Source organism: Arthrobacter cheniae (assembly GCF_003602275.1).
Lineage (GTDB): Bacteria > Actinomycetota > Actinomycetes > Actinomycetales > Micrococcaceae > Arthrobacter_D > Arthrobacter_D cheniae.
The window spans coordinates 1-53691 of the sequence record NZ_QZVT01000015.1 but is presented as its reverse complement, the minus strand read 5'-3'; the positions used below and the strand labels follow the sequence as shown (position 1 = coordinate 53691).

At 61.7% G+C, this 53691-nt stretch carries 56 protein-coding genes and 1 pseudogene; 29 read left to right on the top strand and 28 right to left on the bottom strand.

Going from position 1 to position 53691, the window contains the following annotated elements; genetic code table 11:
- Window positions 1-184: hypothetical protein (locus tag D6T63_RS19065; protein ID WP_147394432.1), on the bottom strand; the 184-nt coding region annotated here is incomplete at its 3' end.
- Window positions 185-524: 340 nt separating this feature from the next.
- On the opposite strand from D6T63_RS19065, the gene D6T63_RS17750 reads away from it, so the two are divergent.
- The 6 genes from D6T63_RS17750 (at window position 525) to D6T63_RS17725 (ending at window position 5999) form a co-directional block, all read left to right on the top strand.
- Entirely contained in the window at window positions 525-734 is a 210-nt protein-coding gene (locus D6T63_RS17750; protein WP_120150565.1) for a heavy-metal-associated domain-containing protein, read from the top strand.
- Entirely contained in the window at window positions 734-1384 is a 651-nt protein-coding gene (locus D6T63_RS17745) for a YdhK family protein (protein WP_120150563.1), read from the top strand. The genes D6T63_RS17750 and D6T63_RS17745 overlap by 1 nt, the downstream gene beginning before the upstream one ends.
- An 84-nt stretch (window positions 1385-1468) precedes the next feature.
- On the top strand, window positions 1469-3745 hold the full coding sequence (locus D6T63_RS17740; RefSeq protein WP_328588690.1) for a heavy metal translocating P-type ATPase: 2277 nt from the start codon (window positions 1469-1471) through the stop codon (window positions 3743-3745).
- A gap of 111 nt (window positions 3746-3856) precedes the next feature.
- On the top strand, window positions 3857-4066 hold the full coding sequence (locus tag D6T63_RS19925) for a hypothetical protein (protein ID WP_235830842.1): 210 nt from the start codon (window positions 3857-3859) through the stop codon (window positions 4064-4066).
- A complete protein-coding gene (locus tag D6T63_RS20145) occupies window positions 3991-4554 on the top strand; it encodes a helix-turn-helix domain-containing protein (protein WP_328588691.1) in 564 nt (187 codons plus the stop codon). Before D6T63_RS19925 ends, D6T63_RS20145 begins: the two co-directional genes overlap by 76 nt.
- A 968-nt stretch (window positions 4555-5522) precedes the next feature.
- The gene (locus D6T63_RS17725; RefSeq protein ID WP_120150557.1) at window positions 5523-5999 is read left to right on the top strand and encodes a GNAT family N-acetyltransferase; all 477 of its coding nucleotides are present in this window, start codon (window positions 5523-5525) and stop codon (window positions 5997-5999) included.
- Between the two features lie 1057 nt (window positions 6000-7056).
- Here the strand turns inward: D6T63_RS17725 and D6T63_RS17715 are convergent.
- On the bottom strand, window positions 7057-7611 hold the full coding sequence (locus D6T63_RS17715; protein ID WP_120150553.1) for an ArsR/SmtB family transcription factor: 555 nt from the start codon (window positions 7609-7611) through the stop codon (window positions 7057-7059).
- Window positions 7612-7686: 75 nt separating this feature from the next.
- On the opposite strand from D6T63_RS17715, the gene D6T63_RS17710 reads away from it, so the two are divergent.
- On the top strand, window positions 7687-8937 hold the full coding sequence (locus D6T63_RS17710; protein ID WP_120150551.1) for an MFS transporter: 1251 nt from the start codon (window positions 7687-7689) through the stop codon (window positions 8935-8937).
- Between the two features lie 509 nt (window positions 8938-9446).
- Here the strand turns inward: D6T63_RS17710 and D6T63_RS17705 are convergent.
- The gene (locus tag D6T63_RS17705; protein ID WP_120150549.1) at window positions 9447-9893 is read right to left on the bottom strand and encodes an NUDIX domain-containing protein; all 447 of its coding nucleotides are present in this window, start codon (window positions 9891-9893) and stop codon (window positions 9447-9449) included.
- 111 nt (window positions 9894-10004) lie between these two features.
- Between D6T63_RS17705 and D6T63_RS17700 the strand changes: the two genes are divergently transcribed.
- Window positions 10005-10460: a GNAT family N-acetyltransferase gene (locus D6T63_RS17700; RefSeq protein WP_120150547.1), complete on the top strand. Its 456-nt coding sequence runs from the start codon at window positions 10005-10007 to the stop codon at window positions 10458-10460.
- Between the two features lie 51 nt (window positions 10461-10511).
- Here the strand turns inward: D6T63_RS17700 and D6T63_RS17695 are convergent, their stop codons facing one another.
- Both D6T63_RS17695 and D6T63_RS17690 read right to left on the bottom strand, forming a co-directional pair.
- On the bottom strand, window positions 10512-10967 hold the full coding sequence (locus D6T63_RS17695) for a GrpB family protein (protein WP_235830841.1): 456 nt from the start codon (window positions 10965-10967) through the stop codon (window positions 10512-10514).
- 141 nt (window positions 10968-11108) lie between these two features.
- A complete protein-coding gene (locus tag D6T63_RS17690; RefSeq protein ID WP_120150543.1) occupies window positions 11109-11678 on the bottom strand; it encodes a P-loop NTPase family protein in 570 nt (189 codons plus the stop codon).
- Window positions 11679-11796: 118 nt separating this feature from the next.
- On the opposite strand from D6T63_RS17690, the gene D6T63_RS17685 reads away from it, so the two are divergent.
- The 4 genes from D6T63_RS17685 (at window position 11797) to D6T63_RS17670 (ending at window position 14507) form a co-directional block, all read left to right on the top strand.
- Window positions 11797-12642: a class I SAM-dependent methyltransferase gene (locus tag D6T63_RS17685; RefSeq protein ID WP_120150541.1), complete on the top strand. Its 846-nt coding sequence runs from the start codon at window positions 11797-11799 to the stop codon at window positions 12640-12642.
- A complete protein-coding gene (locus D6T63_RS17680) occupies window positions 12639-13064 on the top strand; it encodes a YunG family protein (protein WP_120150539.1) in 426 nt (141 codons plus the stop codon). The genes D6T63_RS17685 and D6T63_RS17680 overlap by 4 nt, the downstream gene beginning before the upstream one ends.
- Before the next feature lie 10 nt (window positions 13065-13074).
- On the top strand, window positions 13075-13785 hold the full coding sequence (locus D6T63_RS17675) for a tyrosine-protein phosphatase (RefSeq protein WP_120150537.1): 711 nt from the start codon (window positions 13075-13077) through the stop codon (window positions 13783-13785).
- A gap of 266 nt (window positions 13786-14051) precedes the next feature.
- A complete protein-coding gene (locus tag D6T63_RS17670) occupies window positions 14052-14507 on the top strand; it encodes a MarR family winged helix-turn-helix transcriptional regulator (protein ID WP_235830840.1) in 456 nt (151 codons plus the stop codon).
- 103 nt (window positions 14508-14610) lie between these two features.
- Here D6T63_RS17670 and D6T63_RS17665 read toward each other — a convergent pair whose 3' ends face one another.
- The gene (locus D6T63_RS17665) at window positions 14611-14946 is read right to left on the bottom strand and encodes a nuclear transport factor 2 family protein (protein ID WP_120150535.1); all 336 of its coding nucleotides are present in this window, start codon (window positions 14944-14946) and stop codon (window positions 14611-14613) included.
- A gap of 257 nt (window positions 14947-15203) precedes the next feature.
- Here D6T63_RS17665 and D6T63_RS17660 point away from each other — a divergent pair, with 257 nt between their 5' ends.
- Entirely contained in the window at window positions 15204-15878 is a 675-nt protein-coding gene (locus tag D6T63_RS17660; protein ID WP_147394431.1) for a hypothetical protein, read from the top strand.
- A 59-nt stretch (window positions 15879-15937) separates the two neighbouring features.
- Here the strand turns inward: D6T63_RS17660 and D6T63_RS19060 are convergent, their stop codons facing one another.
- On the bottom strand, window positions 15938-16252 hold the full coding sequence (locus D6T63_RS19060; RefSeq protein WP_147394430.1) for a hypothetical protein: 315 nt from the start codon (window positions 16250-16252) through the stop codon (window positions 15938-15940).
- Between the two features lie 228 nt (window positions 16253-16480).
- Here D6T63_RS19060 and D6T63_RS19055 point away from each other — a divergent pair, with 228 nt between their 5' ends.
- Window positions 16481-16810 (top strand): hypothetical protein, encoded by a 330-nt coding sequence (locus D6T63_RS19055; RefSeq protein WP_147394429.1) that lies wholly within the window; start codon window positions 16481-16483, stop codon window positions 16808-16810.
- An 882-nt stretch (window positions 16811-17692) separates the two neighbouring features.
- Here the strand turns inward: D6T63_RS19055 and D6T63_RS17645 are convergent.
- Both D6T63_RS17645 and D6T63_RS20285 read right to left on the bottom strand, forming a co-directional pair.
- Complete coding sequence (locus D6T63_RS17645; RefSeq protein ID WP_120150526.1) at window positions 17693-18955, bottom strand: MFS transporter; 1263 nt, start codon at window positions 18953-18955, stop codon at window positions 17693-17695.
- A 530-nt stretch (window positions 18956-19485) separates the two neighbouring features.
- Complete coding sequence (locus D6T63_RS20285) at window positions 19486-20007, bottom strand: GNAT family N-acetyltransferase (RefSeq protein WP_120150524.1); 522 nt, start codon at window positions 20005-20007, stop codon at window positions 19486-19488.
- A 331-nt stretch (window positions 20008-20338) separates the two neighbouring features.
- Here D6T63_RS20285 and D6T63_RS17635 point away from each other — a divergent pair, with 331 nt between their 5' ends.
- Together D6T63_RS17635 and D6T63_RS17630 are read left to right on the top strand one after the other, a co-directional pair.
- Complete coding sequence (locus D6T63_RS17635) at window positions 20339-20767, top strand: DUF4365 domain-containing protein (protein ID WP_120150522.1); 429 nt, start codon at window positions 20339-20341, stop codon at window positions 20765-20767.
- A gap of 289 nt (window positions 20768-21056) precedes the next feature.
- Entirely contained in the window at window positions 21057-21617 is a 561-nt protein-coding gene (locus D6T63_RS17630) for a hypothetical protein (RefSeq protein ID WP_120150520.1), read from the top strand.
- Between the two features lie 249 nt (window positions 21618-21866).
- On the opposite strand, the gene D6T63_RS17625 is transcribed toward D6T63_RS17630, so the two are convergent.
- The 6 genes and pseudogenes from D6T63_RS17625 to D6T63_RS17595 form a co-directional block, all read right to left on the bottom strand.
- Window positions 21867-23222 (bottom strand): hypothetical protein, encoded by a 1356-nt coding sequence (locus D6T63_RS17625; RefSeq protein ID WP_235830839.1) that lies wholly within the window; start codon window positions 23220-23222, stop codon window positions 21867-21869.
- A gap of 865 nt (window positions 23223-24087) precedes the next feature.
- A pseudogene (locus tag D6T63_RS20320) lies at window positions 24088-24264 on the bottom strand (recombinase family protein); the annotation flags it as partial.
- Between the two features lie 467 nt (window positions 24265-24731).
- Window positions 24732-25088 carry a YciI family protein gene (locus D6T63_RS17610; RefSeq protein WP_120150516.1) on the bottom strand — a complete coding sequence of 119 codons (357 nt, stop codon included), beginning with the start codon at window positions 25086-25088 and terminating at the stop codon, window positions 24732-24734.
- 64 nt (window positions 25089-25152) lie between these two features.
- A complete protein-coding gene (locus tag D6T63_RS17605) occupies window positions 25153-25632 on the bottom strand; it encodes a mycothiol transferase (RefSeq protein WP_120150514.1) in 480 nt (159 codons plus the stop codon).
- Window positions 25629-26030 carry a VOC family protein gene (locus tag D6T63_RS17600; RefSeq protein ID WP_120150512.1) on the bottom strand — a complete coding sequence of 134 codons (402 nt, stop codon included), beginning with the start codon at window positions 26028-26030 and terminating at the stop codon, window positions 25629-25631. Before D6T63_RS17600 ends, D6T63_RS17605 begins: the two co-directional genes overlap by 4 nt.
- A gap of 1118 nt (window positions 26031-27148) precedes the next feature.
- On the bottom strand, window positions 27149-28570 hold the full coding sequence (locus D6T63_RS17595) for an alkaline phosphatase PhoX (protein WP_120150510.1): 1422 nt from the start codon (window positions 28568-28570) through the stop codon (window positions 27149-27151).
- A 327-nt stretch (window positions 28571-28897) separates the two neighbouring features.
- Here D6T63_RS17595 and D6T63_RS17590 point away from each other — a divergent pair, with 327 nt between their 5' ends.
- From D6T63_RS17590 to D6T63_RS17575, 4 genes are all read left to right on the top strand, one after another.
- Window positions 28898-29770, top strand: a complete 873-nt coding sequence (locus tag D6T63_RS17590) for a LacI family DNA-binding transcriptional regulator (RefSeq protein ID WP_120150508.1) — start codon at window positions 28898-28900, stop codon at window positions 29768-29770.
- Window positions 29771-29901: 131 nt separating this feature from the next.
- Window positions 29902-30231 carry a hypothetical protein gene (locus D6T63_RS19050; protein ID WP_147394428.1) on the top strand — a complete coding sequence of 110 codons (330 nt, stop codon included), beginning with the start codon at window positions 29902-29904 and terminating at the stop codon, window positions 30229-30231.
- Window positions 30218-30799, top strand: a complete 582-nt coding sequence (locus D6T63_RS17580; protein WP_182977100.1) for a carboxymuconolactone decarboxylase family protein — start codon at window positions 30218-30220, stop codon at window positions 30797-30799. Before D6T63_RS19050 ends, D6T63_RS17580 begins: the two co-directional genes overlap by 14 nt.
- Window positions 30800-31524: 725 nt before the next feature.
- Entirely contained in the window at window positions 31525-31830 is a 306-nt protein-coding gene (locus D6T63_RS17575; RefSeq protein ID WP_120150504.1) for a hypothetical protein, read from the top strand.
- 31 nt (window positions 31831-31861) lie between these two features.
- Here the strand turns inward: D6T63_RS17575 and D6T63_RS17570 are convergent, their stop codons facing one another.
- Window positions 31862-32146, bottom strand: a complete 285-nt coding sequence (locus D6T63_RS17570; RefSeq protein WP_120150502.1) for a hypothetical protein — start codon at window positions 32144-32146, stop codon at window positions 31862-31864.
- A gap of 261 nt (window positions 32147-32407) precedes the next feature.
- Window positions 32408-34003, bottom strand: a complete 1596-nt coding sequence (locus D6T63_RS17565; protein WP_268878035.1) for an alkaline phosphatase D family protein — start codon at window positions 34001-34003, stop codon at window positions 32408-32410.
- Between the two features lie 243 nt (window positions 34004-34246).
- Between D6T63_RS17565 and D6T63_RS17560 the strand changes: the two genes are divergently transcribed.
- Window positions 34247-34654 (top strand): uracil-DNA glycosylase family protein, encoded by a 408-nt coding sequence (locus D6T63_RS17560; RefSeq protein WP_120150498.1) that lies wholly within the window; start codon window positions 34247-34249, stop codon window positions 34652-34654.
- 105 nt (window positions 34655-34759) lie between these two features.
- Here D6T63_RS17560 and D6T63_RS17555 read toward each other — a convergent pair whose 3' ends face one another.
- Entirely contained in the window at window positions 34760-36493 is a 1734-nt protein-coding gene (locus D6T63_RS17555) for a hypothetical protein (protein ID WP_147394426.1), read from the bottom strand.
- A gap of 258 nt (window positions 36494-36751) precedes the next feature.
- Between D6T63_RS17555 and D6T63_RS17550 the strand changes: the two genes are divergently transcribed.
- Both D6T63_RS17550 and D6T63_RS19920 read left to right on the top strand, forming a co-directional pair.
- Complete coding sequence (locus D6T63_RS17550; RefSeq protein ID WP_147394425.1) at window positions 36752-37105, top strand: hypothetical protein; 354 nt, start codon at window positions 36752-36754, stop codon at window positions 37103-37105.
- Window positions 37106-37726: 621 nt separating this feature from the next.
- Window positions 37727-38224: an ankyrin repeat domain-containing protein gene (locus tag D6T63_RS19920; RefSeq protein ID WP_235830838.1), complete on the top strand. Its 498-nt coding sequence runs from the start codon at window positions 37727-37729 to the stop codon at window positions 38222-38224.
- A gap of 460 nt (window positions 38225-38684) precedes the next feature.
- On the opposite strand, the gene D6T63_RS17540 is transcribed toward D6T63_RS19920, so the two are convergent.
- Window positions 38685-39893 carry a cysteine desulfurase-like protein gene (locus D6T63_RS17540; protein WP_120150492.1) on the bottom strand — a complete coding sequence of 403 codons (1209 nt, stop codon included), beginning with the start codon at window positions 39891-39893 and terminating at the stop codon, window positions 38685-38687.
- 628 nt (window positions 39894-40521) lie between these two features.
- Here D6T63_RS17540 and D6T63_RS17535 point away from each other — a divergent pair.
- Complete coding sequence (locus tag D6T63_RS17535) at window positions 40522-40989, top strand: GNAT family N-acetyltransferase (RefSeq protein WP_120150490.1); 468 nt, start codon at window positions 40522-40524, stop codon at window positions 40987-40989.
- A 193-nt stretch (window positions 40990-41182) separates the two neighbouring features.
- Entirely contained in the window at window positions 41183-42364 is a 1182-nt protein-coding gene (locus tag D6T63_RS20280) for an FAD-dependent oxidoreductase (RefSeq protein WP_120150488.1), read from the top strand.
- A gap of 292 nt (window positions 42365-42656) precedes the next feature.
- On the opposite strand, the gene D6T63_RS17525 is transcribed toward D6T63_RS20280, so the two are convergent.
- The 3 genes from D6T63_RS17525 to D6T63_RS19915 all read right to left on the bottom strand — a co-directional run bounded on the left by D6T63_RS17525 (window position 42657) and on the right by D6T63_RS19915 (window position 46198).
- Window positions 42657-43331, bottom strand: coding sequence for a hypothetical protein (locus tag D6T63_RS17525; protein WP_147394424.1), 675 nt, complete (start codon window positions 43329-43331; stop codon window positions 42657-42659).
- A 585-nt stretch (window positions 43332-43916) separates the two neighbouring features.
- Window positions 43917-44381 (bottom strand): DUF6194 family protein, encoded by a 465-nt coding sequence (locus D6T63_RS17515; protein WP_120150484.1) that lies wholly within the window; start codon window positions 44379-44381, stop codon window positions 43917-43919.
- A gap of 98 nt (window positions 44382-44479) precedes the next feature.
- Entirely contained in the window at window positions 44480-46198 is a 1719-nt protein-coding gene (locus D6T63_RS19915) for a PEP/pyruvate-binding domain-containing protein (protein WP_120150482.1), read from the bottom strand.
- A 57-nt stretch (window positions 46199-46255) separates the two neighbouring features.
- On the opposite strand from D6T63_RS19915, the gene D6T63_RS19400 reads away from it, so the two are divergent.
- The 4 genes from D6T63_RS19400 to D6T63_RS17490 all read left to right on the top strand — a co-directional run bounded on the left by D6T63_RS19400 (window position 46256) and on the right by D6T63_RS17490 (window position 48350).
- Entirely contained in the window at window positions 46256-46672 is a 417-nt protein-coding gene (locus D6T63_RS19400) for a hypothetical protein (protein ID WP_182977098.1), read from the top strand.
- Window positions 46673-46971: 299 nt separating this feature from the next.
- Window positions 46972-47346 (top strand): TetR/AcrR family transcriptional regulator, encoded by a 375-nt coding sequence (locus D6T63_RS17500; RefSeq protein WP_182977097.1) that lies wholly within the window; start codon window positions 46972-46974, stop codon window positions 47344-47346.
- Window positions 47343-47714: a hypothetical protein gene (locus tag D6T63_RS17495; protein ID WP_120150476.1), complete on the top strand. Its 372-nt coding sequence runs from the start codon at window positions 47343-47345 to the stop codon at window positions 47712-47714. The genes D6T63_RS17500 and D6T63_RS17495 overlap by 4 nt, the downstream gene beginning before the upstream one ends.
- A 273-nt stretch (window positions 47715-47987) precedes the next feature.
- Complete coding sequence (locus D6T63_RS17490) at window positions 47988-48350, top strand: DUF2200 domain-containing protein (protein ID WP_120150474.1); 363 nt, start codon at window positions 47988-47990, stop codon at window positions 48348-48350.
- A gap of 6 nt (window positions 48351-48356) precedes the next feature.
- On the opposite strand, the gene D6T63_RS20060 is transcribed toward D6T63_RS17490, so the two are convergent.
- From D6T63_RS20060 to D6T63_RS17475, 6 genes are all read right to left on the bottom strand, one after another.
- A complete protein-coding gene (locus D6T63_RS20060; protein ID WP_268878034.1) occupies window positions 48357-48482 on the bottom strand; it encodes a hypothetical protein in 126 nt (41 codons plus the stop codon).
- 217 nt (window positions 48483-48699) lie between these two features.
- Window positions 48700-49194, bottom strand: a complete 495-nt coding sequence (locus tag D6T63_RS17485; protein WP_147394423.1) for a hypothetical protein — start codon at window positions 49192-49194, stop codon at window positions 48700-48702.
- A gap of 80 nt (window positions 49195-49274) precedes the next feature.
- Window positions 49275-49613 carry a hypothetical protein gene (locus D6T63_RS19045; protein WP_147394422.1) on the bottom strand — a complete coding sequence of 113 codons (339 nt, stop codon included), beginning with the start codon at window positions 49611-49613 and terminating at the stop codon, window positions 49275-49277.
- A 183-nt stretch (window positions 49614-49796) separates the two neighbouring features.
- The gene (locus D6T63_RS19395) at window positions 49797-49961 is read right to left on the bottom strand and encodes a hypothetical protein (protein WP_182977096.1); all 165 of its coding nucleotides are present in this window, start codon (window positions 49959-49961) and stop codon (window positions 49797-49799) included.
- 171 nt (window positions 49962-50132) lie between these two features.
- Entirely contained in the window at window positions 50133-51662 is a 1530-nt protein-coding gene (locus tag D6T63_RS17480; RefSeq protein WP_120150470.1) for a DUF2254 family protein, read from the bottom strand.
- Between the two features lie 516 nt (window positions 51663-52178).
- Window positions 52179-53051 carry a pentapeptide repeat-containing protein gene (locus D6T63_RS17475; protein WP_120150468.1) on the bottom strand — a complete coding sequence of 291 codons (873 nt, stop codon included), beginning with the start codon at window positions 53049-53051 and terminating at the stop codon, window positions 52179-52181.
- Window positions 53052-53691 lie beyond the last annotated feature (640 nt).

The following is a 53691-nucleotide window of genomic DNA, read 5'->3' as shown; positions in this document are numbered from 1 at the left end:
AACCGCAGGTCAGGCCGCTCACCGAGTAGTCGGCCGACACTGCAGTCTCACGTGATGGCTGGTTCGGGGTGGCCTGCTGGGGTGCGCAGCACCCACATGACCCGCCGGCGGATGCGGTGTCACCTGTGGCAACGGTCGTGCTGATGTCCGTGAGGGTCATCGTCGTGTTGGGTGTTGCGTTCATGATCGGTCTCCTGAGTGCGATGTGAGGTGCAGGCGGTGTCGCCTATACGGGAGAGGCTCCTGCTGGAGGTCAGGTCCTATTGGGAGCCTTGATGGGTGCAGGTGCGCGGTCAGACCATCACTGTGTATATCCCTCGTGAGGGAGACAACTTTTCAGGTACCCCAGAACCTATACCCCCCGGGGGTATAAGTCAAGAGAGTGTTGGACTGCCTTTCAGCACTTTCTTGGCAGGACGCCTCAGCGGCAGCAGCGTGCCCCTCACTTTGCGGAAATACCCGGGAGGGGTATAGCGTTATTTTCACTAGATACCCCCCAGGGGTATGACGGAGAAGAGGATGTGTTGGCTGTGAACGAGTACAAGGTGACGGGAATGACCTGCGGGCACTGCGAGATGTCGGTCCGTGAGGAGGTTGCCGCGGTCCCGGGCGTCGAGGACATCCAGGTCAGCGCGCAGACGGGCAAGCTCGTCATCACCGGAGCGGATGGGATCGATGACGAGAAGGTGCTGGCTGCGGTGACGGAAGCCGGTTACTCGGCGGTGCGGGCCTGATGAAGGCTCCGGCACGGCTTGCGCTCTACGGTGCCGGGTTGGTGGTGGCGTTCAGCGCGGCCTACGGGCTCGCCGGCGTCGTCGTCCCGGACAGCGTCGTAGCGGCGTGGCAGGACACGAGCGGGATGAAAGATCACAGCGAAGGGCAGGACGACATGGGCACTCACGACCGGGGCATGAACGAGGCCGGGCAGGAAGCGGGCGGCATGGCAGGACACGAGCACGCTCCGGACGGCGGCCGGGCCCCCGAGGGAATCAGGCCCGCTACCAACCCGACGTACCCGGTGGGCACGAAAGTCATCCTCACCGCCGACCACATGCCGGGCATGAAGGGGGCGGACGCGGTTATCTCCGGTGCTTTCGACACCACGACCTACTCGGTGAGCTACACGCCCACCACCGGTGGGCACCCGGTTGTCGATCATCGGTGGGTCGTCCATGAGGAGCTCGACAACGCCGGCAACGCGCCTTTGGCCGACGGTATGGAGGTGGTGCTCAACGCCGAACACATGACCGGTATGAGCGGGGCGAAGGCCATGATCGACAGCTCGACCGCCGAGACCGTGTACGTGGTCGACGTCGACGCGAACGGCATGACGATGAGCAATCACAAATGGGTCGTCGAGAGCGAAATCAAGCCAGCCTCCTGACATTTGGGTGCCCTCCGCCCGTCAAGCAGGCGGAAACGAAGCAACAGAGCGGGAATCAGGGTAGGAATCAGAGTGGAGAACGCAGTGAGCACAACAGCACCACCGGCAGGCGGGACGCAGATCGAGCTGGAGGTCGGCGGGATGACCTGCGCTTCCTGCGCGAACCGGATCGAGCGGAAGCTGAACAAGCTCGACGGCGTCCAGGCGAGTGTCAACTACGCCACCGAGAAGGCGAGGGTCACAGTGCCCGACGGGTACGACCCGGCGCTGCTGATCAGTGAGGTCGAGAAGACTGGGTATACCGCCGTGCTCCCGGCGCCCAGAAACAGTGGCAGGCGTGAGGCGTCGTCCACTGATGACGAGGACGCTCCCAATCAGGAGCTGCTGTCGCTCAAGCACCGGCTGATCGGGTCGATCGTGCTCACCGTCCCGGTGATCGCGATGGCGATGATCCCGGCGCTGCAGTTCACCTACTGGCAATGGCTGTCGCTCGCCCTCGCCGGTCCGGTGATCGTGTGGGCGGCTTGGCCGTTCCATAAGTCCGCCTGGACGAATCTCAAGCACGGTACTGCGACGATGGACACGCTCATCTCGATGGGCACCTCTGTCGCCCTGCTGTGGTCGCTGTACGCGTTGTTCTTCGGTACTGCAGGTGTCCCGGGCATGACCCACCCGTTCGAGCTGACGGTCGGCCCGTCTGATGGTGCGGCGAATATCTACCTTGAGGTCGGGGCCGGGGTGACGATGTTCATTCTTGCCGGCCGGTACTTCGAGAAGCGGTCCAAGCGTCAAGCCGGGGCAGCGCTTCGGGCGTTGCTGGAGCTGGGCGCGAAGGAAGTCTCGGTGCTGCGAGGCGGCGCCGAGGTCAAGGTCCCCACCTCCGACCTGCAGATCGGCGACGAGTTCGTTGTCCGCCCCGGTGAGAAGATCGCCACCGACGGCGTTGTCACTGCCGGTACCTCCGCCGTGGACGCCTCGATGCTCACCGGTGAGTCAGTGCCGGTGGAGGTGGCCGAGGGGGACGCGGTTGCCGGCGCCACCGTCAACGCCGGTGGCCGCCTCGTGGTGCGCGCCACCCGGGTCGGGTCCGACACGCAGCTGGCGCAGATGGCCAAGCTCGTCGAAGACGCGCAGACCGGCAAGGCTGAGGTGCAGCGCCTGGCCGACCGGATCTCCGGGGTGTTCGTGCCGATCGTGATTGCCGTCGCGGTCATCACGCTGGGGGCCTGGCTCGGGGCGGGGTTCCCGGTCGCGGCCGCATTCACCGCCGCCGTCGCCGTGCTCGTCATCGCCTGCCCGTGCGCCCTGGGGCTGGCGACCCCGACCGCACTGCTGGTGGGCACCGGACGCGGAGCGCAGATGGGCGTGCTCATCAAGGGCCCCGAGGTGCTGGAGTCCACCCGGAAGGTCGACACGGTCGTGCTGGACAAGACCGGCACGGTCACCAGCGGCAAGATGACCTTGGTCGAGGTCATCACCGAACCCGGTGTTGATCGGGCCGAGTTGCTGCGCCTGGCCGGCGCGTTGGAGGATGCCTCCGAGCACCCGATCGCGCAGGCCATCGCCAAGGCAGCCACCCAGGAGGCCGGCACCCTCGCATCAGCGGAGGACTTCGCCAACCTCGAGGGCAAGGGCGTGCAGGGCGTCGTCGACGGGCACGCGGTGCTCGTAGGCCGTGAGTCTTTGCTGGCCGAGTGGTCCCAACGCCTCTCCGGCGAGGTGGCCTCGGCCAAGGCCCGCGCCGAGGGTGAGGGCAAGACAGTCGTTGCAGTCGGCTGGGACGGCGCCGCGCGCGGCATCCTCGTTGTCGCTGACACGGTCAAGCCCACCAGCAAGGAGGCGATCGCCGAGCTGAAGGCACTCGGGCTCACCCCGGTGCTCCTGACCGGTGACAACGAAGCCGTGGCCCGGCAGATTGCCTCCGAGGTCGGCATCGAACAGGTCATCGCCGAGGTCCTCCCGCAGGACAAGGTCGACGTCGTCGCCCGCCTGCAGAAAGCGGGCAAGGTCGTCGCGATGGTCGGCGACGGTGTCAACGACGCCCCCGCCCTGGCCCAGGCCGACCTGGGCTTGGCGATGGGCACCGGCACCGATGCCGCGATCGAAGCCTCCGACATCACCCTGGTACGTGGCGACCTTCGATCCGCGGTCGACGCGATCCGCCTGTCCCGCAAGACCTTGTCGACGATCAAGACGAACCTGTTCTGGGCCTTCGCCTACAACGTCGCCGCGATCCCGATCGCCGCCCTCGGCATGCTCAACCCGATGCTCGCCGGTGCGGCAATGGCATTCTCCAGCGTGTTCGTCGTCGGCAACAGCCTCCGGCTGCGCGGGTTCACCAGCATCGCCCAGAAAGTCTGACCTCCACGCCAGTTGCTCGTGCCCCTGAGGACGCACCGATTCAGGAGAGAGCTATGTCCCACACCCCACTATCCGCCACCCCAGGCGGATAGCGTATAGGCCCCTCGGGGCATGGTGATCCCGCTGCTTGCGATCTCGGGCGCGCAACTGCTGGTGATCCTCAACGACATCATCACCACTGTCGCCCTGCCGACGATCCAGACCGCGCTCGGCATCAGCTCCGCGCTGCTGCCGGCGCAGCGGAGATCTGCTCGATTGTCGAGGCGCTTATTGGTCGTCGTTATCACGGGTGGGGTGTCCGAGAGCTCGCTGAACACCTGAGTGCCAGCCGAAGTACGGTCAATCGTCTGCTGTCCCGGCTCGTCGAGGAGCGTATGGCGTCCCGGGATATCAGCGGCGCCTACGTGATCGGACCCCCTTTGAGGATCCTGTCGAACACCATCCAAGAAAATCATCCGCTTCTCGTCGCCGGCGGGCGGATCCCCTCGCACCTCAGTGCAACAACGGGAGCAACCGCCGTCCTTGCAGTCGAGTCGCCCAAGCCCGAGGAATGCTTCGTCCTGGTATCCAAGGACCACCCTCGCCGGTGCGCTACACCCCGAAGGTGGGAACAACGCTACCCACGCATGCAGGAGCACTGGGCATGGCAATCTTTGCCGCCGCGGAATAGCAGGTCTATCCGAGCACTTGAGAACGTTCACAGCGGAGTCGGTTGGGCTTCCAACTCCAGCAGGCGGGCTTTACGTACGCGCCACTCCCTTCTGAGTTTCAGCCGCAGCTTCCACCATCTCCACATCGCTCTAGTATGAGGCGTCCGCGGAGACTGACAGTGAGTTTTGAGCGGCCCTAAATTCGTCCGTCCCGCTGAGGGATCGGCTTACGAACGTTGTTCTCGTTCACGAGTGAGAGCCCAGCTGCTTGTTCTTGCCTAGAGGTACGATCACGCTCATGAATGCTTGCTCGGTACTGCGCTGTCTCGAACCTTCAACGAGTTCATTCACGTTGGCACCCTATTCGGGCCACGGGGTGCCCGTTTGTTCGGGCCATAAGGATCAGTTGGATGCTGGGACGCGGTGGATGGCCAATTCGGATACACCAGTGAGGGCAGTCCTAGCAGGAACGTATACAGGTCCCGTCACGATTCTGATGGGGCAAGATCTTCCCACTGAACCACTAGTTCAATCGCTTGGCCTGAGTCCGACCATCGGTAGTGAGTCTGGCTACTCCATCAAGGCGGGACTCGAGGCCTCGGAGGGTGAGCAGTCGATCTCTTTTTGGTTGACCGAAGAGCAGGGTAAGCGGCTCGGATCTTGGCTCACCGAATAGCACCAAAATGTCAGGTGAGGGATCCCTTATCGGGAGTCGATCACCCACTTCTAGCGCATGAGGCACGTGGAAATCAGAACGGCTATGGCGCGGAGGGCAGAACGCCGACCCCATGAACAGGATTCCTACGATGGTGAAACCACGCATGTTTCGCCTCCTACCTCGTCCAGACGATTTACCGTTCTCCTTCGCATGAGTCGCGAGCCAGGACAGGCCGAGCGCGCAAAGCACGAGGCCCAGCAGTCCGATGGCAAAAATGTCGAAGACAATGAGAAGAAGGATCGGATCGTAGGCCACAGCTTGAACATACTCCGCCAACACCTCCCTAGCTTCGGGTGCGTATCCACCCTTAGGTACCCGTATGGCGATCCCTCATCGGACATAGATCGGGGTCGCTGCTTGTACTGCGCTCGGTACGCTCATCGAAAGACTCAAGCGAGGGGACAAGCGTATGTCTGACGAGATAGTGATTCGGCGGTGCGACGACGCTGACTTAGCCGCACTGGAAATGACCGAACCGCCAGGAGCGGGCGTTGCGCGCAGCCATCTTCAACACCAGGCCACCGGCAAGATTGTGTACGCAGCAGCTTGGCAAACACACCAACCGGTCGGGGCCGTCGTCCTAGATTTGGCTTCGAATCACACCCCGGAGTTGAAGCACCTGTTTGTACAGGAAGCCGCTCGAGGCGCCGGCGTAGGCACGGTCTTGTGTGCCTGGACAGAGAGTTACGCCGCCCAGGCAGGATTCGACAAGATCTACCTCGGCGTTGGCGTCGAGAACCAGGGTGCTCGCCGGCTCTATGAACGGCTGGGCTTCACACCTACCGGGCAAACAACCACGACGACCTATCAGTACGTCGACGACGACGGACGAAAGCAGTGGGCCACTGAAACAGACGACATTCTCGAGAAGACCCTAGCTAGATAAGATCCATCTCGTAGGAGGTCGGCAGTGCGCTGAACGATCCCTGACCGTCCAGGGCTGTGTGTGAACTGGTCAGCTGGAAGTGTCTCTAGCGGTTACCTCGGAAGGCCTCGATCTGGGTTCGGCTACCCAGCAGGTAGGGCTCGAGATCGGTGATCGTCCTCAGCTCGACAGCGGTCGGACGGACTTCCTCAGCCTTCAAAATCAGCCCTACGCCAGCGTGATTGGTCGCCGCCCACCAACCGTCAGGTTCGTCCCAGAAGTCGAACGTGACGCTAGAACCATCGACCAGCAGGTCTAGCCGACCTCCTGATTGGGTCTCAGCACGCCGGATCCGCTGCTCGTGCTCACCCCGGTCCTGTGTCCGCCCGCCGGCCATCACTCGGTATAGGGCGACCGTGCGCATCGGGTCTTGACGCGTCGTCCACGTTCGCAGACTAGGGCCGCCCGTCATTCCACCGTGGAGGAGGCCCACTGTCATGGGTGGGCGGCTCCCCAGATCCCACTCTCCTAGGGCAAGGGGCCCCGTCCAGTTCGCGAGCCCAAAGCAGGGTAGGTCCTTTGCAGTCGCTCGGACCTGGTCCTCCATAGCGCTCATCTGTTCCCAAAACTCGTTCCCTGAAAGCGTTCCCCCGTATTCCATGGCGCAAGTATCGCACCCGAATCAAGGCTCCCAACGGGATCGGCTTGCGCGCACTCTAGGCACACTGACGCTGACGCTGACACTGACACTGGCGCGGCCGCGATCTATCCCGATGACCTGCACGTCTATGCAGAGGAGTCCGAGAAACCGGATGCTGACACTCGCCTTCACGAACCCCAGAACGGTACGGCACGCTGCGCAGACGACTGCGAGAAACGACAGCACAACCAAGCGGTGCTCAACGGGTCGTTTGTGCCACGCCTCCTCCGCAGGTGGTGGTCCGTGTGAGTCGTAGCGATTAGTGGCGCTGTTCCCGAAGTGCTTTATGACCGCTTGCTCAGTTCCGTCCGACCGTCTTTCACCGCGACACCCTGAGGTAAACAGTTCCGCCGGTGCGTTAGGGAAAGGATCGGCGGCCTACTCCGGTGTCCGATGAAGGACGAAGATTCCACCGTATGCGGGCTGGTCCGATCGTTGCCTGTCGCTGTCGGCGTATTCGCTCAATACGGCGTCGACGCGCGTGATGAGGTCCTCCGCATCTTCCGCCGAGAGGTGCAGAACAAAGCGCGACAGGCTCGCCAGCGCGTCCGGGCCCGCTTCAGTCAGTTCTTCCCGGAACGCCTCGACCGGCGCCAGGGGACCGTCAGGACCGGCGTCGCTGAGGGCAGTATCCAAATTCCAGGACCGCCCCGTGGATCGGTACGGCTTTTCAAGGGCGCCGCTGCTTCCGGCGCGGACCTCGGCCGCTTCGAGGAAGCCGGTCGAGAGTAGTTGCCGCACGTGATAGAGCATTGTTCCCGGATCCTGGCCCAGTCGGTCGGCGAGCTGCTTGTTGGTCAGTTCTTGAACTCCGCACAGGCGCAGGATTCTCAGGCGCAGCGGATGAGCCAAAGCCTTAACTTCCCGGGCAGTTGCGGACGGCTTCTCGATTCCGTCCGACTGCCCATCCGCTTCTAGCCGCGCTGTCGTCATGAACCAATCCTACAGTTTGGTGTACTACAATCGAATCGCCTTGAATTTTATAAATCGCTGTGGAATGGTCCACCTATGACTCCTCATGCAGCGCAGGCGAACAAGACGGTGCGGGCGCCGCTGGGCGCCTCCTACTGGAAGCTGTGGGCCTCCTCGGGGTTGTCCAACCTCGCCGATGGAGTCTTCAAAATCGCGCTGCCGCTGCTGGCCATCCAGCTCACCCAGTCGCCTGTCCTGATTGCCGGGCTCAGTGTCGCAGCGACACTTCCATGGCTTTTATTCACCCTGACCGCCGGAGCGCTGGCCGACCGGCTGGACCGGCGCAAGCTTATGGTGTGGTCCAACCTCTGCCGAGCCGTACTGCCCGGACTGCTGGTGGGCGCCATACTCCTCGACTGGGGGTCCCTCTGGGCCCTATACGTTGTCGCGCTGATGGTGGGCGTCGCCGAAACGCTCTATGACACCTCCGCCCAGTCGATCCTGCCCCAGGTGGTGCACCGGGATGAGCTCTCGCGTGCCAACGGCCGGCTCTACGGGATCGAGCTCATCACCAACCAGTTCATTGGGCCGCCACTGGGCGGGCTGCTGGTGGCACTCGGCGTCGTTGCCGGCTTCGCCGTGCCAGCGGCACTATGGCTTGTGGCCGCCGGTGGCCTGCTCCTGATCCGGGGATCTTTCCGCGCCGAGCGCGAGCACACGACGACACTGAGGTTCGACATCGGCGAAGGTCTGCGGTTCCTGCGGAACCACAGGATCCTTCGCACCCTCGCGGTGATGACCGGAGTGTTCAACTTCGCCTCCAGCGCCGCCTTCGCGGTCCTGGTGCTGTTCGCCGTCGGCCCGGCTTCACCGATGGGTCTGTCCGCAACGGGCTTCGGCCTCTTCTTGACGACCTCGGCCGTGGGCGCATTCGTCGGCTCGATCATCGCGGAACGGGTGGAAGCCAGGCTTGGCCGGTCGGCATCGCTGACGCTGGCAATCTTCGGGGTCGCCTTGTTTGTCGGTGCGCCCGCCATCACCGATAGCCCTTATGTCCTTGGACCGGTCTTCTTCGTTGGAGGCATGCTGATCGTGCTGTGGAATGTCATTACCGTGTCCCTGCGCCAACGCATCACGCCCAACCGTCTGCTCGGAAGAGTCAACAGCGCCTACCGCCTGCTGGCCTGGGGCACCATGCCGCTCGGAGCCGCAGCCGGCGGCTTGCTCGCCCAATGGCTCGGCCTGCAAGCCATGTTCGCCATCATGGGAATACTGACCTTGGCACTGCTGGGACTGATGCCCACCCTCACAAGCAAAGCAATCACCGCCGCCGACATCCAGTCATAAGCCGACACGGTTCTCTGCCGACCGACCTCCGGAATATGGGCCACCGAAGCTCACCCGTACCCGACAGGAAATTTGCATCTCATGCATGCGCTAACTGGTCGCGGAGACTGTTGTGTTTGGGTACACCCAACTTGCGAGCTACTTCGGCATCCCTCACCGAACCTACTGGTCCGCCGTCGACGCCGAATCCCAGGAGCTCGTAGGACATGCATCCCTCCTGATAAACAACGACGCAGACCTGATGCGCATCGGGTTCATTCATCGTGGATCCGGAACACCGGGGACGTGGATAGGCCGAGAACTTGTTGACAGAGTTGTTCGGCAAGGTTGTCGAGCATCAACCCACGCCATCTTGTAGTTGAGGGTCTACGCTCACAACACCGCAGCCCTCAATCTTTATGAGAGTCTCCGATTCGGTAGGACCGGGGTTGTCTTCCAGACCACCGTCGATGAAGAACAGTGGGACGTCCTAGATATGGCTCGCCCAACAGTGACCGGTTGAGGGTCCGCTACGGGGCAGTGCCTTCGTCGAGCATGACACCGAGCAAGCCGGCGAACCCTGCTGCAAGCACATGCCCGTTTGTGAGTGGCATCCACCAGCAGGTCCAGTTGATGCTCGCACCACCATGCGATGGGTCGAGTTCTCCCGCCGTCCACCGCTCTGCCAGATCAACGTCTTCCATGTTCATGTGGAAGTAATGCCTCACGGCTATCTCGTCTCGTGCTGGCCTTAAGTCGTACTCCTGTGTTCCGACGCCTCGGACAGGGTGACCATGCCGGCCAGTTTCTTCGAAGAGCTCGCGGATCGCGGCTTCCTCGGAGGTTTCTCCGGGTTGGATCGAACCAGCCGGCACTTGTACGCCTGTCTCCGTGATCGGCACATCGTTGTGAGTAAACACCAAGAGGTGCCCATCATGAACGACGTAACAAGCAACCTTCTGAACTTCACGGGGCATTCCGTCACTCTACGGATCCTGTGCTTCACACCTCACTCTCACCCCGTTTATGGATTTCTCCATCGGAACTCAGTAGGTTGACCAGGCGTCGCCCATCAGTAGGATCAGCAGATGCTTGTTCGCCCGGCAACACCAGATGATGAGGACGGTGTGGAGACCATCTGTGCGGCCAGTGGTCGCGATACATGGAACCTCAACACACTCCTGATGAGGCAGAAGCGACTAGTCGTGGTCGCGGAAGTAGGAGGGCAAGTTGTCGGCGTAGCCAAGACTCACTTCCACGAAGAGCCAGATCATGAGGCCCCTGCGGGCCACTACTTGGGAGGCGTGATGGTCAAGCCGGATCGCCGCCGCCGGGGCATCGCATTAGCACTCACTGAAGCTCGAATGAAGTGGATCTGGGCTCGCGACGACCGCTCCTATTACTTCACCAACGAGCACAACGCCGCTTCAATCCGATTGCACGCAACCTTCGGCTTCCGTGCCCTGGGCCGCTTTGTCTCGATTCACGGGGTGACGGCCGATAACGGACAGTCGGACCTCATTCTCTTCGCATCGTCCCGCTGAGTAACCCTCCGCATGACCCTCCCTGAGAACGCCATCGGGCGCCTTCGACGACTACTTCCGCGTGTTCAGCTCGTAAATCTCTGTCTTTTCCTCGTCCGTGAGGTCCGAGACTGCCAGAATGTCCTGCAGCACCGCGGATTTGCCCGCAATGTACCGGTGTATGACCAAACCCGGTTCAATTGCCAGCTGCTGTTTCACTGCGCCGTAACGGTTCCAAAGTGTGGGGTTTGCGAGAAGTGCGCCCCGGACGGCCAAATGATTACGGACGTGCAAAGTGCCAGCCACACAGAGGTACACGTTTCGGGCTGGTCTCTCATCGGGTGCCTTAGGGGCTTCGCGGTCCGTTACTCCGAGGTTTCCACAGTGGGTGTAACCCGCGCTTATGAGAGCCTCAGTGGCGGGAGCGACGATGCCCCGTGGAACGATGATGTCGATTTCGAGGATGGGCTTCGCTGGCAGACCCGGGATGGCGGTCGAGCCGACATGTTCGATCGAGGTGATGGGCAAACCGGTCAGGATGACTTTCGGGGCATCAGAGAGGACCCGGAACTGGTGCGCTCAATCCGGTGAGTGTGGCTCAACGATGATGCCCGCACTGTATCGATCAATCATGAAGCCAGAGTAGCGATCATTGGCTTAGGCACCGGCTCAATCCTCACGCAGAGACTGAACGGCCGGTGGTGCATGGGCGCCTTCTGCAATCCAGGAGTCGAGGTCGCACGGACGCTGGAAGGACAGGACGGGAGGCATCGACGGATTTGCCCTTATCTGCTCGATCGCTTTCCGTTTCCGGGTGAATGTCTTGAAGTGCCAGCCGATGATTGAGTCCTTTGCCAACACGCGGCGGAGAGTTTCCGTGTTGCCGTTGCACACTTGGTCTTTGCTGATGATGCGGCGGATGGTGCGACGGACGAGCCGTCCGAGCGAAAGCCACCGCGGGTAGTCGAGGAACACGATGAGCTCGGTCCTGGCGATAATGATGTCCCGCCAGGACGAGTAGGCGCTGTCGAGGACCCAACGGTCCTGGCCGGCGATGGTCGCCGCAATCCGATATTGGTCCTCGATCTCTCTGCCCTCCCAGCCAGGGAGCCAGCCCACGTCGTCGTCCGCTGAGAACTGGGGAACCCCAGTAGCGATGGCGTAGGCATGGGCGGCTGAGGTTTTCCCGCTACCGGTCACGACATGGAAGAGAACCCGTTGAGCCGGTACACCCGTCATAAGACCCACCGTAATGCCTCTAGAAATAGACGAGGAATTCGCGGGAGAACTCGAGCCAGGACACGGGGAAGGACAGGGGCGCGGCTCGTCGTCATCCCTTTGCTCATAAGCTCGCCCCATGGGTGATGACCGGATTGCAATTGACTGGGATGCTGCGCGGGCGAGTAATCGGGAGAACTGGGAGGACCGTGTTCCCCTGCATGAGGAGGCGTACGGGATCAGTGATCTCGATAATCCTGACCATCTGAGCTCCGTCATCCGCACGGACCTGACAGCTCTGGCACCATTCCTACCGAGTGGCACGGTGGCTGGGTTGGATGTGTGCCACCTGCAGTGCCATATCGGCACCGACACACTGTCATTGGCCAGGGCAGGAGCCCGGGTGACTGGCGTCGATTTCTCTCCAGCAGCGTTGGCGTCCGCTGCCGGTCTTGGGAAGCGGTTGGATCTGAATGCGATATGGGTGGAAACCGATGTCCTCGACGCCCGTGCCGCTGTCGCCGGTGACTTCGACCTTGTCTACACGAGCATCGGGACCATCAATTGGCTGCCGGACCTGGACCGCTGGGCGTCCCAGATAGCCGGACTCCTACGATCCGGCGGCACGTTCTACATTCGTGACGGACACCCGGTCCTCTATTCACTCGATGAGCATGCCGACGGAATGCGCCTCCGATACCCCTATTTCAACACCGGCCAGGCTCAGGTGTGGGACGAGGAATCCACCTACGCAGGAGACGGCACGGTCGAGCATCCTCGGACATATCAGTGGGCGCACCCCTTGTCTGACATCATCAACTCCCTCCTCGGATCTGGCTTGCAAATCCTGCGAGTTGACGAGGGCACCACGCTTCCGTGGAAGTTCTCACCCCGCATGGTTGAGGTGCCTGGAGGTTTCGCATGGCCGGAAGCCGAGCGTGACCTTGTTCCGTGTACCTACACGATCATCGCCCGGAAACCATGAGTGTCACCCGGCTCGAGCTTGAGCAAGCCTTCCGCCAGTCCTGGGGTGCCGACACCACCTGTCTCAACGCCGCGAGCCTCACCAAGTGGACGCCGGATAACCCGACACACGGGCAGTGCGGCCCCACAGCCCTCGTCGTCCAAGACCTGCTCGGCGGCGATCTGCTCATCGCAGACGTCACCGGCGGCACCGAGCACGACGAGGTCCACTACTGGAACCGCTTCGCCGGCGGCGTCGAAATCGACCTGACGCGAGAGCAATTCGAACCCCACCGCATCATCGGGGAGCCCCTCGTCGTCGTCCGACCAAAGGAAGGGCCGCGGGCGTACGGGCAGGAATACCGGCTACTCCGCACACGAGTAACGGCCGTACTGGCCTTAGACCCAGACGAGTCGCACGAGTATCCGATGAGAATTACGTGAAGGAGCCCGCATGCGCTTGAGATGGGAAGGCCTGGTCAATGCCCGGGATCTCGGAGGGATAGCCCTCCAAGGTGGAGGACAAACCCGCAGGGGCGCCTACGCCCGGTCCGATCATCCCCTCAATCTCACACCAACCGGGTGGGGAGAGCTCCAGAACTACGGTGTGCGGACTATTGCCTCGCTGGAGACTGGTGGGCTGGAAGGTGAGGAGGTCATCCGTTCAAATCGTCCCGTCGTTCCTCCAGCTGATGTGACCGCCACGGTGCTGCGCATACCGGTTGAGGACGCGACCGATGCTTCCTTCATGGCCCGATGGGCATGCACCGGGCTGTGGGGAACCCCGTTGTACTTTTCCGAGGCTCTGATCAATTGGCCAGCAATGTATGGGGCGGCGATCAATGCTCTCGCCCAAGCGGAGGGCCCTGTCCTGATGCATTGCGGGCGCGGCCATGACCGCACGGGCATCATGGCACTACTCCTACTCACTATCGCCGGCGCGACCGTCGAGGGAATCACCGAGGACTATCTTTTGAGTGCCCGCAATCTCGAGTCGCGCGAGCCACGGTCCGTCGAACTACTCGAGGGCGCACTACGACAGGCAGGCGTAAGAGCCAATGAAGCAATTGGTACTGCGATCGACGTGGTGGACGATGCATGGCTGTCACGAGCGAAAGTCACCGAGGGTTCGGTCAGTTCTATCCGAGCCGGACTCGCTGTCTGAAACACCTGCCCAGCAGCTGATCCCTCAGCGATTACACCTGGGACTCGATAGTTAAGGTTCTGGCATGGTCGTTTTGACTGCCCCTGCCCCTGCCCCTACCTGGAGCTGTGCCTGGCTTGAAGCACTCACAGAGTAGGGTCCTGGCCTGCACAAAAACGGCTTCGGGCTGCTACCTGATGACGGGGTCACATCCCATTCCGGCTTCACATCCTGGATAAAACGGCTCTCCCACGACAAGCACTGCACGTCAGGATCATGTTGCGGCGGTGCTGAAGCAGTGGGCGCGTGAACGCCCCGACGTGGATGTGAGCCCGATGGCTATGATCGGCCGGCTCTTCCGGGTGGCGCGGAGAATCGAGGCGCGCCTGGGTGAAAACTTCGCGGCTCAAGGCATTGATGCGGCGACCTTCGATGTGCTGGCAACACTTCGCCGCTCCGGGGCTCCCTATGCTCTGAGTCCAAAGGATCTGGTGGGGACGTCGATGGTGACCTCGAGTGCGATTGCCCAACGCTTGAACAAGCTCGAGGCCGAGGGGTTAATCGAACTGACCTCGAACCAGCACGACAGCCGCGGGAAACTCGTCCACCTCACCGATACCGGCCGCACCATCATCGACAGTGTTCTTCCGAACCACGTGGCGGTAGAACATGCGTTCCTTCAGGCCCTCAGCTCAGAGCAGCAGGACGCCCTCGCAGCACTCCTTACAGCCCTCGACCACTGAAACCGTTCAGCACTGAGTGAGCGTCCCGCTCAGGGATCCGTCAGCGGACGGAGCGTGAACAGCGGATCCCATCCACCTGCATGACCGCCTCTCTTCTGCCGATTCAAACGGCTCCACCGAAGTACACCTCTACCTCGCGCACGAGCCCGTCCTGAACTCGGCTTGCTTCAACGTTTCGATAAGTGCGTCCGGCGACTATGTACTCATACCGGTGCAACACGACACCGCCAACTTCGACGATTTGCAAGGTTGTCGCCGGTAAATCGAAATGGTCAGCCGATGGAAAGCACTGCTCCAGCCAAGCATCCCTGTTCAGATGGTCGTCTTGGGGACTGGTAAAGGTGAAATCCTGCGCCATCAGGGACAAAGCAAGGGTCGGGTCCTGCTCGCGGAAAGCACGCACGAACTCAAGAACTGCATCCTGCGGCGAAAGGTCCATACGCCGATCCTGATCCTCGTGGCACTTTCCGTCCAGACCCCTTCGCACTTCTTCGTGCTGACGAAGATAGTTGATCCGTTCAGAAACGTCCGCTCAGGGATCCCGTTAGCGGGAAGCTTCGGATGTGCGGGTCCTTCTACGATCGGCCGATAAGCGAGCATGGAGCTTCGATTTTTGTCCCTCTGAGGGCGCTAGCAGGCACTGAGGGCCGGCATGTATACGCTGAGAGCATCGCGACGAGAAGGGGTCTACACCGGATGTACGTACCTAATCCTGCGGAGGATGAGGAGCGGGACGCGTTGCTGATAGCTCTTGCTGCGCACGGGGTCACGGGGTTGGCGGACTTCGGGAATTTCGTCAACAACATCACCTGCTTCACACCATCCACTTTCGACATCAGAGCGTCCTGGCCGGTCCTGTTGAATTGGTTCCCGCGGTTGAACCAACCAAGACTAGTTGACGCGGTCGCGAGGTACCTCGGCCACCCAAGCCTTCGCCCGCAAGCATTCCCAGTCCTGGAGGCGGGCTTCCGTCGCTGGGCGGTCACAGATGCCACCAGCACACCGGGATGGACGATCGGCGCATCACTGGCCGCGACGGCGACAGTCGCCCAACTGCCACAGCTGCTGGACCTCGCGACCGATAAGCGCTTCGGTCGGAGTCGGCAGGAGATCGTCGACTCACTCTGGCGGTACCGCAAGAGCGGGCTCGTCGCGCCTGTTCTCCTCGAACTGATCCACGACCATGAAGTAGGCCTTCATGCCATGTCGGCGCTGCGGCAAACCATCGGCAATGCCGCGGCCATACCGCACCTCGAGCAGGTCGAAGCAACCGCGAACGGAACACAACTCGGCAAGAACGCGGACAAGGCGATCAAGCGGGCCCGTAAGTCGCTCGCTGCAGCAGCAGCCAAAGAGGCCTCAACTGATTAGAATTCGCTCACCGCGAGCAGGAACTCTTCTTTTCAATGCAGCCGCGAGCTTAGCGGCCTCTACAGCGCGAGCATTCCGTCCGCTAGACGGTTTTTGAGCCGTGCCATGGCATCTCCCGGCGGCCATGCAGCGAATCCGCCGTTTTCGAGGACGAGGTTCAGATAGGACACAAACGACATCTCGGCCGGTGCCGTGAAAACGCCGTCTGCGTCCGAGCAGGGAATCCGGAAACCATAAGGCTGCCCGCCGCTCAGATTGGCCTTATGCAAGCGATCCGGGGAGACAGGCAGAACGAACGACCCGGCACCCGGGTTATGGGCTGCTTCTTCTGCCCATGCCTCGTGCTCGCTGGCAAAATACTCACTCATTTCCATGTCCGGGTACCTGCTTCCCTCTAGTTCAATGACCAGAGGGTCAGCTCCGGATAACTCGGGCCAAGCTGGGTGGGTTCCGACCAGCCACACGTCGCCGACAAGTCTCAGCCAAGACGACAGCACCAGCGGGACGGGTCCAAGTTCCATTTCCAGCCAAGCCAACAGCCGGGGAGCCTCAGGACTCGCCGGCCGGAACGGATCGACAGGGGTTCTCTGATCATCGTTTGAATGGAAGACGAATCCTTCCGCCTTCAGGTGCCGCTCAAGGAGCCGGACGTTGTAACGGGCACGGAGAGCCATCTCATCGCACACGGACTGCGCTTGGGTTTGGATTTCCGTATCCCGTACATCCGCCCCGAGCCCGCTGAGTTCCGCCCAAACACCCTCGCGGTCACCGGCCCGGTACCGCTGTGGCCAGTCCCCGAATCCCATAAGCGGCCATTATCCACCACCACGCCGGTCTCGGCGCCGAGGTCAGCAGTGGAGGCCAGTCAGGCCGTCGGGGTGGTCCCCAACTGGGTGGGCACAACCACCTCCCGTGCGATCGTAACGCTCTAGAACTTGGTCAAGACTCTGATGTGACCACTCATTATGGAGCAGGAACGAAAGCTCAGCATCTGTGCTGCTGACACAATAGGGCGTGTGATCGGCATTCACGACGGCAATATCGACCGGAGCGCGGAGCAGCCCCCAGGGCTCAATAGCGTTGGCCAGGCGCCCCGTGAGCTTCAACTCCGCGTACTCGGGCTCATGCCAAATGGAGAAGGCACGCTGCAGGTCTAGGGGATGAATGCTTACCCAGACCCCGAAGATAATTTTCTGCCCCCGGTAAGGGATACCGGCAGTAATGCCCTCACGAAGGCACCGATATGGTCGACCTGCATAAGGATCGACGAGGTGGCATCCGCGTGGCTCAGCCATGTCCCTGCATCCAAATCCTTCCGATTACTGTCCAGGACGGGAGCAGGCACGGAAAACCTGATGTGTTTATCGTCTGCGGCTGTGCTGCGCCCGCACATTGTGCATGTGTGCTCCGTCGACTGGACCATGGTGTCTTCTCATTCCCCTAAAGCATCAGTTCCCAGGGCCAGTGAATCATGCTCACTACATTCCCGTATGCGGATCCTCTTGGGACAACCCGAGCACCGTAGCGAGCACTGATCCCACCAAACACCAGACAAGAACCCCGCCATCTTGACGAGAACTCACAGGCTTAGAGCGCCTCCGCAGTAGTGGCAAAACCCATGTGCGGAAGTATCTCCAGACATGGCCGCGCTCGGGTCGGTTTTGCTACCGTCCGAAGCTGTTGCGTTGGGTACACCGTGTGCAACAGTGTCCGCACGCAAAGGGATCGATCGACAGCACGGGGGACTCGACCGGCTGCCACCTTCCCTTCGAGGTCCTCGTCAACAATGACAGGGTGGCTCCCCAGCCCTGGTTCTAACCGGTCGGTGCCTCTGACTCCAAAGCGAGCGGGGCTGCGGAGATGTTCGAGATGGCCTTCCACAGGAGGGCCAGGGTGATGGCGGAGCCCGCGAAGGCGAACCACCACGGCCCGGTCAGTCCCCACACCTGGGCGATCAGCCCGCCGAGCAGCTGCCCGATCACGAGCCCACCGAATACGCCCACCATGTTGACGGAAGCAATGCGCCCCTGCAGGGACAGGGGAACGAGGCGCTGCCGGACCGTCGTCGAGATGGTGCCCCAGATAAAGGCGTAGATGCCGAACCCGAACATGATGACGAAGGCGAGTGCGGCCGACGTCGTGAGAGCGAAACCCAGGTGCATCACCACCTCGAGGCTGAGGCAGACCCGCATCATGGTGGCCAGGCGGACCCGCCGTTCGAGCCAGCTGAAACAGCTGATTCCCACGAGTCCGCCGAGAGCCGCGGAGGTCGCGAGCAGACCGTAGCCAACGGCGCTGAGGCCCAGGTACTCCGTGGCGTAGAGCACGAGGACGTACCAGGGGGCCGCCCACGTCACGTTGAAGATCAGGATGATGAGGATCAGCGTCCGGACGGGCGCGTTGCCACGCAGCCAGGAAAGACCCTCCCGGATGGGCCGAGGTGTGATGCCGTCGTCGAGGGCGGTCACGTCCTGCTGCGGAGGAGGCGTCTTCGCCATCTTCGAGACGAGGACAACGGCGAGGCTCACGCAGAGGATCTGCACGGTGAACGGCCAGAACGAGCCGACAGCGAAGAGGAAAGCGCCCAGCGGCGGCCCGACGAGTTGGTTGGCCACGAGGTATCCGGCCTGCATGCGGGCGTTGCCGACCCCGAGATCGGCCGATGGCACCGTCATGGGAAGCAGCGTGCTGCCGGCCGTGTCCGCGAAGACTTCGGCCGTTCCGTAGAGGAAAGCCGAGACGAGCACTACCCAGATGCTCACTTGACCGGTCACGAGAACGGTCACGAGGCCCAGGACGATGACGGCCCGGACACCGTTCGCAAGCATGACGAGTCGGCGCCGGTCATGATGGTCGGCGATCGAACCCGCCAGGAGTCCGAACAGGAGCCACGGCAGGATCTGCATCATGGCCCCGGACGCGACCAGGAGCGGCGACGACGTCACCGACGCGATCAGCAGAGGAGCGGCCGAGAGGGCAATCCCGTCACCGATGTTGCTCGTCCAGGTGGACGCGAGCAACCATCTGAAGCTGCTGCCCAACCGACGCGGAGCGAGCACCTCACCGAACGAGGACATTGCATTCTCCTGACGAGGGGAAGGTGGCGGGGGCGAAGGTTGGTTGCACCGTTCGTATTCGGATCGTATCGGTTGGGCGAAATTACCTGTCTGTAAACCCGAGCACTCACCGCTCGTGCCCGAGGTGCTGCACTCATGCGGGCCGGCGTTACTCCGAGCAGTGCGCCTTTATCCGGTACGGGGAAGATGTATGCACTGGTGCCCTATTCGTACATCAGCTCGTCAACGAAGGTGTTGCGGCGCCGAGTACACCCAAACGCCGCAGCGCAGATCGCCTCACATCGCGTTGTTTTAGGGCCCTTTTACGACTTTCGCAACAGGATTGTTCGAGGTCTAGACGTCACGCAACACTGCCCTGAGGCGCAGTACGCAAGGGGATCCCTTGCGTGCGGATGGTCTTGTGCGGGGCGTACTTAGCGCAGCACCTATGGCAACGGACTGACGATCGTGCAAGGCCCCTGTGTGCGCATTCCCTTCGTGCAGAGATGACTAAGCCATGCAGGGAAGTTTTTGGTGTAAGGCATGCAGGGTCACGGTTCCGCCGTAAATGGGAGAGGTCCCAAGCTCTGAAAACCCCATCGTGTATACATCTCTCGTACCTGGGGTGTTTGGCCGAAAACGCCTAGGACTGCATGGTGTTCGGTTCGGTCCGAGAGGAGTTCGCGAATGCACTGCTTAGCTATCCCACGGCCTCGAAAGCGTTCGTCGACAGCTAGTTCCTGGACGATAACGATTCTCGACGGCGTGATTGCCGCGTCTCGCGCTGTCGGCATTGCGTCTAGTCGTCGCTGCCAGGAGATGTCCTGGTCAAGCCTCTGAGACAGCGCAAAGCCGATCACATGCCCATCGTGGCCCGCCGCTACAAGGCGCCCACCAGGACTAGCAAGTTGGTCGGGGGCCCATTGAGTGATGCTTTGCAGGTCGCTTGGTGATTCATTGTAAGGAGCGGCCGCGAAGCTCGAAACGAAGAGATCCGCGATCTCAGCCCAAGTTTCGTCCGGGGCAACATGCTCGAACCGGACGTAACTAACTGCACCGTCGACCCTTGTCATAGTGGCTCAGACTAGCTCCTGTTGGGAGAGGGCCAGGCGAATCGACGGCGCGTGAGCCATCGTCGCCGTACATCGGGCTCAACCCGTAGGAGCTTTCGAGCCAAGGCCATTCGCCCATGCGCGCATCGGCATCCTGACTGGGACGGCCTCGCAGGTGTTCGTAGAGACTCAAAGGCGACGCGCAGAGACAATCACACGAGACCTGCATCGGGCGCTCTAGAGTGAACGCATGACGACGGCTGCAGCAGGTTTCCCGCCAAGTCGTCTGCTTAAGTCGGCGAACGTAGGCTTCACAGACAATGGTCGCCGTGCACGCTAGGGCGCAGCGTACGTGCGGACTCTCTGCGCACATGTCGGCGCATCGTTCACGGAGACGAGCATTGACGAAGATGTTATGGCAATTGACGGCACGGTCGACTTCGCACGAATGCCCGTTCGGGTACAAATAAAGTGCACCTCCCAGTTCAGCGTGGCCGGTAACAGGCTCACTTTGCCACTTGAGCTGAGTTGGGTGGAAAAATGGACCATCAGTGACACGCCCGTGATCGTCGTAGTCGTCAAAGTGCCCAGTGACATCCCGGGGTGGCTGGACTATGACGTCGCCTTCACTCGGCCCAACACGGTCGCCTTTGGCCGTCGGTTCGACGCGGCAACGGACGTAACATCCATGGTGTTCACGAGTTCGGACCGCCTCACAGGCGAATCAATCCACGACTGGCGAGACCTTGCGTACGACATTGCGGACGGGGTGGTGACGTGAGTTCTCGCGGACACCGTCCACACTTCGACGTGTCGTCTTCCTACGCTGTCTCCGACATCACCGCGGAACTTTTGCGCCGGCAGTGGGTAAAAGTACGCTCGAGCGATCGTGCAGCACTTTGGTCGCTACCCAAAGCGTCCGCAGAACTTTACGTGCCGAACAAGCTACGACGCGACACTCTTGAGTGGGACGGTGTACTCGAACGCATTGCCGCTCCTTCAAAGAAAGCCCGCGTGACATCGAGCGAGCGATTGAGCATAAAACTTTGATTTCATGCGATTCAGAGTGAATGCGACTGGGAGACGAGATCGCTGCGCAAGCGCGCCTTGGTCACACGGAAGTTGGCAGCTTCGTTTTTCCTGTCCTGTTGCACGTAAATCAGCCTGAGCCGCTTGAGCAGGCCACGCTCGAAGGCATCGATCAGGTGATTCCCGAATCGGATGAGCGGCGAGTCACTCGGACGCTCGCACAAGCGCTGGACGCGTTCGAACGTCAGGTCGCTAAGCCAGGAACCGAGCCGACACCGCGGGCCTTGCTCCCCGTGGTCTACGCCGGTAGCACAAAGGAATTACTGAACAAGGTCGCCGCCGCACCGACGGAGCCGGACATTTCGTTCCTCGAGACCAGCTTCAACTGGGCTGGTGCCGAACCTGTAAGCCGAAATCTGCCGCGGTCTGTGGCCATACCGACCGAAGCTCGTCGACTCGGGACCGCGGCTGCGCGAATACTAGGAGAGTCAAACCAAGATCCCCTTCGAGTGCTCGTCGGTCCCATAATTCGTATCGAGTACGTGAAGGGTGAGTTGCTCGGCGAAATCGTCATCCAAGCCCCGGGCCCGATCCGTGGCTGAAAAAGCCGTGCGGAAATGCAAGTACGCGCCGACCAACTTGGAGTGCTTCACGAGTGGATGCACGGCGGAACTACCGTCGTGGTGCAGGGAAAAGTGCAGACTCGACCGGGCCGCTACGCCTTTCTGGAAGGCATAGCGGCACCTCAGCCGCTTTCAGCCACGTTGGAAGGCGTCGAGTAGCTGGTGTAGAACGGAAGGTGCTCGCTCGTCGTTTGTCGTTGTTCTAGGTCGGATGACTGCCGGCCGCTTCTAGCGCCCGCCGGGTTCGTAGTAGTGCCAGTACCGGCTTGTGGCGTTCACATCCGCGAGCACCAGCAGACCGCTGTTGGTCGTCCGTTGCGCGGCACTGTTGAGGTTCTGCTTCATCGACGTCACGTTGTGTGCATACTGGTCGGCGTCGACGATGCGAGGTGTTTTCGTGGTGGTGAAGTCGATGGCGTCCAGCGGTGTGGATTTTTCGTAGATCGCGCCTCCCGTTCTGGTGCAGGCACCAGCGTCGGTTGTGCCATCGGGCTTCGGGTAGGTGGCGAAGGTGCGCAGCATCTGGGTGCTCTCGTCGATCATGACGATCATCCGGTTCGGGCATTCCGCCACGGTCGCGATGGTGTGCGCCGTCCACGTCGTACCGTTCAGTGCCAACAGTTGGATCAGCGGTTCGGACGCGAACGTGAACGAGGTCTTGATGGCGGCGAAAACCCTTCCATCGGAGGAGCTCAGCGTCTTCAGGTTGATGTGGTCACTGCTGTTCTGTCCCAGGACCGCCGCTACCGGGGTGGTCCAGTCGGTATTTGATGCTCCATCGACGTGGTGGCTCCAGTACCTGCCGTCGGTGGCATCGCCGACCTGCCGGCTCCACATCACACCCATCTTGTTCCCGTCGAAAGCGATGACCGCCGACGTGTCGTCCACGGACACATTGCTCAATGGCGAGGGGTGCGCGAACGGCGTCCCCCACGTCCTGCCATCCGTACCAGTGACGTTCAGGTAGATCCGGTTCCCCTGCTGCCAGGTCGCCCATACCCGACCGGTCGAGTCCTTGTCGATGGTCAGGGCCTCGACGCGCTGGTTGTTGATCTGGGTAGCACTGAGCAGCGTGTACGCCTTCGTACTCGCGTTGTAGCTGTAACGTCGCATCGTCGTCGGGTAATTCGGTTCGGCCGGCAACCCGTCATTGACGAACCGGTAACTGGCCACGTTCAGCGTCGTTCCATCCCACAGCACGTCATGATGCGTGTTTGCCCGCGGGTCCGTCGCCACACCCGTATCGACCCACGTGCTCGTCACGGCATCGAATCTGAAGATATGGAAGTCCGAGCTGTCGGTGTCCCACAGGTTCCCCCACCAGATTCCGTCGTTGAACCACAATGCGCTGGTCGCCCGCTTGGTACCCGTCGGCGACGGCGTCCCCACGTGCGACGGGTCCTCGACCCCGACATCGCCCGGCTCTGGCACGATAGGCGCTGGTGGCGGTGTCACCGTCGGCGAAGGCATGTCAGCCGGAAAGCCGGTGTCGGGGTCGGCCGGGGGTAGACAGCCGGTAAGGAGCAGGAGCACGATCACCGCAGACACCAGGTGTCTACGGCGGCCGCTGGGTGAGCTGATCATGAGGTTTTCCCGTGGTCCGATCAGTTTGCACTGCTGGGTTCTGCTAGAACTGAGCTACTGTATTGAGCTCATATCCGTCGGGGGACGGATACACCCCCAGCCGCCGGCCACCGCTGTCGGACGGCAGGCCGATCTCGCTGAGCATCATTTCCACGAGACTGTCGAGGATCGCATCCTGGAGCTGGTCCAGCTGCGCTTAGTTACGGTTGTTGTACTTGCATCACTAGCCTTGGTGGGGTTGTAGTCCCTCTCGAGCCGAATTCGGCCCCGTCGCTGCTGGTGGTGTTGATGCCCAGCGACAGGCTGCCGCCGACCTCACCATGCAAAGCTGTGGCAGTCAGTGGCACTTCATAACTGGTGTTCGCCCTGTATGTTGAGGCCCGCGAGGGCGACAGCTAAAACCGCGACAACCGGGAGCCGGAGCAGCACGCGAGCGAGGTGCAAGGCTCCGCCAGCCGCCTGCGTGCGTGCGTCGACTAACAGTGCGAGCCATGGGATTTCCTATCCGCTGGCCGGTGCGCTGCACGAATGCACCGTAGAAGGGTTACGAGCAGATGCGTGCACACCTGTTTCGCTCCCCAGCGGACTATCACCATCCTCCAAAAAAGCCTGAATCACAAGAGTGCAGCAACCAGTTTCAAGGCAAGTCGGTCCCTGTCTTCAGCTTCGGCTGTGGATGCTCCCTCACTTAGTACTGCGGGTGCTCCCTCCGCAGTCTGTTACAGCGAAAGACCGGCTTAAACATTGCGCCGCCCGCGGACACGCTGATGGTTACAACCAACAAGAGGAGAAATACCCGTTGAGAGGCTCTCATGCTGACGGAATTACCGCTGCAATGATAGTCATCAATGAAAAATCGAAACGATTACATAACATCCAACCTACTGGAGTACCCGCAACCTACAAGATCGGCGAGGGTCCGCTCCGAGATCAGTTCCCGCTCGAATTCGGCGAGGGCGGCGAAGATCCCGAACATGAGTTTTCCTGCTGTGGTGGTGGTGTCGATCGCGGCGCCCTGCCCGGTGAGGACTTTCAGTCCGACGCCGCGGCGGTGAGGTCGTGGACTGTATCACCAGGTGGTGCAGATTCCGGCCGAGCCGGTCGAGTTTCCATATGATCAATGTGTCCCCGTCCCGCAGTGCCTTGAAGCAGGCAGCCACGGGCGGTCGTCCTTCTTGCCCGAGGCGAAATCCTCATAGAGTTGGGCCTCGTCGACGCCGGCTTCGAGCAGGGCGTCCCGTCGCGGGTCGGTGGTCTGCGATCCGTCGGACTTCGACACGAGCATGTAGCCGGCGAGCATCCCGGAACTCCTGTCACTTGTACGACCGGTTGTACAGCGGTGTTCTGGTACTTCTTTTGGATGCGGGTTCAACGGGGCTTTTGAGAGATCTCACCCATCGGCGGTGAGCGAATGGAACGAGTTCTACTACCCGGTTTCACACAAACCTGTGGGCTTGGGTATCACCTGCCCTCCCAACCACTCGCGGGATCCTTTGCCTATGGGCCGCTCTACGGGCTCGTGGTGATGATCCCGCCGCTATGGACGGGGCGTATTTCGACGCCTCCGGTGTTGGTGCGAACGGCCGGGTTTAGTCGGGCGATGGCTATGGCGGCGCCGAGGTCAGGTGCTTCGATGACGTAGAAGCCAGCGACGAACTGGTCGGCTTCAACAAAAGGGCCGGCTGTCGTGTCGTCGTGTCGGATGGAGACCGCGTTGGCTCTGGGCGTGAGGGCGTAGGCGAGGGACATCGAGCCTGAGGCTTGGAGGTCCCGTGCGTGCTGGTCGTTCTCCTCCAAGTCGGCTTCAGCGGCTTCGAGGGCATGGAGGGACTCGTCCGAGTAGATGAGGATGGCGAAGTCGGGCATCGGGCGACCTTTCGGTGGTTTGGCTGATCCTGCAGCTGCAAGAGTTGCTTCAGATGTGGGTTGGTTAGTTCACGACGACGTTCTGATGACCGTCGATGAGTTCACGCACGACGTCGAGGTGGCCGACGTGGACAGAGGTTTCCGCGAGGACGCGGAACACGATCTCGCGCCCGTCTGCCATGGGCGGTTGGTCGAACTGGCTGGCTGGGGGCCACCAGCGGGGAGGGGCATCCAGATCGACCCCGGCTAGTATCTTGTCGCTGCTGGTGATCTGATCCTGGTAGATGATTACAGCGTCCAAGCCGGTCATGGGCGTGGAGTGCCACCCGTCATGGAGGGCTTCGATCGCAGCAGAGTTACCGCCGAGGACGGCTGAGATCCAGAACATCTCGTCGTCGAACGCGAGGTGGTTCAGCAGCCGGGTCACGGTCCACCCCGATGGAACGAGTGGCGTGCTCATCTGCTGTTCAGTCAGCCCCTCGACGGTGCGCAGTACGTGGCTGCGTTCGCCCGCCAGTTGAGCGAGCAGCTGGGCGTCGCTCACGCTTTCGACTCGTAGCCGATAAGCCACCGAAGCCCGTGTCGGTCGGTGACCTGACCGTCCGCGCCGTCCCACGGCCGTTGCACCAAGGGATCAATCGCCGTCCCGCCGACGCAGAGCTTGTCGAACCACCCAAGCAGCACTGACGGCTCAGCGGTGCCCAGCAGGGAGAGCACCAGGCCCTCGCATCGCACCGAGGGCTCTCCTTCTGGTGTGTCAGAGCCCGCGAGGGAAACAACACCATCAAGGACCCCATGAGCGACAGCGTCCGACGGTCCGTCGGTCCTCCCATGATCCTCGTAGGAGTTCAGGGACAGCTCGCCTCCGAAAACATCGGCATAGAAGCCCAGTGCTTCCCTCGCCGTTCCAGGGAAGCTGATGTAATCGAGGGGTGCAGCCATGATGAATACTCCTGACATTGATTTTGTGAAGCAGACCGAATGGCTCTTCTCTACTTCTTAGACGGTCGTGCGACAGCAAACTCATCGGCCCTCAATGTCGTCTGCAGATATGCGGAGCGATGTAACCGGATCGGAAGGATTCCTGTCGAGCCGCTGGGGGATCCGGGAACAGTACCGCGTCTAGTCACAGGCGACTTCGTGCAAGCTCGGATAAACAGGATTACGACCGTCCCCGTACACCAGCAATGCTCCACCTCCCAGCCCCCAGGACAGCTCGTACTGTTCGTTGTCGATGGGGCGGATACCATCGTCGGACATCCACGATCCTGTCCGCCAGCCCACACCAACCGGGTGCACTAAATAGACCTGGCCTCCACCAGCCATGAGAAATGAACTCTCCCGGGCAACGGCCCGACACCCGCCCGATGCGGAAGGTTCAAGGACCGAATATGTAGCACCGAAGGCGGCGTCTCCGAGGAACGCGACGACGCACCCGCCAACAGCCAGCGGCGTAACAGCTCTCCACACCGGCGCTACTCGACGACCGCCCGGAGATGTTCTCCGGTCGTCATCACCAACGACCAGACGCCGATGGACAAGACCGAGGATGAAAGAGACGGCAGACAGGACAGTGCCTACGACCCATGGCGGAAGGACAAACGCGCCGAGGGCAAAGATCAGTCCGCACCACCCCAACACCAGAATCACCAGTGCAGCCACCCCGCACAGCACCGAAGCCCAACGAATCCGCTGCGCTAGCGAGTGGCTGACAAGGTCCCGCGATGACGTCATCGCGAAAGCCTACCCAACGAGGCGAAACTATCCCCTGTGCGTTATCAGGACAGAGAAGTCTTGGCTCACAAACCCTGAATGCGAGGACTTTTGAGACGAAACACGGCGAGACAAGTTTCCGAGACAAGAAGAGGCCCGTGATTCCGGGGGAGTGGTGGTGCGATACAGGACTCGATCGGAGGTCTTAAGAAGCTTTAGGTTTTCGAGACGCAAAAAACGGACCGGCGGTCCCTTTTGGTGTCCCGTATATCGGGCACACGCACCGGGCGTTGAGTCGGGCAGGTGGGCCTTGGAATGACTGAGGCACATTGATCGCTGGTCGGGTGTTAAGCGGCGGCGTTGCTGGGCCGGCCCCATGGTCCGGTGATTGCGAGGGTGAAGCCGGGGGACTGGATGTTCACGAAGAGTGTGTCGCCGTCGGAGCTGAAGGCGGGTCCGCAGAACTCGCTGTCGTTGAAGTCGTTGCGTGCCAGGGGGTAGGCCTTGCCTTCAGAGGTCACACCGACGAGGTGGGGTACACCGCTGCCGTCTTCGGCCAGGATGAGACCGCCATGCGTTGAGACGGTGATGTTGTCCGGTCCGTCGAAGTTGCCGTTGTCCTGGTCAGGGTTCTGGTTCACACCGAAGATGGTTTTGAGTGTGATGGTTTGGCTGGCGGGGTCGTAGAACCAGACCTGGCCGTCGTGCTCGTTGACGCTGCCATCGCCGAGGCGGGCGAAACTAGCAACGAAGAACACTCCGTTGTCAGCCCACCACTGGCCTTCGAGCTTGCGTGAGCGGGTGATCTGGTTGTTGGTGAACTGCTTCCGTACCGACACCGTGGTTGCGTCGCGTTCTGGCACGTCGATCCATTCAACTTTCAGCCGGGTGCCGACGGTGGTTGCTTCGGAGAGATCAGCAATGTGCTGGCTGCCCCGGTAGCAACTCATGGCTTGAAGTTGACCTGCCGTGTCGCCTCCGGGGGAGAGGGCGAGCTCGCGCAGTGCGTTCCTGCCGGGAGTGAAGTTGGCTGGTGGCACCCATCGGAAGTACAAGCCGTTGGGATTGCCCGCGTCTTCGGTCAGGTAGATGGTGCTGGTAGCGGGGTCAACCGCTACGGCTTCATGGGAGTAGCGGCCCATGAATTTCAGCGGGACGGCGCTCTTGCCGATGTTGCTCTCCCTGCTGGCGGGGTCCACCTCGAAGACGTACCCATGGTTCTTGGTGCGCCGGCCTTGGCCTGCCCGGTTTTCGGTCTCTTCACAGGTCAGCCATGTTCCCCAGGGCGTGATGCCCCCGGCGCAGTTGTTGTCGGTGCCCGCCAGGCTGGTGTATTGGTCGAGGCGGTTGCCGGCTCGATCCACCGTGATGGTGGAGGTGCCGCCGATGGCACCGGGGTCGTAGGTTATACCCTCAATGACGGGGACTGGGAAGGGTTCGTTTCCGCTGTTCTCATGGTTGATCACGAGCACGGAGCCGCCGTTGCCGGCGTCGAAAACACCCATACCGTCTGGGTCCGAGGGGTGCACGCCATCCGCTGTCGGTGTTTGTCCGGAGCGCGCGATGAGCTTGTAGGAGAAGCCATTGGGCAGAGCGAGAATGCCCTGCGGGTCGGCGACCAGGGCACCATAACCGAGCGCGGTGCGTGTTGTGGCAGCTGCGGCTGGGCGGATGAAGGCATCGAGACTGCCTGATCCTGCGAAAACAAAACCAAGACCGGTAGCAGCGGAACCGCCAAGGAAGTTACGGCGTGAAACGGACGGATTGATGAGAGCCTCCAGGTGGGGCAGGGATTGGACAGATGAGTCGCTCCCTAATGTTGCAGTCCTAAACGTCCCCTTCTAGACGCTCAAACGTTGCCTAAGTGAACAAACAACAAACTCGGCTTGTCCACGTCCTAGGAACAGGTGACCCCAAAGAGTGAAAACGGTGGGGGCCAATTCGTCGAGACTCTTGCACACCGTTCCGCCACGGCAGTTGGTTTAGAACATCGTCGCTCAGCCATCCACCAACCTCGCAGTTACACAATGTGGCCCACCTTTAGGACGCAGGGAAGCGAGATACGGAAGGAGAGGACACGTCGATCGGGCTGACCAGTGCGGGAGAACAAGCCGAACAACGGTGCACGGGTACTTGCAACAGGTCGAGCTCACGTCCTGGGGTTTGCTTTCGCGGATCTGCGCAGGCCGTACTTCGCCGAACTCGCGCACGAGTTCTCCCAAGCCGCCTCCAAGCACGGTTGCCGGGTATTCATTACCGAAACTGAAGGGACGGCCAAAGGGGAGGAAGAAGTCTTCGCCGATGCGCGCTCTGGCTTGGTTGACGGAGTGATTCTGCATTTCGAGAACCGCAACGGAGCCGAGGTCGCAGCCCTTCGAGGCACTACTCCGACCGTATTCCTGGGTGAGGCAGAACCCAGTGCTGAGGTCGACCACGTATCGATGGACAACGTCCCAGCCGCTGTTGACGCCGTCAATCACCTCTATTCCCTGGGCCGCCGGCATATCGCTTTCCTCGGTCACGAACAAGGCATCCTCACCCGCACATCTGCCCTACGTCTCGAAAGCTACCGGCAGGCGCTCACCGCGCACGAGTTACCCCTTGACCCTCGCCTGGAGATCAGCCGCTCCGAGCCAGGCTCCATCAGTGCCGAAACCGCGCTCGGCGCAGTACTAGACCGCGAACCAGCAATGGACGCGATACTGTGCCGCGACGACCTCGCGGCCATCGGCACACTACGCGCGCTTAGAACCCGCAACATCCCCGTTCCAGAAAGCATTGCCGTCATCGGCTGGGACTCCATCGGCCTAGCCTCAAGCCTCACCCCAACCCTCACCTCGGTCGCCGAAGCCGAAAACCTAGCCGCAACAGCACTCGAGCTACTACTCGAGCGCATCAATGGCCACGAAGGACCCGCCCGCCACACAACGATCCGCCACCACATCAACAAAGGCGAAAGCACACCATGAAGCGTCCGGTGAAGAATTCCGTCCGGGCATGCCCTCACCCCTGAATATGTGCACGATGCTCCACCGGCTTATGAAACTGCCCTACCTCAGGAGTGCTGGTTGTGTGACCAGTTGATCGATACTCTCGGGGCATGGAGACCAGTGATGATCACGGGGCGCGACGGGTAGCACTTGAAGCGAAGGTCGTGGGGTCGGCCGAAACCGATGTGGAACTGCGCGCAGGGGTCATGAAGTGCGCATCGAATGGGCCCGCTATTGCAATGCCATACGATGACCTCGCTCGTGGAATAGGCGAAGCCGCACACCGGGTGACCGATGTGCAGGTCGCCAATGTGCGGGCTGCTCTCGGTACCGACAAGGGTGCGTTCGAAGTAGTTCTGGCCGCGAGTATCGGTGCGGGATTGTCACGATGGGACGCCGCTTCCCGCGCGATCAAGGGTGCTGACGATGCGGCTCGCTGAGATCGACCGGGGAGACAGGTTCGGCACGAGGCTGCTGTTCCGGTTCATCTCCACAGTGTCCAGAGCACGTTTCCCAGACGCCGCCCGGGTGGCTTTCTACCATCGCGGCTTCGCCGGGCCGGAACTCAATGCGTGGACGCAGCACACGATGCGAGGCAACAGTAGATGGTCGGTGGCAGAGCGGGAACTGATGGCCGCGATGGTCGCCCGATGGAACGCGTGCCCGTTCTGCGTCGGCGCGCACAGCGCCGTCGCGGTCCACGGGATGGAACCTGCGACCGTGCGAGCAGCCCTCGATGACTACAGCACAGCACCAATACCGGACGAGCTGCGAGCCACCATGCGTTTCCTGGAGAAGATGACGCGCGAACCTCACGAGCTGGACGCGGATGACGCTGGGGCTGTCCTGGCAGCAGGTGTCACGCGCTCCCAACTCACCGACGCGGTCGCCGTGGCCACTGTCTTCAACATCATCACCCGCTACGCAAACGCCCTCGACTTCGAACTCCCAACCGACAAAGAATTCGCGCGCTCTTCGGGAATCCTCCTCAAGCGAGGGTATGCGTAATGAAGCAACAAACGCCCGATGGAAAAATCCTTCAGTGGGACGCTCTGAAGAGGATGAGTTTCGACTGTCCATTGTCGGCTGTGACGCCGTGGCTCGTAGAAAAGCTACCGAGAGCACGGAAGCCAAGCTTCTCGTGCAACCGAATCGAAGCAGTGTTCTGCTCATTTGCGAAATAGTAGGCATGATCGGCATGGAACCGAATCCACTCCAGCCTCGCTTGAGTCAGTGCTAACGCGATGGATGACCAACCTGGGCCTCTCATCGGAGTGCACAGGTCAACCGGTCACGAGCTATTTTCGATTCGTCCCATACTGGAAGAACGGGGGATAGGCCGGGTCGCTGGTGTTATCGGCGATCTGCATGTCGGGAGCGCTTAGCGTGCGTGGAGCAGGCCCGACATCAAGGGTAGGAGCAGTGCTCGGGCGGCGTACATCTCCTTGAACCTTCAGGATGCGCTGCAGAACAGGGTTGGGTCGCCGTCGGCTTTGAACAGCAGCCCGCACGGTACCAATCGGCCGGGGAGGTGCCGCTGGGCTGCATAAGGCGAACGGTAAGCTGGAGACGGTCCAAAGATAGCCCCACGAACGCCCTGACGAGCTAGCACCTCAATGCACTGCTCGTTCGGGGTGAGATTCGTCGACGAGGTTCGTCGTGTCGCTGATGTTCACGGGCGATTCATCGCGCCACTTCGCTGCTCATCAGGTTGCGTCCGTAGCGTGTGGGGTATGAGTTTCGACCTCACCCTGTGCCCGGTGCACGCCCTGTCCGTCCTGCCATCAGGGACCACGGTCGGTGGCATAGAAATCGGTGACGTAGGAGCGATACCAGCAGCGACGAAGCTGCGGCTGCGGGAGGTAATGGAGTTACAGCAGGCCCTGCACAACGCTCACCCGCCCGCTCACACTGACCGCCTGACCCTGATCGGGAACCTGATCGGACGCCCCCTAGCGTCCTTCTCCGAGGTCAGGCGTTACGAGCTGCGGCCTCTGCTGCGGTCTTTGATCGTCCTGTCAGCGAAGAACGATAGCTGACTGAACGCCTATCACATCCGGCCTTAGCTTGTCAGGCGAGCCCAGTTGAGCCGGTCGCAGGCAGCGGGTCGATGGTCACTCTGTACGAGTAGACGTCCCGGCTCTCCAATACCGCTTCGTTGCCACCAACATCGGCTCGAGGAAAAACCCGAGATTCGACACCCCATGGTTCGACGGAGACGATCTGCTCGGTCTCACGCAGAGTAGTTGCTTCAACCTCCTGTTGAGCTTCCCGCATCATTCCTGCAACATCGGCATGGATGTCATCAGGTGTGCGGATGACTTCGACCTCTTCGTACCGCGAATAGATGGTCATGGACTCGAGGCTAGACCCCGCCCACGGATTCCTTCGAGTAGCTTATGAGGCTGGACTGCCGAGCGATCGGTCGTGAGCGCCCCTCTCCCGCCCCGCAGGAACCGCCGTTGAGGGTTTTTGTGGTCAACCCCGGGCCATCATCACAGCGACAGTCTTCTGACTGTGTTGCCGGATCAACATCGGCTAGCCGAGAGTCACAGTGTCAGTCACAGGGGAAATCATCCCGTCACGTTCAGGGCCTCTCGCACCTGTCCCAGCCGGTCAGGCTCTTTGGGCGCCTGGTTGGCCGTTGCGGACCACGAAGGAAGCATCAGCTATGGCCGGTGAGGTGGTGTCTGAGGCTGAGGCGACCACGAGGTAATCGCTGCGGAATTCATCCGGGGTCACGGTGCAGCGGGTCCAGCCTCGTTTGTCCGGATTGATGTAGTGGGTGTGCGGATTCGCTGGCAGTCCGTTCTTGATTGCCTGTGCCCAGCCACAACCGGAGCTGATCGAGGTGCCAACGAATTCGGCGGCAACGACGTTCGAGGAGGGGTCGGCGTGGTCGAGCAGGACGTCGTTGACGAAAGCGGAGTGCCAGTCGCCGCTGAGGATCACCGGGTTGGACGGGTCCTGCTGGTTGATGAAGTTGGTGAGGCGGTTGCGGGAGACGACGTAGCCGTCCCACTGGTCGTGGTTGACCGACAAAATCTCGGAGGGGTCGTAGTCGTACTGGGCCATCATCGTTTGCTGGGCCAGGACGTTCCATCGGGCGGGCGAGGAGGCGAGGCCTTGGAAGAGCCATTGTTCCTGGGCATCGCCCATGAAGGTGCGCGAAGGGTTGTACACGTCTGGGTGCTGCGGGCCGCCGGGGAAGTTTTCCGTGAGCTGGTCAGATCGGTATTGGCGGGTGTCCAGGACATGGAACCGTGCCAGGTTGCCGTAGTCCAGGCCGCGATACAGGACCATGGCCGGTCCTGTGGGGCGTTGCGGGCGGCGCAGCGGCAGGTGCTCGTAGTAGGCCTGGAAGGCGTTGGCGCGTAGTTGGAGGAAACGCTGCGGGTCGTTGGAGGCCTCGTTGTCGGGTTGGGAGACGCCGTCGGCCCAGTTGTTCTCGATCTCGTGGTCGTCGAAGGTGACCACGAACGGGAACCGCGCGTGTGCGGCCTGCAGATCGGGCGAGCTCTTGTACTTCGCGTGGTTGTTGCGGAAGTCGGCCAGGGACTCGTGGTTCTTGCCCTCGTAGGTGTAGTCGCCCACGTGGACGACGAGGTCAAGGTCCTCCTGCGCCATGGTTCGATAGGCGGCGTAACGGCCGCCAGCCCAGGACTGGCAGGAGGCCAGCGCGAAGGTGATCCGTCTCGGGTCCGACCCGGCCGCAGGTGCGGTTCGGGTGTGCCCGACCGGGCTCTCCTCAGCGCCGACGCGGAAGCGGAACCAGTAGTCGGCAGATGGGCGCAGCCCGTTGACCTCGGTGTGCACGGAGTGTGCCAGCTCCGGGGTAGCGCTCTCGCTGCCTGCTTTGACCACGTTGCGAAATTCCGGGTCAGTGGCAACCTGCCAGTTCACCTGGACCTTGTACGGGGGCATTCCTCCGAGACCGTCTGCGGCCTGGGGCTCCGGTGCGAGACGGGTCCACAGCACGATGCCGTCAGGAGTGGGATCACCGGAGGCGATACCTAGGGTGAAGGGGCTTTGAGGAAAACGCGGAGCTGCCCAGGCGGGAGCTGTGGAAAGCCCGTACAGGGTGGCCGTCGCGGCCGCTCCTCCGGACCAAGCGAGGAAACCACGACGGGACGGAGCGAAGGAACGCGGGATAGTGACTCCTTGATGATGTGAGGTACTGACCCGTTCACTCAAGCAACTGAGGTGAGCCACGTCATGAACTGCGCACGAAATCGACACCAATGTCGCCCGCCCCCTGCCCGATGGGTTGAGTGAACATCGTCCTGCCTGCAGCGGCGGCTAGGGTCGAACCCATGGCTAGACGCATGAGCGACCCCAGGTTCAGGAAGACGCAGTCTTTGGGTGCCCACATGCCGCATGTCACCGGAATCAATGCCTTGGTCGAGTCTCTCCGTGAGGAGCCTCCCGCCGGCCGCGGCTGGGGACCCGGGACCCATGACCAGTGAGGCCAAGGGCTCGGGCATGCTGAGCGTCGAGAATGATGACGACACCGCGGCCCTGCAATGCGAGCCGCTCGACGCAGCGGAGATCGCTCCGATTGACATCACACCCTGGAACACCTACCCCTGGTACCGGCACGACCAGACATCCGGACTCACCAGCCAGCAGGTCACTGAAGGAATCGAGCCACTACTCCGGCTGATCAACCTCATGCCTCGTCTCAACGTCGTCCTTCCGCAAGGGAGTGAGGCCCAGCTGCTCTGGAAGCGATTCACACGGAAGCATCCTGACATCGCCGGCCGGTACGCAGCGGGGGAGTCACCCCCGGCGGACCGCTCTTCGGCATCCGGAACCGTCAGAGCGAGCCAGGCGGGAGCAGCGGCGCCGCGAAGCATTCCATGAGGTTGCTGCACTGCTCGGTGTGACGGACTAGGGCCGGGTACGACGAAGCCCGCCGCGGTGGCCGCCTCGAGCGGCACCAAGCCGGCAGTCGCGAGGAGGAATCGCTCAGATACCCATATCGTCGTGAACGCCGACGGTGGCGAACGTGACCTTGCCATCGGCTCCGCGCCAGAAGTGCAGGCGCCGGGCGGAGGCCGTATTCACCTGGAGGGACACCCTCCACGCAGTCCCGTAGATGGGGTGTTCGCGAAAGGTAGTGTTACCTTTGGCTCCGGTTCTGAGGCGATGCATTTCCCTGCCTGGCATGGAATCGGCGATCCCGGTGAGGACCTCGACGGTGACCGCGATGATCTTGGTTCGGTCAATGCCTTGAACTGATTCAACGCTGTCGATAAATCCTTCGTCGAGTCCGTAGGCCTGCAGGGGCATGGAGATCTTGGACGATGCAGGAATGCGGGCCACCCACTCCAAGTACACTTCGTGGCGGAACTGGTCCGCGCGGTCAGCAAAAAGCGGGCCGGTGTCGCCGACAGCGGTGATATCCCGTGAAAGCTGCCGGGCACGGGCGGCACGGGTGCGCTCGGTGAGGATGCTCTCACGCAGGCGTTCGCTCTCGTGCGTCAGCCGGGCGTTTTCCGCAGCCAGGGTGTTTGCATCCCCAAGCGCGCGAGTAAGGTCCTCGGCCATCTCAATCCTCTCGCGAGTCAGCAGGGCAATCTGTTGCTGGGCGCGGTCCAAGGCGGCGCCGCCGGCACCGGGGGTTGGTACGGGGGCGGATGGCTTCTGCCTTTCGGTCCCTATGCGCAGCTCGGTGACCTCTGACTGAAGCCGCTGGTTCGTCTCGTCAAGCTCGTGCAGGGTCGACCGAATCAGCTCGAGCGCTGAACCGATGTTGGTGTGGGTCGCCGCTTGGGGGACAGGCACAGGCAGATCAGAGCCATCGGCCACATAAGCCGGTTCTGCTTCAACCTTGAGGAGAGGAGTGGGCTGAAGCTCGGCGGTCATGACCTTCGGCTCAGCGACAGCTATCAGTTCGGCTTCGCCCGCGGGTTCTCGGCCGTTGGGACTCCAGCTAATCCATGGCGGGGCGTTAATGCAGAACGACAACGCTTCGGTAACCGTTCCGGGCTCCGCGTTCTCGACGGGGGACACCTTCCAAGCCTTGCCGTCGGCGCGGCCGGAGAGTTCGATGCGGACGGCGATGACTTTGCCCTGCTCCACGGCCGAGGTATGACGAACAACCAAGCCGGGAAACAGAGCGATCTGCTTCTCGTTCAGGACCAAGGCCGGGTGGATAACGCCCTGCGGTGCGTGGGCGACTGCTTCGTTGACCGTGTGAATCCCGGAGGTGATGGTCAGTAATCCCTCCCTGACCGTGCCAGCGAGCTTCTGGCCGGGTGCGAACATCCGCTCGGGCCCAATCCCTGGAGCCAGTACGGAGGTATCGATGCGAGCCATGCCGTCGGCGAGTTTCAGCAGCACGCCGTCGGGGGGCAGCAGGATCGCGACCTCAGCTGCCACGATTTCGGGACTGTTCGCTCGAACGGGGGTGCTCGAGGTGGTCCTCGGGGGTGCGTATGGGTCCATTTTCTCGACGTCCTTCGCGAGGAGGTCGACAGCGTCGCGTCCCTCGGCTTCGGAGTAGGCGAGCCGAAGCATGGATATTCTTTGATTGGTGTGCCAGGCATTCCCGGTCGGGTAGGAGCGGGCGCTGCCGCCATAAACGGATGTCTCATCCGGCATGGCCTCGTCGAAGGGATATGCGACCGCAGGGGTGGCCAAAAAGTAGACCGCTGCTTTGCTCCCGAGTCGTTGGGCGACGGCGGCCGGATTGATCATCGGCCCCTCCCGTGTGGAGGAGATGACCACCACGGGGTGCTCGCGCTCGGGGTGGCACAGGAGGGCGGCGAGCTCGTTTGCTCCGACCTTCGAATCGACGGTTGTGTAGCTGGCTGATGCCGCTGGCGTGGTGATCATTGGGGCCTCCGACGTGGGTTCTAGTCACCATGTGTGCGGACGACGGGGGACACCTTTCCCGAGCCGGGTTTGGTGCTGGCTTGAAGCCAGCCTAGCGGCGTTGGCAATCGAGGCAGCCCGATGAGCAGCACGATGCCGACCGAGCGCGACATGGTCGGTCCGGTCTCAAGTTTGCTCACTCGCGCCAGGAACTCCGGTATCTATGCGTCGGCCGCCGTCGTTCAGGGCAAGCTCGACGAGCTCACTGCGGCGGGCGCCTCCGAGGAAACCCGCACTGCCCTGTACGAACTGGTAAGTGAGGTCTTCGCAACCGATTCCCTGCCCATGCCGAACGCACCGCTCAGGACCGTCACCACCGTGCAGCGCGGGCGTTGGCCTCCATGTCGCTCGATATCAGCCGCCACACGTGGACTCAGCTCACGACGGAGCAGAAGGAGTGCCTTGCCGAGGGTCGAGCGCTGGTGGCGCGACTAGACGCGACTAGAGGTGCCGCACGATCCGTGGCCCGCTGGTGATGATGGGCTCATGGTCGACATCACTGCCGAATACCTGGCACAAGCAATGGAGGACGCATCATCGTCGTTCGCACCCGGGGAGCTCGCCAGCAGGCAAAAACAACTGTGAGTCTTGCAGTGGCTGGTTTGGGACCAGCTGACAGTGTTGATGCCGGTGGTTCTGTCTGGTTCGTGACTCGAGAGGATCGGTAACTGGACCTAGCGAACGCCCGTGACGCCCGCGCTTAGCCGTGCCTGGCCCACGGTCGTCCGATTCATGGCTCAGTATGCTGGTAGGCATGGGAATGTTCCCGATGAAGTTCTGGTGTGCCACCTCGGTGGTCCCGCGGCAGGCGTCCCGGTGAGGGCCTTCGTGCCGGGCGGTGTTCTGACCGTACTGCTGCTGATTACCGGCTGCACCGGCAACGCCGAGGTGACCGGTCCGACACAACAGACGCCTTCCGGGTCCGTGCGTGCGTCGAGCACACCGAGCACACCGAGCACACCGAGCCCGTCGCCGCCAGCCGTAGAGTCTGCTCCTAGTGTCTCGCCGAGCAGCCCATCGGCTTCTTCTACGTCGCTCGCCCCCGGCGAATTGATCGTGCTGAATCGAAACCTGATTGGGGCGGCCTGGGACAACGATGTCGCCGAAGCTCGCCGGCTCATCGACGCCGGCGCTGACGCCAACTACGAGGACGAGACCCAACAGAGCGCTTTCCTCATCGCGGCGAGTGAGGGCTACCTCGAGCTGCTGGACCTGACCTTGGGCAACGGTGCTGACGTCCACGCGCGCGACAGTTACAACGGCACGGCCCTGATCCGCGCCGCAGAGCGCGGCCACGCGGACGTGGTGCGAAGGCTGCTGGAGACCGACGTGGACGTTAACCACGTCAACAACCCGGGCTGGACCGCTCTGCACGAGGCAATCATCTTTGGTGATGGCTCGCCCCGGTACGTGGAGACCGTGCGGTTGCTCGTCGACGGCGGCGCCGATGTGAGGCTCCCCTCCCAGCGCGACGGTGTGACGCCCTTGCAGCACGCCACGTCCCTGGGCTTCCAAGAAATCGCTGCTATTCTGCGCAACGCGACGGAACAGTAGGCCGCGGGCGTCGCCACAACAGCATGGGAAGTGTCGCCACTATCGACAAGAGCCGTTGCGTGGCCGACCGGAACGATGCTCACCCGTGACGACCCGGGATCGCGAGGGGTTGGCGCGGAGGGTGTCTGTGGAAGGAAGCCATCCGTGTTTCGCGAACGTTGAACGGGACGCTTTGGGGCGGTCTAGCACGCCAGGTGGCCATGGTTCGTGGCCCAACAGTAAGAGGGACTTGGCAGCGGGGCGAAGGTGCTGCGCGGATAGTCGTGTCGAGCGTGCGTCGTGCGGACGCGGACCAATCGCCGTCACGGAGTTCATGATGCACTTCGTGACGCTGAGAGCTGGGGCGCGAGGGTTGCTTGCCTAGGGTCTTTCGCCTGTCCGGCGCGGTGGCATTTTGCTCGTCGTAGTCGCCGCCGGCACCGGCACGCAATCCGTGCGACGTGAATATCCTGATCCCGCGCTACGAAGCAACGAATTTGCCGAGCGCGGCCAGGAGGCGGTAAACGTCCTCGTCGTTGTTGTACGGCGCCAGGCCGATCCGCAGGGCGGCGCTATCCTCGAGGTTCAGGCGACGGAAGGCTTCGTATGCGTAGAAGGAGCCGGCCGGCGCGAGAATGTTCCGATCCGCGAGGAACCGGTAGGCGTTCGCGGAGGACCGGCCCGGGAACGTCACTAGCAGTGTCGGTGTCCGATCGTGAGCTTTGGAGTGCAGCGTGACGGCGTCGCCCAGGTCAGCCAGCCCTGCCTCGATGCGGGAGCGCAACGCGAGTTCGTACTCATCGATGACGTGAGCGGATGCAAGAAGGCGCGCACGGCGGCCGGTATCGGCGCCGGGCGCAATCGCGGCGAGGAAATCCACGGCCGCCGTGGCGCCGGCCATGATCTCGTACGGGAGGGTGCCGAACTCGAACCGCTCAGGAACCGCGTTCGTTGACGGCAGCAGCTTGTCCGGCTGCAGCGACTCCAGCAGTTCCGGGTCGGCTACGAGAACACCGCAGTGAGGCCCGAGAAATTTGTAGGGCGAGCAAGCGAAGAAGTCGGCTCCCAGCGTTTTCACGTCGACCGCCGCATGAGCGGTGTAGTGCACCCCGTCCACGTAGACCAGCGCGCCGACCGTGTGCGCGGCATCGGCGATGCGGCGCACCGCCGGTTTCGTACCGAGCAGGTTCGAAGCGGCGGTGATCGCCACGAGTCTCGTGCGCTCAGTGATCGCGGCGGCGACGGACGCTTCGTCGATCTCCGTGGTCTCCGGGTCGAAATCGATCCAGCGCACGACGGCGCCGACCGCGTCGGCTGCTTGCAGCCAGGGGCGGATATTGGAGTCATGATCCAGGCGTGACACTACGACCTCGTCACCGGGCTGCCAGGTCTTCGCGAGGTGGCGGGAGAAGTCATAGGTGAGCTGCGTGGCGCTTCGCCCGTAGACGACACCGCGAGGATGCTCCCCAAGCAGGTCAGCCATCGCCTCCCGGAATTCGCTGACCGCCGATTCGGCGTTCCTCTCCGAGCGCATACCGGAACCGCGGTTGGACAGCGGCCCGGTAATGGCGTCGGCTATCGCGGCTCCCACGACGGCGGGAGCTTGCGTTCCACCGGGGCCGTCGAAATAGGCAGTGCCGGTGAGTAAGGCGGGGAAGTGCGCGCGGAAGGCCGTGATATCGAAGGTCATGTCGTTACTTTCTCAGGGGAGCGTCGATACGGGAAACGGCGTGGGCGAGAGCCGTTGTGGATCAGTTCGACAAGTTCACTCGAAGCGCCACACGAGCCGGTCCACGCCGATCGGAGCGGAGCGGCACTGGATGTAATCATGGCGCCACGAAGTTTCGCCCGAAAGTGTCTTGAAGCCAACTCTTTCGTCATGAGTCGACGTCTTTGCTTACGAGACAGGTGGCAAGACAATGCAGGTGCAGTAGGGGCGGGGGAGTGGCGTTGTCTCGTCCTCGTGTCTTGCAACCAACGGTTGCAAGACACCGCCCATACTGCAGTTGTCGCTGAAATTCACCGCGCGCTCGTCATACATTTCACCGTACGGAATGTTCGTTCATCGACGGCTGAGCACTTAGCAGCCCGAAATCATTCCGTGAACGTCCAGGCTGAGAAACCGACTCACGGACCCTTGGGGCTTATCTCTTCAAAGAGCCTTGTCCCTCCACCGGGCCGGCGGATGAATGGCGCACTGCCGACGCTGAGTAGGGTAGGGGCCGCCGGGTGAGTTCTTCTGGGATGAAGCCGTGACAAACCATGCTCGCAGCAGGGGAACCGCGGCTTACCGGCGGTCCCCTTGCCACACTGGGTGCATGAGTATCCAGCTTGTACCAATGCCGGCGGAACGGTTCCCTGAATGGCTCGACAGGAGCCGGACCGATTTCGTAGCAGATCTCGTCGCCACAGGTGAATCGCCCGAAGCCGCACATCGGCAAGCCTCCGAAGCACTGGAGGGCGCCTTCCCTGCCCGTGAACCGACCGCCAGCAACGCCGTGTTCGACGTCGTCGACAGGTCCGGGACGAAAGTCGGCTACCTCTGGGTCGGCCAGGACGGCTCGGATGACGAGACTGCATGGTGGATCTGGGATGTATTGATTGAACCGGGACATCAGGGCAAAGGCATCGGCCGGGCAGCGATGCTGCTTGCCGAAGAGTACGCACGATCACAAGGAGCCCGCACCCTTGGGCTCAACGTGTTCGGGGCCAACACCGCGGCCCGAGGGCTGTACGCCTCCCTGGGATACGAGACCACCAGCGTGAAGATGAGGAAAACGCTCTAACAAGCAGTCCTCGAGGCGAAGTACATGTGGGACGACGAGGGAGCCGAGGTGAGGTGTCACGTCCTGTCGTCTTGCCACCCATCGATTGTGAGACATAGCTTGCTGCTTTGCTCGCGCATCGGAATCCGCCTGGCTTGATCAGTGGTTGCTCAGCGTACGCTCGGCTAGTGGAGGCAATCGGAAGGGTGTTGTCATGGCAGTCGAGCACCACGCAATAGTTGTTGGCGGGGGCATTGCCGGTCTAGCTGCGGCGGTTTCTCTCGCACGTGAGGGCTGGAGGGTGACTGTGCTCGAGCGGACGCGAGCTTTCGTGGAGGTCGGTGCAGGCCTGGCAATCACTCCTAATGGGATGTCGGCTCTGGCATCTCTTGGCGTTGACGCTGCTGTCCGCGATGCAGGTTATCGGGTACGTTTGGCCGGTACCACCGATGAACATGGCTCCTGGTTGTTGCGCGTTCCTCTCGCCAGTACATCCAGCTCGGCCCAGGAGGTTTACGGGATTCACCGACAGGACCTCCACGGCTTGCTGCTTGCCGCAGCTCAAGGGGCCGTGTTGATAAGCGGTACCCGGGTCATCAGCGTCACTCCGGGTACACCAAACGGGCCCAAGGCACGGGTGAGCTGTGTGGGCGCGAATGGTGCCGTGTCCTATGATGCCGATCTTGTCATTGGGGCTGACGGTCTTCGCAGCACTGTCAGGGGCCTCATTGCTCCCAGGACAGCGCCTCGGTTCAGTGGCAAATCATCGTGGCGGGGAATTGTTTCTGACTCGGCGCTGGTGACAGAGGATTTCACTATCAGGTGGGGTCCGGGAACAGAGTTCGGGGCCGTACGTATCGGAGCTGCTCAGGTGTACTGGTACGGGTACACCTCCTCAAAGGAAGGCCATCATTGGCCTGATGAAAAAGCTGCCGCTATCCATCATTTCAGGAGATGGGCAGACCCCGTACAACCTCTCATCGATCGCACCCCAAGCGATCAGGTTTTGCATCACGACGTCTATGACCTCGCCCCTGACCTCAAGACCTATATTTTCGGACGGGTGGTACTCATCGGGGACGCAGCACACGCCATGATCCCCACCATGGGACAAGGAGCGAACTCCTCACTGGAGGACGGCGCCTGCATCGGACTTCTGATCGGTCGACCCGTGAACGAGGGAGTGTCCCTGCAATCCGCATTATGCGCTTTCGATACACTCCGCCGCCCCCGCACGCAGAAGATAGCCCGCCAATCACGAAGCGCTGGGCGAGTCGGAGCCGACCTTGAAGGCAGGATCAGCATCACTGTTCGCAACACCCTAATGAGGATGGTGCCCGCCGGACCAGCAATGAAAGCAGGAGCATCGGTCCTCAAATGGACAACCACCACCTGAGCACGCACCGATTACGCCCCATCTTGAGGGGTTTTAGATTACCCGGGGCCGGCGAGGGAAGCACCTTTCGGTACCGGTGACGAACGAAGGGGCATCCGCAATGAGTCAGTCGCCAAGTCGTGGTCAGACAAGTACAAGACGTGTCAACATCTCTGGTGATGCTTAGCGATTTCCTCTCGCGGTCAATGACCGGCATTTGGTAAGACTTGGCTCTTAGACGCCGAGCTGCAGTACTCAGTGTCCGCATGCCGATCCCTCTGCGTGCAGCGGCCGTGGATCATCCCGATCTAGGTCATCGTGATTTGCGGCCTGTGTAGGACGCAAGGATCAGCACTCCTGTAACCGCGGCACCGGCGTAGGACCACGGCGCACCCCAGTCAGCATCAGGTTGGAGCGCAGCAAGCACGACGAGTCCTACTGATAAGACCAGTCCGATCAGTGCTGGCAGGTTGCGTTGTACAGGCAGGGCACCGAAATACAGTTGCGCCGCCGGAACCAGTGGTAGCAGCAGAGCAGCCGGGTTCGGCAGATACACGCAAAGAGCAAAGAGCAGCGATGCACCTGCGTACAAACCTGCGAAACCCAGCACCTCGAGGAACTTCCTCCGGAGCCGGTATCGGCTCCACCGCTGACACAGCATGACCCAGGCCGGTAGGCCTACCAGCCAGAAGGCCGCCCAATACCCACCACCGATGACGGTGAATCCGGTCAGGACAAGGCCCGGAGCCGCGCATCCGCATATCAGCTTCCACGACACACTTGGCCATATCGGCGCCAGCATCGCAGCACATACCAAGATCTGGGCCGCTACGATCAACGCGAGAACCCATGATTGCGGCACCATGATGAAGCCGCCCATCAGCACAACCTCGGCGATACCCACCGCAGCAGCCATGGCTACAACCGGTGATTGCCCATCCCAAGCAGTCCCGATTCGCTGTCGGTTGTCCTGATAAGCAAGACCCATGTCCGAAGTATCTCAGCCTATTCATCACACACTTGCGGTCGGGAAGAGGCAGCGTTCTAAATCCGTCTGCTGAGAAATCGGCTTACGCACCTTTCTCGTTGCATCGGGGTGCACGCAGCTCAACTCTTCCCACGACGGACTGACTCACCAGGAGGGCGTATGGCGCGCTTGGCTTCATGCGGCCACTGCAGCCTGAGGACGTCCTTCAGCAGTATCTTCAGGAGGGCCGCGATGCCCTGCAATGGAAGTTGAGCGGGCTTTCGAACTACGACATTCGCCGCCCGCTAACCCCAACCATCACCCAAAGGTAGCAAGTCATTCACGTCCCCGGTTCTCTCACCAAGGGAAGTACGAATTGCGCCAGTAAGCCGACCCGTCAGCCGGCCGCTGTGAAGAGGATGAGCTCGGATTGTCCGTTGTCGGCTGTGACGCCGTGGGCTTCGGAGAAGGCACCGAGGGGGCGGAAACCGAATGCCTGATGGAGGTGGATGGAAGCGGTGTTGTACTCAGCAGGCGATGTGTCTGATCAGGGTGGAGACCACCGCGTCGTAGAGTCACCAATCCTGATCGCCCTTGTGGGTGATGTCAGTCATTGCCTTCCTCCTTGCGTAGCTGGCGACGCTCGTAACGGTTCCGGTCAAGGTCGAATGCTTCCCGTAGCAGGACTCTGACAACACTGGTGGTCCTCGTGCCCGGATTGATGACCGCCAGCCACCCTGCATCGCCATACACGGGGTGCGCGAAGATACTGTCGATCGAGTCCGGGCTTGCGGTGCTGTTCTTCGCCCACTCCGGGAAGGAGTTTTTCCCCGGGTGGATGTTGACCCGGTAGAGACCCTCACGGTGCAACTTCGACTTGTGATCGCCGGGGTAGTCCTTGGTGACGATTGTCGCGAACGGTTGACGGTTCGCTGGCATGACGTGATCGGGCGCGTAATAGAAAAAGGTGTCACCCCATACGACCTCAGGGGTCCCATCGCCCGGTCCCGGGCGAACCACTAGGGACCCTTCCCATCCTTTGACCAATTCGATAATCATCGACGTATCCATACTTGAAGCTTGCAACTAAATTCAGGTGAGGGCGGTCCGCCTTCGGACGGTTTTGCCCCATTGTTCGTATCGGAGACCGGGGTCGGTGTTTCGGTCCTTTATCGACCATCACGAGTCAGGCCGAGGGTTGCAATGAGGTCTTCGTGCAGCTCGAACCACACGCGGTGACAGGAGTCGCGGTCAGTGCCGGTAATCCACGCGGCGTCTGCGCCAGCCAGTGCTAGGGCTGCGGTGAAGCGGTGGTGGTAGCCGGCGAACCGCTCCAGATGGGAAGTTAGACGGTCCTCGATTCCCGCCAGCGCGGCCGCGGGGCCCTCCAAGGTTCTGATCGTGTCGGAGAGGGTCGGGTGGTGCGCCCCAATGCCCAGTTCTGCCAGCTGCCAGGCTGAGCAGGCCGTAGCCACAACTGCATTGAGCGATAGGAAGTCTTCGTGGACTGCCTCGACTGCTGCGCGGGCGCCGACCGCGTCGAGTTCCGCCGCCAGCAGCCGTTCGCCATGATCTTTGCCAGCTTCCGTCAGTGACCACCCGCCATCACCGGCGTAGGAGGTGTAGGCGATCCAGCCGTGCGCTTCAGCGCTCAGGAGGTACTCATTGACCTCGCCTTCGGGCTGACGAACATGGGCGGAGATGCGTGCGAGGTCGGCGTAGCCCTGGGTCCGCACGGCGTGCAGCACACGGACGTTGGGCGGGGACGTATGGTTCATTGCTCTCCTGATGCTTGGGGTGGTTGTGACGGTGCCTGCGGTTCCGTCGATGACGACGTGCTGTCCGTCGGTGAGCGCGCCCATTGCCTTTTCTGCTGCCAGAACGGCTGGAATGCCGAATTCGCGAGCCACGATCGCGGCGTGAGCGAGGAGACCGCCGATCTCGGTCACGACCGCCGCGGCGCGAGCGAGCAGGGGCGTCCAGGCAGGTGAGGTGGTGCGGCAGACCAGCACCTCACCGGCTTCGAAGCGGGCGAAGTCGTCGAATCCGTGCACGATCCGCACGAATCCCTCCGCGGTGCCTGGGCTGGCTGGAGTGCCTGTCGCCACTACCCGGCCGACAGCCCGCCCGTCGCGTTGCGCAGTGTCCGGGGTCGTCGCGATGGGGCTTGCGGTGATGGGACGGGACTGCAGCACCCAGGTTGTACCGTCGGCGATTGCCCACTCGATGTCCTGGGGACACCCGAACACCGCCTGGATCCTGAGCCCCAGCGCGGCGAGCTGGCGGACCTGCCTGTCTGTCAACGGTGGGCATAGGTCACTGGCTTGGCGGGTGATGGCTTGGCGGGTGATGGTATGGCCATCGACGACCCAGGCCCAAGGGGTTACGGTTCCGTCCGCGACGTCCTTGCCGAGCCCGCGACCGGCCTCGATCACCACCTCGTGCGATCCGGTGACCGGGTGCCGGGTGAACATCACCCCGGCGACTTCCGCGGGAACGAGGGCTTGCACGATCACGGGGACCACCATGGCCGGCTCTTGCCCCATCCGGGCCGCATAGGCGACGGCTTCCGGACTTACTCCGGAGCGGGCGGCGCGACGCACCTGGTCAATCACCTGTGCCGGTTCGGTGAGGTCGAGAGTGGAGCGCAACTGGCCGGCGAACGACGCTTCGGATCCGTCTTCCCCCAGCGCGGATGAGCGCACGGCGACCGACGCTGCGCCCGTGTCTCGCAGCGCCGCCCTGAGCTCGTGCACCCAACTGTCGCCGCTCAGTACATCGAGGACCACGAATCCGGGTGGGACGTCGAACCCGGCGCGCAGCAGGTGGGCTAGGTTCGCAGCCTTGGCCCCACACTGCTCATCCGCATCCGTAAGAGGAACCAACACTGCTCAGGGCTCCGTCCCTGGCCCGCTCGTTCGAGCCAGCACCCGGCTCAGTCGCTGTTGGGCGGCCTGTGCCGATCCCAAGCCCAGCGCTTCCGCGATCTCTGGCCACGTCATTTCCGCGTCACGAGCAGCGAACAAGAGACCGGACTCGACCTGGTCGAGTTCCGCCCGGGCGGCGGCGAGCAACCGCAACCCGGCACGCAAAACGGCCTGATCCGTAGTCTCGACGTCGCGGGCGGACCACGCAGCGAACCAGACCAGATCGGTATCAGAGGCAGGCTGGCGGGGGTGCTGCCACGGGCGGCGAGGGAGGCCATCGGCGCCGGCCTGCTTCAGCGTGGCACGGAATCGATCCAGATCGGCGGCGTCATTCTGATCATCGGAGGGCACTTCCCCACTTCAATGCATCAACACGTTGTTGTCAACAAGTTATTGATTCGCGGCGCTGTAATCTGTTCCTTCCCGATGAAGTGAGCGCGACTAAGGGTGATTCGTGTGGTGCGCAATGGCCGACGCCACAGCTATTGTGCAGTGGAAACCTGCCTCAGGGTGGGGACAGAGTGTGCCTGCTCCGTCTGGTCGCTGTGTCTCGTACGCCGGGGTGTTATATGACAGGTGCCGTACTCTCCCGCGTCGTGCCGATGACCCGAGACGGTCGGATGGAGGCTCTCGGCCTGTCTTAGGAAGCTTCAGGTTTTCGACACCTTCGTGGGATGACCTAGACCGAGGTTTCGGTTCTTGACCAATTGTTCTTGAACGTTCATTCTTTAACTGTGGGTCGCCCTAGAGAATTCAACATCGAATCAGCCATCATCGCCGCGACGAGGCTGTTCATTACCGACGGGTACGAGGGCTGCTCCATGGATCGACTCGTGCAGAGCACCGGCATACACCGAGGAAGCCTGTACGCAGCTTTCGGAAGTAAACGGGGCATCTTCCTCGAGTGCTTACGTACCACTCTGACGGACACTGCCGATCCTCCAAGCTCATCCGAGCTGCTGCTCGTGGCACTGGGAGAACTAGCAGCGCGAGATGACGAGATTCGGGCCCTCTGCGCACAAGCCATCAAAGCCCGAGGCGAGAACGCGGCGCACGAGCTGGGGATACAACTGCTGGCACGGGCCGGCCTGAACGAAGGACACGTATGAACACGGTATCGATCGACACGACACACCGACGCCTCGTCATCAAACCACGAGGACTCGACAAGCTCTGGGGCTTCACACGTCGGATTGAAGTGCCCATGGACCAGGTACGAGGAGCAACACATGACCCCGGCGTCGTCGAGGACTACAAAGGAGTGCGCGGACCGGGTCTGGGCATCCCCGGCCACAAGTGGGTCGGCACCTGGCGGAAAGACGGCCAGCGACACTACTGGAACGTTACCGGAGGCAAAACCACGATCGTCATCCAGACCACAGCCGAACGCTTCCAGCGGCTGTACATCAGCGTTGAAGATCCCCGATCAACCGTAGACCTCATCAACGCCGCACTGACCGACCAGAACCGGCAGTAGACGACGCACGAACAAGGTACCCTGCGCCCACTTTCACCGTCCCGGGTAAATGCCCATCCCGTAGCGGGACGCCGTCGCTACGCTCCCGGTTTGCCAAAAGCCCCGGTGAGGTACCGGATTGCGGGCGCCTCTCATGCCAGCAGGACGCCGAAGGAACGGCTGTTCAGTCAGATGCTCGTACGAAGGTGAGATCGCGAACACGATGCGCGTCTTCAAAGCCGCACTAGACGAGCATGTCGAACCTGATTCGCCATCCAGCGATAAGATTGCGGCATGAAAACGGACGAAAAGACCCTGACCCGGGTCTACCGTATGCCGTTCTCTGCGGTGTATCCCCACTACGTCACGAAAGTGGAGAACAAGGGCCGCACTAAAGCCGAGCTGCACCAGGTCATCACGTGGTTGACCGGCTTCGATGACACCGACCTCGAGCGTCATCTAGCGCAGGAGACCTCGTTCGAGGCGTTCTTCGCCGACGCACGCCTGAACTCCAATGCCCCGCTGATTACCGGCGTCGTGTGCGGAGTGCGCGTCGAAGACATCGAAGACCCTTTGATGCAGAAAGTTCGCTATCTCGACAAGCTGGTCGATGAGCTGGCCCGAGGCAAGATCATCGGGAAAATTCTGCGATCCTGACCCCTGTTACGACCGCGGGCTCTCATACGAGGCGAAGGCCCCATTGCCGATGCTGATCGTGGTCAGTTCGAGCATGCGGGTCACCGCCCAGGAGAACGTACGTCGAGCCATCCTCGACCGCGCGAAACTCATTCACCAATTGGTCAGTTGAGGGGGTAGTCATTCCCTTGCTCGGTTGGTTGGTGTCATGAAGTTGCCCCGCCTGAGTCATGAACTCACGCCGTCAACATCACGGTAAGCGGGGCGGGGTGAAACTTGGTGAAACTACTTGCGAGGCGTCACTGCTCCACCGCGCGCACGGTTAGCGGCAGGTGCCTTGGCCCGGGTGTCGGTAACCCTGGCCCCGATGTCAAGCCTTGGGGGCTTCATCGGCTTTTGCCAGGTTCGGCACGTCCGGTCCGTCGGCATCCTTGAACTCGGCAGTGTCGGCCTTGTCATCTGCCGGGGCATTGGCCTTGGGGGCTTCATCGGCTTTTGCCAGGTTCGGCACGTCCGGTCCGTCGGCATCTTTGAACTCGGCAGTGTCGGCCTTGTCATCTGCCGTGGCATTGGCCTTGGGTGCCTCATCGGCTTTTGCCAGGTTCGGCACGTCCGGTCCGTCGGCATCTTTGAACTCGGCATCAGTCTTCGGCGCGAGGGCGTTGTCGAACTCGGTGTCAGTCTCGGGGTCCATCTTCGGTGCCTCCAGTTTGTCGGTCTCGATCTCGGTCAACTCGGTGAGGGCGTCAGCCTGCCCCTCAAGCTCGCCGTTCTCCGTCTCGTCGGACGCGTCGAAGTGACCGGGAAGGGCGCGCTCGAACTTGAGCTTAGCCTCATCGAGCTTCCGCTGCGCGTCCTGCGTCATGTACCCGTACACCTTCTTCGCGTCCTCCTGCGCCCGTGCTGCAACCCATAGGTTGCGAGGTGAATATGGGAGAACGTCGCTCAAACATCATTTCCCAGCTTAGATTGACTAGCACCCGTTCTTTTTGACAGGTTCTTGCTGTTATTAAAGATGGTCGTGCCTCCGTTCCGCATGAAATCGCTAGGTGTTCGAGGGGCCGCTGTGCGAGTCGACGTCCCCGAGCCGTCAACAATCACGGACCGACACGGGTTGTTCTTCATCGAGCAGTTCATGTGTGAGGAAAAACTAGTCGCCTCGAACACATCCTCGTCGTCAAAAACATGCGTAGCGCGTTGCTTGTCACTGTTCTCGTGGAGCCACATCAACATGTCGCCGGCAGGCTCCGTTGCCAGTACGGATAGTAGCTGGATGTCGCTCACGAAGACTCCTCATTCGAGGATGTAGGAGCCTCCGCAGCGGGGCGACAAGGCCGGCCTCGGCGTATTCCTACACATCTACATTTCGAGGTTTACTCACCCGAAGCAGCAGATTTCACGTTCCCCTACCAGGGCTTCAACATCGACCCTAAAGCGATCCTCAAGGAGAAAGACGCGCGGCCATCATCAGCGAGCGGGTGGGCGGAAGGTGACGAGCATGCCAAGGCCCGCGATCTGAAGGGCGAGGACGGCGCAGGCGAGGACGACGATGGCAGGACGACGATAGAGGGGCGAATGATCGGCGTGCGGCCGGGCGGACGGTCGCTTCAATTGCAGGGCGCTGAACTCCATGTCGATCCCAGTGCGGTGTGAACAAGCCCGCAGGTGATGAATAGGCTCCTAGTATCCACAGCACGGCAGTGTTTCGTTGAGGATCTAGAGCGTCTACAGAGCGACCATCGCGACGGGCCGTTGTCATCGATCATTCGCGAAACTCCAGGTCCGGTGCGTCCAATGCGTCCGTCAGTTGAGATCACCAACTCTTGTCTCACTTCTCCTTGATGTCTCGGTTTCGTTTGCGGAGCTCCTAACGCCTTCTTCGCGGTCGCCCTCTCTACGCGGGTGAGCGGCCTCGGGTTCGTCGGTTGGTTTGGGCATCATTTGGCTTGTGGCCTCGGTCAGCAGGTTTCTCACGAGCCGGACGCGCTCGGTGTCGTGCCCGTGCTTGTTCATGACCTTCTCGAGTTCCGCGAGTGCGTCCCGCAGCGGTGGGATCTCTGCCTGCTGGATCACCGCCGGCAGGGCTGCATCGAGGGCGTCGTCGAAGGCGGCGCGGTCCTTGTCCTGCAGACGTGGTATGAGTCGGGCGAAGGAGTGCAGGATCTTCGCTGTCGTCTGGGCCTGTCGGGATTCCGAGGAGCCGACCAGGAGGGTGGACAGGGCGACCAGTCCCCGCTCGACGGCGCCGTCGGTGTAGACAACGGGGAGCTCGTCCTGCCTGGTGCTGCGCTCGGAGCGGTCGCGCTCACCCGCCATGAGCCACCGGCCTAGGAGGTCACTGAGAGTGCGGATCGCGGTCGACGCTGTCTGGGGGCTTTGGGAGGCGCTGGTGCCCGTTTCCCAGGCGATGTTCTCCAGTTGGTCCAGTGCGTAGCCGGATTCGACATTCACGTCGCGGATGTCGTCGATGCCGAAAGCATCGATAACGTCGTCGTCGTAGCTGGAATCCTCCGGATCGATGTTGACGAGCCGCACGAGGAGATCGTCGAACACCATGTATTCGCCCAGTCTGCCCTCGACGATCACTTCGACGTCGTCCCCGGCCGAGGAGGCAATCGCTCCGAGCTTCTCCGTGTCGACCGTGACGACGAATCCTGTATCCATAACGTGGATCTCGCGCTCTGGCCGATCCGGGTCGGAGTGCCGTGCCATGCGGGTCCGGCCCAGCATCTTCAGCTCCACCTCGCGGGCTTGCAGCGCGAGTTCATGGATGGACCGCACTACCGACTCGGGGCGCATCTGGTCGATCGTCGAGTGTATGAGCATGAGCAGGACCACGAGGGACGCCACCACCAGGACGAGTGTGAGGGCCGCGCTATAGAGCGGGGCGGGCTGTTTGTGAGCCAGGCCGAGGACGAGGAAGGAGAAGGTGGTGGCCCCGATGAAGAACCCGAAGTACACCTGGTTCGCGGTCCTGCGGAGGAACTGGTCGAAGACCACGGGGGTGAGCGAGCTCGCTGTCTGCTGTACCGCGAGCAGCAGGACCGAGAAGGTGATCGAGGTGACCGTCAGCAGGCTCGTGGCCACGGCGGAGAGGAAGTCGACGGCGCCCTCCTCGGAGACGACCGAGCGCACGAGGGTACGGAAACCGGCATCGTCAGGGGTGAGGCGGTCCAAGAGTGACACCCCCACAGCGACCAGGCAGAAGACGGCGGTCAGGATCAGCGGTAGGCGAAGGAATTCCGCTACCCCGCGCTGGAACCGGTTGGCTTCGTGGAGGCCGCCCGAACTGCGGAGCGGGTCATGGCGTGCGCCCGAAGATTTGAAGGCCATCCATACGGTCTATCACCAGGGCTACCGGAGGCGGGCGGAAACTTTGCGGTTGCCCGGCCCGGTCGGGTGGCGCCGAAGGCTCGGAGCCAAGGTACTGCTGGTAGCGTCCGGGTGTCGACGAGCGCCCGTGTCTGTCGACGAGCGCCCGTGTCTCTTGCCACTTTCGGTGCTATTCACTCAGGCCCGAATCCGGCGGCACAGCGTCAGGGTGACCGTGCCATGTACACCGCCTGTCTTGAGGTGAGCTGCCCAGTACTGGTCAGGTGGTGGGTGGGTATGGGCAGACCTTGTAGTAGTCCCTGCTGATCATGCCCTCGCACCACCAAGATCAATTTGTTTCGGCAAGCCGGTCCTTCATTGGGACACCTTCTGACCTCCCGGCCCGCGGTAAAAATCCAATCGTTTCTCGAGGTTTTCACACGCTGCGCCGCTCTGGCGTCTGCGCAGACGAGTGTAGGCATCTATTTGCTCGAACTCGTTTGCATCGGCCTGTGAGCGGGACCCATGGCGCTGTCCTTAGCCGTTATTGAGCCATTGCCTAGGACGGTCTAGATCGGCGGGTAAGAGTGTGCGTGCGTCGCCTTGAGCGGCGTTGAGTTGGGCCTGTGTCAGATAGAGAGCTTTGGAAAGGTCGGCCCCTTCGAGTCGGGCGTCTCGGAGGTCAGCGCCGAGCAGGTCAGCGCCGGATAGGTCGCAGCCTCGCAGGTCCGCGGCGATGAAATACGCGCCTCGAAGATCCGCACCACATAGCGATCTGGACCTCATCTTCTTGCCCATGAGGTCCGCTCCCGGGATAAGTGCAGCATCGAGGTGATCATCACCGGTAGCGAGGTATGAGGATCGGACTTCTTCGCTGACGTCCATCAGGACGGACCGAACCCTGGAATGCAGATCGTCTAGGTCAATGGCCAGCACCTGCTGCGTGTCGCTCATCGCATTCTCGATAGCCTTTCTGAATTCGTTGACTTGGTGCGAGGTATCCGGGTCGAAGGTCCTATTGGTGGCTTCTGCCAGGTACCAGAGCATCTCGTGGAGTTGGCGGACTACCTTGAACGCCGGGAACATGTTCTTCGCTGTTCCCGGATCCGATCTCCAGCTGATGCCTTGAAAGAGGTTCTGGGAGACGTGCTGGCCGGCCCCAAAGCAGTCGAAGACGGTGCAACCACGGAAGCCTCGCGGTCGAAGGCTGTCGTGGATGGTGCAGGAGAAGTCGGAGTCGAGGTTCTGGCAGGGAGTCCCTGCTGGTTTGTCGATGGCGAAGTCCGTGCTGCGGGAGAATCCCAGGGCGGTGCAGCAGAGCGCAAAGCAGTTACCGCAATCAGGGCGCAAGGATCCCCGGTCGAGGGATGGTGAGGAGGACGCGGTGGAGTCGTTCGAGGTGAAGGGCATGGGAATCTTTTCTGGATGAGTTCGGTGAAGGACCGGGTGCCAGGGGAACTCGTGAAGGAGTTCCCTTCGAGGGCACACGGAATCATCGCTTCCAAGGGAAGCGAGCGGGAACCGCTGCATCGACTCTGGGTCACAGAGAAAGTAAGAATGTCACTGCGGCCAAAATAGCATGGCGCCCGACCCGTTCAAGAGTCGATTCAAGCTCCTGCAGGCGACCTTGAGCATTTGTGCAGGCGACCGTGAGAACCGACATACCCGAGATGCCTCATCTCGTCGTTCTGACTCATAAAAGCCCACGGTGAATAGTTTTGAGACGAAACACGGTGAGACAAGTTTCCGAGACAAAAGAAGGCCCGTAATTCCGGGGGAGTGGTTGCGCGGTGCTCGACCTGCTTGGGTGTCTTGGAAAGCTCTGGTGGTCTCAGCCCGTTAGTCCACCACTACTTGCACACCCTAGTCAGGCGAGGTTGCCGCGTGGTGGCTCATAGCTGAGCCCGGGGCTTGCCGGTTAGGTCACCACCTCATCGGGGTGCGGACCGCGTGCCTGCGTCCGTGCTCGTCCCCGATGTCGGAACGAATTTCCAGTCGAATGACCCGTCGTCGTGCAGTGTCATCCGGAGGAACCCGTGGGTGTCACTGA

Coding starts and splice junctions, on each gene's coding strand:
- D6T63_RS17525 (WP_147394424.1), bottom strand. CDS start 43,331: ATGGGTCTTGCTTATCAGGACAACCGACAGCGAATCGGGACTGCTTGG.
- D6T63_RS17625 (WP_235830839.1), bottom strand. CDS start 23,222: ATGATCAGCTCACCCAGCGGCCGCCGTAGACACCTGGTGTCTGCGGTG.
- D6T63_RS17700 (WP_120150547.1), top strand. CDS start 10,005: ATGCTTGTTCGCCCGGCAACACCAGATGATGAGGACGGTGTGGAGACC.
- D6T63_RS17540 (WP_120150492.1), bottom strand. CDS start 39,893: ATGACCTTCGATATCACGGCCTTCCGCGCGCACTTCCCCGCCTTACTC.
- D6T63_RS17560 (WP_120150498.1), top strand. CDS start 34,247: ATGACCAGTGAGGCCAAGGGCTCGGGCATGCTGAGCGTCGAGAATGAT.
- D6T63_RS17535 (WP_120150490.1), top strand. CDS start 40,522: ATGAGTATCCAGCTTGTACCAATGCCGGCGGAACGGTTCCCTGAATGG.
- D6T63_RS17725 (WP_120150557.1), top strand. CDS start 5,523: ATGTCTGACGAGATAGTGATTCGGCGGTGCGACGACGCTGACTTAGCC.
- D6T63_RS17495 (WP_120150476.1), top strand. CDS start 47,343: ATGAACACGGTATCGATCGACACGACACACCGACGCCTCGTCATCAAA.
- D6T63_RS17555 (WP_147394426.1), bottom strand. CDS start 36,493: ATGATCAATCCGGCCGCCGTCGCCCAACGACTCGGGAGCAAAGCAGCG.
- D6T63_RS17665 (WP_120150535.1), bottom strand. CDS start 14,946: ATGGACCTTTCGCCGCAGGATGCAGTTCTTGAGTTCGTGCGTGCTTTC.
- D6T63_RS17710 (WP_120150551.1), top strand. CDS start 7,687: ATGACTCCTCATGCAGCGCAGGCGAACAAGACGGTGCGGGCGCCGCTG.
- D6T63_RS17475 (WP_120150468.1), bottom strand. CDS start 53,051: ATGCCCTTCACCTCGAACGACTCCACCGCGTCCTCCTCACCATCCCTC.
- D6T63_RS17575 (WP_120150504.1), top strand. CDS start 31,525: ATGAGTTTCGACCTCACCCTGTGCCCGGTGCACGCCCTGTCCGTCCTG.
- D6T63_RS17610 (WP_120150516.1), bottom strand. CDS start 25,088: ATGCCCGACTTCGCCATCCTCATCTACTCGGACGAGTCCCTCCATGCC.
- D6T63_RS17680 (WP_120150539.1), top strand. CDS start 12,639: ATGAGTGTCACCCGGCTCGAGCTTGAGCAAGCCTTCCGCCAGTCCTGG.
- D6T63_RS17580 (WP_182977100.1), top strand. CDS start 30,218: ATGCGGCTCGCTGAGATCGACCGGGGAGACAGGTTCGGCACGAGGCTG.
- D6T63_RS17550 (WP_147394425.1), top strand. CDS start 36,752: ATGAGCAGCACGATGCCGACCGAGCGCGACATGGTCGGTCCGGTCTCA.
- D6T63_RS17480 (WP_120150470.1), bottom strand. CDS start 51,662: ATGGCCTTCAAATCTTCGGGCGCACGCCATGACCCGCTCCGCAGTTCG.
- D6T63_RS20280 (WP_120150488.1), top strand. CDS start 41,183: ATGGCAGTCGAGCACCACGCAATAGTTGTTGGCGGGGGCATTGCCGGT.
- D6T63_RS17485 (WP_147394423.1), bottom strand. CDS start 49,194: ATGACGCAGGACGCGCAGCGGAAGCTCGATGAGGCTAAGCTCAAGTTC.
- D6T63_RS19050 (WP_147394428.1), top strand. CDS start 29,902: ATGGAGACCAGTGATGATCACGGGGCGCGACGGGTAGCACTTGAAGCG.
- D6T63_RS17600 (WP_120150512.1), bottom strand. CDS start 26,030: ATGGCTGCACCCCTCGATTACATCAGCTTCCCTGGAACGGCGAGGGAA.
- D6T63_RS17570 (WP_120150502.1), bottom strand. CDS start 32,146: ATGACCATCTATTCGCGGTACGAAGAGGTCGAAGTCATCCGCACACCT.
- D6T63_RS17715 (WP_120150553.1), bottom strand. CDS start 7,611: ATGACGACAGCGCGGCTAGAAGCGGATGGGCAGTCGGACGGAATCGAG.
- D6T63_RS19925 (WP_235830842.1), top strand. CDS start 3,857: ATGGTGATCCCGCTGCTTGCGATCTCGGGCGCGCAACTGCTGGTGATC.
- D6T63_RS17515 (WP_120150484.1), bottom strand. CDS start 44,381: ATGGATACGTCGATGATTATCGAATTGGTCAAAGGATGGGAAGGGTCC.
- D6T63_RS17630 (WP_120150520.1), top strand. CDS start 21,057: ATGCGACTGGGAGACGAGATCGCTGCGCAAGCGCGCCTTGGTCACACG.
- D6T63_RS19055 (WP_147394429.1), top strand. CDS start 16,481: ATGGAAGACGAATCCTTCCGCCTTCAGGTGCCGCTCAAGGAGCCGGAC.
- D6T63_RS17645 (WP_120150526.1), bottom strand. CDS start 18,955: ATGTCCTCGTTCGGTGAGGTGCTCGCTCCGCGTCGGTTGGGCAGCAGC.
- D6T63_RS17685 (WP_120150541.1), top strand. CDS start 11,797: ATGGGTGATGACCGGATTGCAATTGACTGGGATGCTGCGCGGGCGAGT.
- D6T63_RS17660 (WP_147394431.1), top strand. CDS start 15,204: ATGTACGTACCTAATCCTGCGGAGGATGAGGAGCGGGACGCGTTGCTG.
- D6T63_RS19395 (WP_182977096.1), bottom strand. CDS start 49,961: ATGGAGTTCAGCGCCCTGCAATTGAAGCGACCGTCCGCCCGGCCGCAC.
- D6T63_RS20285 (WP_120150524.1), bottom strand. CDS start 20,007: ATGACAAGGGTCGACGGTGCAGTTAGTTACGTCCGGTTCGAGCATGTT.
- D6T63_RS19060 (WP_147394430.1), bottom strand. CDS start 16,252: ATGGAAATGAGTGAGTATTTTGCCAGCGAGCACGAGGCATGGGCAGAA.
- D6T63_RS17490 (WP_120150474.1), top strand. CDS start 47,988: ATGAAAACGGACGAAAAGACCCTGACCCGGGTCTACCGTATGCCGTTC.
- D6T63_RS20060 (WP_268878034.1), bottom strand. CDS start 48,482: ATGAGTTTCGCGCGGTCGAGGATGGCTCGACGTACGTTCTCCTGGGCG.
- D6T63_RS17745 (WP_120150563.1), top strand. CDS start 734: ATGAAGGCTCCGGCACGGCTTGCGCTCTACGGTGCCGGGTTGGTGGTG.
- D6T63_RS17675 (WP_120150537.1), top strand. CDS start 13,075: ATGCGCTTGAGATGGGAAGGCCTGGTCAATGCCCGGGATCTCGGAGGG.
- D6T63_RS17690 (WP_120150543.1), bottom strand. CDS start 11,678: ATGACGGGTGTACCGGCTCAACGGGTTCTCTTCCATGTCGTGACCGGT.
- D6T63_RS17705 (WP_120150549.1), bottom strand. CDS start 9,893: ATGCCCCGTGAAGTTCAGAAGGTTGCTTGTTACGTCGTTCATGATGGG.